54 protein-coding genes (1 of these 54 running past the window's edge) are annotated in these 50,064 nt (G+C 72.4%); 23 read left to right on the forward strand and 31 right to left on the reverse strand.

Annotated elements, in window-relative coordinates; genetic code table 11:
* The 6 genes from E8M80_RS26120 to E8M80_RS21630 form a co-directional block, all read right to left on the reverse strand.
* Positions 1-5: the 5' end (the start) of a hypothetical protein gene (locus E8M80_RS26120; RefSeq protein WP_170979562.1), read on the reverse strand. It extends 166 nt beyond the left edge of the window; 5 of the gene's 171 nt are visible here — the first part of the coding sequence; its start codon is at positions 3-5; its stop codon lies beyond the left edge, outside the window.
* Positions 2-265, reverse strand: coding sequence for a DUF1003 domain-containing protein (locus E8M80_RS26360; RefSeq protein WP_370287465.1), 264 nt, complete (start codon positions 263-265; stop codon positions 2-4). The genes E8M80_RS26120 and E8M80_RS26360 overlap by 4 nt, the downstream gene beginning before the upstream one ends.
* A 6-nt stretch (positions 266-271) precedes the next feature.
* A complete protein-coding gene (locus E8M80_RS26365; RefSeq protein WP_206035718.1) occupies positions 272-520 on the reverse strand; it encodes a hypothetical protein in 249 nt (82 codons plus the stop codon).
* A 48-nt stretch (positions 521-568) separates the two neighbouring features.
* Positions 569-1,309: an SDR family NAD(P)-dependent oxidoreductase gene (locus E8M80_RS21620; protein WP_240790160.1), complete on the reverse strand. Its 741-nt coding sequence runs from the start codon at positions 1,307-1,309 to the stop codon at positions 569-571.
* A gap of 232 nt (positions 1,310-1,541) precedes the next feature.
* A complete protein-coding gene (locus E8M80_RS21625; protein WP_137127807.1) occupies positions 1,542-1,973 on the reverse strand; it encodes a CBS domain-containing protein in 432 nt (143 codons plus the stop codon).
* A gap of 164 nt (positions 1,974-2,137) precedes the next feature.
* Entirely contained in the window at positions 2,138-3,904 is a 1,767-nt protein-coding gene (locus tag E8M80_RS21630) for a glucan ABC transporter ATP-binding protein/ permease (protein ID WP_137127808.1), read from the reverse strand.
* 141 nt (positions 3,905-4,045) lie between these two features.
* On the opposite strand from E8M80_RS21630, the gene E8M80_RS21635 reads away from it, so the two are divergent.
* The 3 genes from E8M80_RS21635 (at position 4,046) to E8M80_RS21645 (ending at position 6,736) form a co-directional block, all read left to right on the forward strand.
* Positions 4,046-5,035 carry a tripartite tricarboxylate transporter substrate binding protein gene (locus tag E8M80_RS21635; protein WP_137127809.1) on the forward strand — a complete coding sequence of 330 codons (990 nt, stop codon included), beginning with the start codon at positions 4,046-4,048 and terminating at the stop codon, positions 5,033-5,035.
* Positions 5,036-5,114: 79 nt separating this feature from the next.
* Positions 5,115-6,101 (forward strand): tripartite tricarboxylate transporter substrate binding protein, encoded by a 987-nt coding sequence (locus E8M80_RS21640; protein ID WP_137127810.1) that lies wholly within the window; start codon positions 5,115-5,117, stop codon positions 6,099-6,101.
* The gene (locus tag E8M80_RS21645; RefSeq protein WP_170979563.1) at positions 6,098-6,736 is read left to right on the forward strand and encodes a glutathione S-transferase family protein; all 639 of its coding nucleotides are present in this window, start codon (positions 6,098-6,100) and stop codon (positions 6,734-6,736) included. The genes E8M80_RS21640 and E8M80_RS21645 overlap by 4 nt, the downstream gene beginning before the upstream one ends.
* 147 nt (positions 6,737-6,883) lie before the next feature.
* On the opposite strand, the gene E8M80_RS21650 is transcribed toward E8M80_RS21645, so the two are convergent.
* The 6 genes from E8M80_RS21650 to E8M80_RS21675 form a co-directional block, all read right to left on the reverse strand.
* Positions 6,884-8,335 (reverse strand): M81 family metallopeptidase, encoded by a 1,452-nt coding sequence (locus E8M80_RS21650; protein ID WP_137127812.1) that lies wholly within the window; start codon positions 8,333-8,335, stop codon positions 6,884-6,886.
* Between the two features lie 29 nt (positions 8,336-8,364).
* On the reverse strand, positions 8,365-9,675 hold the full coding sequence (locus E8M80_RS21655; protein ID WP_137127813.1) for a TRAP transporter large permease: 1,311 nt from the start codon (positions 9,673-9,675) through the stop codon (positions 8,365-8,367).
* 3 nt (positions 9,676-9,678) lie between these two features.
* A complete protein-coding gene (locus E8M80_RS21660) occupies positions 9,679-10,170 on the reverse strand; it encodes a TRAP transporter small permease (protein WP_170979564.1) in 492 nt (163 codons plus the stop codon).
* Complete coding sequence (locus E8M80_RS21665; protein WP_137127815.1) at positions 10,167-11,210, reverse strand: TRAP transporter substrate-binding protein; 1,044 nt, start codon at positions 11,208-11,210, stop codon at positions 10,167-10,169. The genes E8M80_RS21660 and E8M80_RS21665 overlap by 4 nt, the downstream gene beginning before the upstream one ends.
* 137 nt (positions 11,211-11,347) lie before the next feature.
* Positions 11,348-12,079, reverse strand: coding sequence for an aspartate/glutamate racemase family protein (locus tag E8M80_RS21670; protein WP_170979565.1), 732 nt, complete (start codon positions 12,077-12,079; stop codon positions 11,348-11,350).
* Positions 12,079-12,993, reverse strand: a complete 915-nt coding sequence (locus E8M80_RS21675; protein WP_137127816.1) for a hypothetical protein — start codon at positions 12,991-12,993, stop codon at positions 12,079-12,081. The genes E8M80_RS21670 and E8M80_RS21675 overlap by 1 nt, the downstream gene beginning before the upstream one ends.
* 103 nt (positions 12,994-13,096) lie before the next feature.
* On the opposite strand from E8M80_RS21675, the gene E8M80_RS21680 reads away from it, so the two are divergent.
* Entirely contained in the window at positions 13,097-14,245 is a 1,149-nt protein-coding gene (locus tag E8M80_RS21680) for a M20/M25/M40 family metallo-hydrolase (protein ID WP_137127817.1), read from the forward strand.
* 121 nt (positions 14,246-14,366) lie between these two features.
* A complete protein-coding gene (locus E8M80_RS21685) occupies positions 14,367-14,615 on the forward strand; it encodes a hypothetical protein (protein WP_137127818.1) in 249 nt (82 codons plus the stop codon).
* Here E8M80_RS21685 and E8M80_RS21690 read toward each other — a convergent pair.
* From E8M80_RS21690 to E8M80_RS21700, 3 genes are read right to left on the reverse strand one after another with little or no spacing between them, the layout of a single operon-like run.
* Entirely contained in the window at positions 14,609-15,289 is a 681-nt protein-coding gene (locus tag E8M80_RS21690) for a DUF533 domain-containing protein (protein ID WP_137127819.1), read from the reverse strand. The two genes, E8M80_RS21685 and E8M80_RS21690, sit on opposite strands and share 7 nt — an antisense overlap.
* Before the next feature lie 44 nt (positions 15,290-15,333).
* Entirely contained in the window at positions 15,334-16,095 is a 762-nt protein-coding gene (locus E8M80_RS21695; protein ID WP_137127820.1) for an SDR family NAD(P)-dependent oxidoreductase, read from the reverse strand.
* Positions 16,092-17,156 (reverse strand): ketopantoate reductase family protein, encoded by a 1,065-nt coding sequence (locus E8M80_RS21700; protein WP_137127821.1) that lies wholly within the window; start codon positions 17,154-17,156, stop codon positions 16,092-16,094. The genes E8M80_RS21695 and E8M80_RS21700 overlap by 4 nt, the downstream gene beginning before the upstream one ends.
* A 79-nt stretch (positions 17,157-17,235) precedes the next feature.
* On the opposite strand from E8M80_RS21700, the gene E8M80_RS21705 reads away from it, so the two are divergent.
* Positions 17,236-18,102, forward strand: a complete 867-nt coding sequence (locus E8M80_RS21705) for a DMT family transporter (RefSeq protein ID WP_240790161.1) — start codon at positions 17,236-17,238, stop codon at positions 18,100-18,102.
* Here the strand turns inward: E8M80_RS21705 and E8M80_RS21710 are convergent.
* On the reverse strand, positions 18,074-18,514 hold the full coding sequence (locus E8M80_RS21710; RefSeq protein ID WP_170979566.1) for a gamma-glutamylcyclotransferase family protein: 441 nt from the start codon (positions 18,512-18,514) through the stop codon (positions 18,074-18,076). The two genes, E8M80_RS21705 and E8M80_RS21710, sit on opposite strands and share 29 nt — an antisense overlap.
* Between E8M80_RS21710 and E8M80_RS21715 the strand changes: the two genes are divergently transcribed.
* The 7 genes from E8M80_RS21715 (at position 18,513) to E8M80_RS21745 (ending at position 25,694) form a co-directional block, all read left to right on the forward strand.
* Positions 18,513-19,496 carry an MBL fold metallo-hydrolase gene (locus E8M80_RS21715; protein ID WP_137127823.1) on the forward strand — a complete coding sequence of 328 codons (984 nt, stop codon included), beginning with the start codon at positions 18,513-18,515 and terminating at the stop codon, positions 19,494-19,496. The two genes, E8M80_RS21710 and E8M80_RS21715, sit on opposite strands and share 2 nt — an antisense overlap.
* Entirely contained in the window at positions 19,493-20,896 is a 1,404-nt protein-coding gene (locus E8M80_RS21720) for an L-lactate permease (protein ID WP_137127824.1), read from the forward strand. The genes E8M80_RS21715 and E8M80_RS21720 overlap by 4 nt, the downstream gene beginning before the upstream one ends.
* Positions 20,897-21,025: 129 nt before the next feature.
* The gene (gene dctP / locus E8M80_RS21725; RefSeq protein WP_137127825.1) at positions 21,026-22,000 is read left to right on the forward strand and encodes a TRAP transporter substrate-binding protein DctP; all 975 of its coding nucleotides are present in this window, start codon (positions 21,026-21,028) and stop codon (positions 21,998-22,000) included.
* Between the two features lie 138 nt (positions 22,001-22,138).
* On the forward strand, positions 22,139-23,113 hold the full coding sequence (gene dctP / locus E8M80_RS21730) for a TRAP transporter substrate-binding protein DctP (protein ID WP_137127826.1): 975 nt from the start codon (positions 22,139-22,141) through the stop codon (positions 23,111-23,113).
* Positions 23,114-23,179: 66 nt separating this feature from the next.
* Positions 23,180-23,776 (forward strand): TRAP transporter small permease, encoded by a 597-nt coding sequence (locus E8M80_RS21735; RefSeq protein ID WP_240790162.1) that lies wholly within the window; start codon positions 23,180-23,182, stop codon positions 23,774-23,776.
* Positions 23,773-25,050: a TRAP transporter large permease gene (locus E8M80_RS21740; RefSeq protein WP_137127827.1), complete on the forward strand. Its 1,278-nt coding sequence runs from the start codon at positions 23,773-23,775 to the stop codon at positions 25,048-25,050. The genes E8M80_RS21735 and E8M80_RS21740 overlap by 4 nt, the downstream gene beginning before the upstream one ends.
* Before the next feature lie 44 nt (positions 25,051-25,094).
* Positions 25,095-25,694, forward strand: coding sequence for a DNA-3-methyladenine glycosylase 2 family protein (locus E8M80_RS21745; protein WP_240790163.1), 600 nt, complete (start codon positions 25,095-25,097; stop codon positions 25,692-25,694).
* Here the strand turns inward: E8M80_RS21745 and E8M80_RS21750 are convergent.
* The gene (locus E8M80_RS21750; RefSeq protein ID WP_137127828.1) at positions 25,672-26,874 is read right to left on the reverse strand and encodes an FAD-binding domain-containing protein; all 1,203 of its coding nucleotides are present in this window, start codon (positions 26,872-26,874) and stop codon (positions 25,672-25,674) included. The genes E8M80_RS21745 and E8M80_RS21750 overlap by 23 nt on opposite strands.
* Positions 26,875-26,972: 98 nt before the next feature.
* Here E8M80_RS21750 and E8M80_RS21755 point away from each other — a divergent pair, with 98 nt between their 5' ends.
* Positions 26,973-27,842: a metallophosphoesterase gene (locus tag E8M80_RS21755; protein WP_137127829.1), complete on the forward strand. Its 870-nt coding sequence runs from the start codon at positions 26,973-26,975 to the stop codon at positions 27,840-27,842.
* A 10-nt stretch (positions 27,843-27,852) separates the two neighbouring features.
* On the opposite strand, the gene E8M80_RS21760 is transcribed toward E8M80_RS21755, so the two are convergent.
* The 6 genes from E8M80_RS21760 to E8M80_RS21785 form a co-directional block, all read right to left on the reverse strand.
* On the reverse strand, positions 27,853-28,623 hold the full coding sequence (locus E8M80_RS21760; protein ID WP_137127830.1) for an alpha/beta fold hydrolase: 771 nt from the start codon (positions 28,621-28,623) through the stop codon (positions 27,853-27,855).
* Positions 28,620-29,477 (reverse strand): DMT family transporter, encoded by an 858-nt coding sequence (locus tag E8M80_RS21765; RefSeq protein ID WP_137127831.1) that lies wholly within the window; start codon positions 29,475-29,477, stop codon positions 28,620-28,622. The genes E8M80_RS21760 and E8M80_RS21765 overlap by 4 nt, the downstream gene beginning before the upstream one ends.
* Positions 29,478-29,587: 110 nt before the next feature.
* Positions 29,588-30,925, reverse strand: coding sequence for an NAD(P)H-dependent oxidoreductase (locus E8M80_RS21770; RefSeq protein ID WP_137127832.1), 1,338 nt, complete (start codon positions 30,923-30,925; stop codon positions 29,588-29,590).
* Between the two features lie 19 nt (positions 30,926-30,944).
* The gene (locus tag E8M80_RS21775; protein ID WP_137127833.1) at positions 30,945-31,130 is read right to left on the reverse strand and encodes a hypothetical protein; all 186 of its coding nucleotides are present in this window, start codon (positions 31,128-31,130) and stop codon (positions 30,945-30,947) included.
* A gap of 26 nt (positions 31,131-31,156) precedes the next feature.
* Entirely contained in the window at positions 31,157-31,897 is a 741-nt protein-coding gene (locus E8M80_RS21780; RefSeq protein ID WP_137127834.1) for an SDR family NAD(P)-dependent oxidoreductase, read from the reverse strand.
* A gap of 7 nt (positions 31,898-31,904) precedes the next feature.
* The gene (locus tag E8M80_RS21785) at positions 31,905-32,912 is read right to left on the reverse strand and encodes an NAD(P)H-quinone oxidoreductase (protein WP_137127835.1); all 1,008 of its coding nucleotides are present in this window, start codon (positions 32,910-32,912) and stop codon (positions 31,905-31,907) included.
* Positions 32,913-33,036: 124 nt separating this feature from the next.
* On the opposite strand from E8M80_RS21785, the gene E8M80_RS21790 reads away from it, so the two are divergent.
* Genes E8M80_RS21790 through E8M80_RS21805 form a run of 4 tightly spaced genes read left to right on the forward strand, consistent with a single transcriptional unit; the run spans position 33,037 to position 37,961 of the window.
* Complete coding sequence (locus E8M80_RS21790) at positions 33,037-34,257, forward strand: ABC transporter substrate-binding protein (RefSeq protein WP_137127836.1); 1,221 nt, start codon at positions 33,037-33,039, stop codon at positions 34,255-34,257.
* Positions 34,258-34,270: 13 nt separating this feature from the next.
* Entirely contained in the window at positions 34,271-35,023 is a 753-nt protein-coding gene (locus tag E8M80_RS21795) for an SDR family NAD(P)-dependent oxidoreductase (protein ID WP_137127837.1), read from the forward strand.
* 2 nt (positions 35,024-35,025) lie between these two features.
* Complete coding sequence (locus E8M80_RS21800; protein WP_137127838.1) at positions 35,026-37,158, forward strand: thiamine pyrophosphate-dependent enzyme; 2,133 nt, start codon at positions 35,026-35,028, stop codon at positions 37,156-37,158.
* On the forward strand, positions 37,155-37,961 hold the full coding sequence (locus E8M80_RS21805) for a shikimate dehydrogenase (protein ID WP_240790164.1): 807 nt from the start codon (positions 37,155-37,157) through the stop codon (positions 37,959-37,961). Before E8M80_RS21800 ends, E8M80_RS21805 begins: the two co-directional genes overlap by 4 nt.
* Positions 37,962-37,967: 6 nt before the next feature.
* Here the strand turns inward: E8M80_RS21805 and E8M80_RS21810 are convergent, their stop codons facing one another.
* The 6 genes from E8M80_RS21810 to E8M80_RS21835 all read right to left on the reverse strand — a co-directional run bounded on the left by E8M80_RS21810 (position 37,968) and on the right by E8M80_RS21835 (position 44,499).
* The gene (locus E8M80_RS21810; RefSeq protein ID WP_137127839.1) at positions 37,968-38,945 is read right to left on the reverse strand and encodes a tripartite tricarboxylate transporter substrate binding protein; all 978 of its coding nucleotides are present in this window, start codon (positions 38,943-38,945) and stop codon (positions 37,968-37,970) included.
* Positions 38,946-39,022: 77 nt separating this feature from the next.
* On the reverse strand, positions 39,023-40,090 hold the full coding sequence (locus tag E8M80_RS21815) for an ABC transporter ATP-binding protein (protein WP_137127840.1): 1,068 nt from the start codon (positions 40,088-40,090) through the stop codon (positions 39,023-39,025).
* A 4-nt stretch (positions 40,091-40,094) separates the two neighbouring features.
* Positions 40,095-40,991 (reverse strand): sn-glycerol-3-phosphate ABC transporter permease UgpE, encoded by an 897-nt coding sequence (ugpE, locus tag E8M80_RS21820; protein ID WP_137127841.1) that lies wholly within the window; start codon positions 40,989-40,991, stop codon positions 40,095-40,097.
* Positions 40,991-41,872 carry a sn-glycerol-3-phosphate ABC transporter permease UgpA gene (ugpA, locus tag E8M80_RS21825; RefSeq protein ID WP_137127842.1) on the reverse strand — a complete coding sequence of 294 codons (882 nt, stop codon included), beginning with the start codon at positions 41,870-41,872 and terminating at the stop codon, positions 40,991-40,993. The genes ugpE and ugpA overlap by 1 nt, the downstream gene beginning before the upstream one ends.
* Positions 41,873-41,900: 28 nt before the next feature.
* Positions 41,901-43,250 (reverse strand): sn-glycerol-3-phosphate ABC transporter substrate-binding protein UgpB, encoded by a 1,350-nt coding sequence (gene ugpB / locus E8M80_RS21830; protein ID WP_137127843.1) that lies wholly within the window; start codon positions 43,248-43,250, stop codon positions 41,901-41,903.
* A gap of 73 nt (positions 43,251-43,323) precedes the next feature.
* Complete coding sequence (locus tag E8M80_RS21835) at positions 43,324-44,499, reverse strand: diaminopropionate ammonia-lyase (protein WP_137127844.1); 1,176 nt, start codon at positions 44,497-44,499, stop codon at positions 43,324-43,326.
* Between the two features lie 62 nt (positions 44,500-44,561).
* Here E8M80_RS21835 and denD point away from each other — a divergent pair, with 62 nt between their 5' ends.
* Both denD and E8M80_RS21845 read left to right on the forward strand, forming a co-directional pair.
* Positions 44,562-45,545: a D-erythronate dehydrogenase gene (gene denD / locus E8M80_RS21840; protein WP_137127845.1), complete on the forward strand. Its 984-nt coding sequence runs from the start codon at positions 44,562-44,564 to the stop codon at positions 45,543-45,545.
* A gap of 2 nt (positions 45,546-45,547) precedes the next feature.
* Positions 45,548-45,937 (forward strand): RidA family protein, encoded by a 390-nt coding sequence (locus E8M80_RS21845; protein WP_137127846.1) that lies wholly within the window; start codon positions 45,548-45,550, stop codon positions 45,935-45,937.
* 152 nt (positions 45,938-46,089) lie between these two features.
* Here the strand turns inward: E8M80_RS21845 and E8M80_RS21850 are convergent, their stop codons facing one another.
* On the reverse strand, positions 46,090-46,542 hold the full coding sequence (locus tag E8M80_RS21850) for a thioesterase family protein (RefSeq protein WP_137127847.1): 453 nt from the start codon (positions 46,540-46,542) through the stop codon (positions 46,090-46,092).
* A gap of 119 nt (positions 46,543-46,661) precedes the next feature.
* Here E8M80_RS21850 and E8M80_RS21855 point away from each other — a divergent pair, with 119 nt between their 5' ends.
* From E8M80_RS21855 to E8M80_RS21860, 3 genes are all read left to right on the forward strand, one after another.
* A complete protein-coding gene (locus E8M80_RS21855) occupies positions 46,662-47,630 on the forward strand; it encodes a tripartite tricarboxylate transporter substrate binding protein (protein WP_137127848.1) in 969 nt (322 codons plus the stop codon).
* 67 nt (positions 47,631-47,697) lie between these two features.
* Positions 47,698-47,871 carry a hypothetical protein gene (locus E8M80_RS26740; protein ID WP_240790165.1) on the forward strand — a complete coding sequence of 58 codons (174 nt, stop codon included), beginning with the start codon at positions 47,698-47,700 and terminating at the stop codon, positions 47,869-47,871.
* Positions 47,872-47,889: 18 nt separating this feature from the next.
* Positions 47,890-48,666, forward strand: coding sequence for a tripartite tricarboxylate transporter substrate binding protein (locus tag E8M80_RS21860; protein WP_240790166.1), 777 nt, complete (start codon positions 47,890-47,892; stop codon positions 48,664-48,666).
* A 63-nt stretch (positions 48,667-48,729) separates the two neighbouring features.
* Here E8M80_RS21860 and E8M80_RS21865 read toward each other — a convergent pair whose 3' ends face one another.
* Positions 48,730-49,908 (reverse strand): M20 family metallopeptidase, encoded by a 1,179-nt coding sequence (locus tag E8M80_RS21865; RefSeq protein ID WP_137127849.1) that lies wholly within the window; start codon positions 49,906-49,908, stop codon positions 48,730-48,732.
* Positions 49,909-50,064: the final 156 nt, after the last annotated feature.

Consider the following 50,064-nt stretch of genomic DNA (forward strand, 5'->3'; position numbering starts at 1 on the left):
ATCATGCGGGCTGCCCCTTCCGCCCTTCCGGCGTGCCGATGCGTGCCAGCGCGGCCTTCAGCAGGCTGGTCAGCTCCACGGTCTCGCGTTCGCGCAGCAGGTCCATCTTCTCGTGCAGGAGGGCGATCTCGGCCTCGGCGCGCAGGGTCACCTGATAATCCGCCAATGCGCGCTCGCGGTCCACATCCGACAGCCGGTTCTGGCTCATCATGATTATCGGCGCGGGATAGGCCGCCTGGAAGGACAGCATCAGGTTCAGCAGGATGAAGGACTAGGGGCGCCAGGCGCTGCCGCCCGCGGCCGCGTTGCCGACCATCTGGAGCGCCGGCAGCCGGGACTGCACGAGGATGAAGCGCCATGAGCCGACCAGCGCGGCGACCCCGTCGGCCAGCCGGTCGCCGAGGCCGAGCGGTGGCGGCGGTGCGCTCCTGCGCCGCCGGCGCGCCATCGCGATGGTCCGGCGCAGATGGGTCGGGCGGGCGTTGCGCGCATGCGGGTGCGCCGCAGGGTCATGGGCCATGGATGCGTCGTTCAGCCTGGCGCGGCCCGGCCTCCGCGCGGGTCGTCGTCAGTGGCTGGACCGCAGGGTCCCGCCATCGACGTGGATCACCTGGCCCGTGATGTAGCGCGCGCGCGGCGAACATAGGAAGGCGACCAGCACCGCCAGGTCCTCGGGCTCGCCGATGTAGCCCACCGGCACTTCCTTCTCCGCCCAGTCGCGCCGCGCCTGCTCGGAGGTCAGGACGCGGGCGTCGATCTGTTCGGACCGGATGCGCCCGGGCGGCACGCAATTCACCGTGATGCCGTCCCGCCCCAGCACGCGCGACAACGCCTTGGACCAGATGTGGACGGCGCCGTTCGGCGCATTCGCGGGGTTGATGCTGAAGGGCTCGTCCGTGCCGGTCAGGCTGACGATGCGGCCCCAGCGGTTGGCCTGCATGGCGGGAATGAGGGCGTGGGTGATGCGCCGCCCGGCCTCGAAGTTCAGCAGCATCGCTTCCTGCCAGACCTCGTCCGTGCCGAGGTCCGCCTGCGGGCGGGACCCGCCGGCATTGTTCACCAGGATATCGCAGCGGCCGAACCGGCCGAGCACGGCGTCGCGGATGCGCGGCGCGGCGTCGGGGGCGGTGATGTCCTGCTCGATGACGAAGGGCGTGGCGGCGGCGGGAAGTTCGCGCGCGAGCCCTTCCAGCAGGTGGCGGCGGCGGGCAAGGATCGCGAGGCGGCAGCCCTCGGCGGCCAGCGTCTTCGCGATGGCGCGGCCGAGGCCGGCCGAGGCGCCGGTGACGAGCGCCACCTTGCCGGTCATCTGAAGGTCCATTGGGGGGCTCCGCAACTATGGTCGGCGAGCGTCGCATGGCCGGCACCGCGTGGCGACCGCCGCCGCCTGCAGCGCGCCCCCCATTCGGCCCGAGGCCTCGCCTCGGGCCGGGAGCGCGAAGCGCGACCGCGCCCGACCCGCCCGCATCCGCCGACGCGCCAGTGCGCGGCGCGCAAGCCAAGCCGCCGGATGGCGGCGCCGGCGCCTGAGGCGCGAAAAACTACGCCGCCGTGACGAAGGCGCGCAGGTTCTCCGCCTCCTGCTCCGCCTCGGCGATCCGGGCCTTCACCAGGTCGCCGATCGAGACCATGCCCGCGAGGCGCCCGTCCTCCAGCACCGGCAGGTGCCGGCAGCGGTGGTTCGTCATCAGGCCGAGCGCCTCGGCGACGGTGGTCGCCGGCGTCGCGGTGATCAGATCCGCCGTCATCAGGTCGCGCGCCGTATGCGCAAGCGCGGCGGTGCCTTCCTGCGCGAGCGCGCGGACGATGTCGCGCTCGCTGACGATGCCGAGCACGGCGCCGTCCACGTCGCGGACCAGCGCCGCGCCGATGCGGTGCTGCGACAGCGCGCGCGCGATGGCGGTCGCGTCCTCGCCGGGGCCGACGGAAAACACGTCGCCGCCTTTCTGACGCAGAATGCTCTGGATGACCATGGGCGCGTCCTCCTTTCTCCGCCGCAGGCCGGGGGGCCAGCGGGGCGCGGATGCGGGCGGCGCCGGTGCGGTGCGAGGGGCCCCGGCGAAGCCAATCCGCGCAACCATGACGCGAGCCTGCCAGGGAGCCGCACCGCGACGCAAGTGCGCCCTTCGCGGGTGCGTCAATGCGGCGTGGCGGCGCTGCCGGCGAGCTGGGTGCGCACGAGGTCCGCGAAGCGCCCGCCCCTGGCCACCAGCTCCGCGAAGGGCCCACGCTCGGCGACCTGGCCGCCGTCGAAGACCAGGATCTCGTCCGCCTCGCGCACGGTCGAGAGGCGGTGCGCGATGATGAAGGTGGTGCGCCCCGCCATCAGCGCGGCCAGCGCCTTCTGCACGCGCGCCTCCGTCGCGGCGTCGAGCGCGCTGGTGGCCTCGTCCAGGATCAGCACCGGCGGGTCCTTGATCAGCGCGCGCGCGATGGCCAGCCGCTGGCGCTGCCCACCCGAGAGGTTGGCGCCGCGCTCCCCCACCACGGTCTCGTAGCCGTGCGGCTGGCGGGTGATGAAGTCATGCGCCTCGGCCTGGCGGCACGCGGCCTCGATCTCCTCCTGCGTCGCGTCGGGGCGGCCGACCAGCAGGTTCTCACGGATGGTGCGGCTGAACAGCATGCTTTCCTGGAACACGACCCCGACGTTGCGACGGAGCGATTCGAGCGTGATCGCGCGCAGATCGTGGCCGTCCAACGTGATGCGCCCCTCGGAGGGGTCCCAGAGGCGCTGCAGCAGCGCCATCGCGGTGGACTTGCCCGCTCCCGTCTGGCCGACCAGCGCGATGGTCTGGCCCGGATGGGCGGCGAAGTCGATCCCGCGCAGGATGGCCGGGCCGCCGGGATAGGCGAAGCCCACGCCCTCGAAGGCGACGCGCCCCTCGGCGCGGCCGATCTCGACCGCATCCGGCGCCTCCGGCACCGAGGAACGGGCGTCGAGCACGGAGAACATCTCCTCGATCGCGGGGCGGACGAAGACCATGTGGGAGATGAAGGCGACCGCGCCTTCCAGCCGGCCGATCAGCAGCGTCGCGAAGCCCATGAAGGAGACGATCTCGCCCACCGTCGCCTGGCCGCGGACATGCAGCACGGTGCCGAGCACGAAGATTGCGATGACGCAGATTGTCGATGCCGCGCGCGTCAGCACGGCGACCATCGCCCACCAGTTCAGCACCGGGAACTGGTGGTCGAGCACCTGGCGGACGATGTCGCCGAACATCCGCGCCTCGGAGTTCAGGCGCGTGAAGGACTGCACAACCACGACGTTCGAGAGCGCGTCCTGCGCGCTGCCGGCGAGGCGCGAGTGGAACTTCTCGACCTTCTCCTGCGCGTCCTGGGTGCGCCGGATCACGAGGCCCGCGACCACCGCGAAGACGACCACCAGCGCGATCAGCAGCAGGCCAAGCCGCCAGTTCATCATGAGCGTGAGCGGCAGCAGCACCACCGCCGAGACGAAGGTGATGAGGTGTTCCCGGAAGAAGCCGAGCCAGAGGCCGAAGAGGTTGTCCGAGCCCACCAGCATGATCTTCATCAGGCGGCCCGACTGCGTGTCGCCGTGGAAGGACAGCGGCAGGGCCAGCACATGCTGGAAGTAGTCGTGCATGACCCGCAGCCGGTTGCGGTGCGCCATGCGGTCGGCGAACAGCCCGACGCCCACATTGGCGCCGATGCCGGCGAGCCCGACCGCGGCCCAGACCAGCAGCAGCGTCGTCGCCTCGGACCAGAGGGCGGCGCTCTCCATCCGGTCGGACCGCGCCAGCAGGTCGACCACGCGCCCGAACAGCACGGGCTCCAGGAACTGCAGCCCGGCCAGCGCGAGCGCCGCCAGCGCGAGCCAGCCCGCAAGTCGCCGGTCCCCGCCGAGCATGCCGAGCACGCGCCAGTAAAGCCTGAGGAACCCCATCCTGCCGCCACCCCCTGCCCGCCCGGCAGAGACTATCCGGCCAGGCGCGCCGGCGCGAGGTTGATCCCCGCCCCGGTTTTGCCCAGGCTGCGCGCGGCCATATCCAGGCCCGCCGCGCGGGCCCCCGGGAGGAGACAGATAATGATCGACCGCCGCGCCCTGCTGGGCGCCATCGCCGCCACGCCACTCGCCGCGCCGGCCTTCGCGCAGGCCTGGCCGAGCCGGCCCGTCCGGCTTGTCGTCGCCTTCCCCCCGGGGGGCACGACCGACATCGCCGCGCGCCTGCTGCTCGAGCCCCTGTCGCGCCGGCTCGGCCAGAACGTGGTGGTGGAGAACCGCCCCGGGGGCTCGGGCGGCAATGTGGGCGCGGACGTCGTCGCGAAGGCGGACCCGGACGGCTACACCATCCTGATGCAGACGGTGTCCTCCGGCGCGATCAACCACGGGCTGTTCGGCCCGCGGATGCCGCACCGCCCGGATGCCATGACGGCCGTCGCGCTGGTGGTGAAGGTGCCGAACGCGATCTTCGTGACCAACGCGCTGCCGGTGCGCACGCTGCGCGAACTGGTGGATTACGCGAAGGCGCGCCCGGGGCAGCTCAACATCGGCTCATCCGGCGTCGGCACCTCGCTGCACATGACCGGCGAGTTGCTGAAGCAGGCGGCGGGGATCGACATGACGCACGTCCCCTTCCGCGGCGCCGGGCCCATGCTGCAGGAAGTGATCGCCGGGCGGATCGAGGTGGCGGTGGACAACCTGCCCTCGGTCGTCGGGCACCTGCGGGAAGGGCGCCTGCGGCCGCTCGCGGTCACGACCGATGTCCGCACGCCCGCGCTGCCCGACGTGCCGACCACGGCCGAGGCCGGCTTCCCGGCGGTGGAGGCGACCGCCTGGTTCGGCATCACCGCGCCCGCGCGCACGCCGCCCGAGATCGTGGAGCGCATCGCGCGGGACGTGAACGCGACCCTCGCCGATCCGGCAGTGTGGCAGCGCTTCGAGGACCTGGGCGGGATGAAGCCGGGCCTCACGCCCGACGGGCTGTCCACGCCGGCGACGTTCCAGCGCTTCATCGACGCCGAGATCATCAAATGGACCGAGGTCGTCCGGCGCGGCAACATCACGGTCAATTGAGCCGCGCGCCGGCGGCGGGACACCGCAGGGTTCCCGCCGCCGGGCCACGACGCCCACCGACCTCGGGAAGGATGACGCCATGACGACCCATCGCCGCGCCCTGTTGGCCGCCCCGCTGCTGGCCCTTGCCCGGCCGGCCCTCGCGCAGGGCTTCCCGACGCGCCCCATCCGCATCGTCGTGCCCTTCACCCCGGCCGGCACGACCGACCTCGTGGCCCGGCTGACAGCGGAACAGCTCGGGCGCCGGCTGAACCACCAGGTCGTGGTGGACAACCGGCCCGGCGCCTCGGGCAATGTCGGCGCCGAGTTCGTGGCGCGCAGCGAGCCCGACGGCCACACCCTGCTGCTGACCACGATCGGCACAGGCGCCATCAACTTCGCCGTGTTCCGCGAACGGATGCCCTACAAGCCCGAGGACCTCGCCGCCGTCGCGCTGATGACGCGCGTGCCGAACGTGCTGATGGCGGCGAACCGCACCAGCATCCGCAACCTGGCCGACATGGTGCGGGAGGCGAAGGCGGCCCCGGGGCGGCTCAACTACGGCACGGCGGGCATCGCGACATCGCCGCATGTGGTGGTGGAGCAGCTGCGCCTCGCGACCGGGATCGACATCACGCACGTGCCCTATCGCGGGTCGGGGCCGATGCTGACGGAGCTGGTGGCGGAACGGATCGAGCTCGGGATGGACAACATCCCCTCTGCCCTGCCCTTCATCCGCGACGGCAAGATCCGGGCCCTCGGCGTGACCAGCGCGCGGCGCAACGCGTCGCTCCCCGACGTGCCGACCATCGCCGAGCAGGGCGTGGCGGATTTCGAGGCGACGGCCTGGTTCGGCGTGCTGGCGCCGGCGGCGACGCCCGCGCCGGTGGTGTCACTGCTCGGTCGCGAACTCGATGCGGTGGGCAAGGACGCGGCCTTCCGCGCGCGGCTCGCGAGCCTCGGCGCCGACCCGGCCGGGCTGACGCCCGATGGCGGATCGAGCCCGGAGGCCTTCGCCGCCTTCATCCGCGCCGAGATCGCGAAATGGGCCGACGTGGTGCGCCGCGCGAACGTTCGGGTCGAATGAGGCGCACCTTCTACGGCTGGGCCACGCCCAACTCCAACCGCGTCACGGTGATGCTGGAGGAATGCGGGCTGGCCTATGAGGTGCGCGGCGTGAACATCCGCCGGCGGGAACAGTTCGCGCCGGAGATCCTCGCGCTGAACCCCTATGGCAAGGTGCCGATCCTGGTCGAGGATGCCGGGGACGGCAGCCCGCCACTGGTGCTGTTCGAGAGCGGCGCGATCCTGCTGCATTTGGCCGAGACCACCGGCGCGCTGCTGCCGCGCGAGACCCGCGCGCGCGCGGAGGTCATGGCCTGGCTGATGGTCGCGCTGACCTCACTCGGCCCCTACACCGGCCAGGCGCATCACTGGACGGACCTGGCGCCCGAGAAACCGGAAGCCGCGCGCGCCTACAGCCTGGGGCTGGTGGATCGCGTCTATCGGCTGCTGGATGACCGGCTGGCGTCGGTGCCCTATCTCGGCGGCACGGCGTACTCGGTCGCGGATGTCGCGGCCTACCCCTGGGTGGCGCGGCATGCGTGGGCAGACCGCGACCTCGGCGCGACGCCAAACCTCGCGGCATGGGCGGCGCGCGTCGGGCAGCGGCCGGCAGTGATGCGCGGGATGGCGCAGCCGGAAGGGGCGGTGCTGGCGTAGCGCAAGGCGGGGGAGGAGAACCTCCCCCGAGCCCCCTCCCTTCTTTGGCACCTGGCGCGGACCGTCGATGGTCGGGCGCCAGGTGACACAGAAGGTTGTGGGGGGTCCGGGGGAAGAAGTTCCCTTCTCCCCCGGCCTTGCCTGCCGTCACAACCACGCCCGCGGCACATGCCGCCACGGCAGCGCGGCGAGATCGAGCGCCGCCGGCCCTGGCGCGTCGCATTCCACGATCGCCACGCAGCGGTCGCGGAAGGCCGCGCGGAAATGGTTCTTGCCCTTGTTCGCCAGCAGCCGCGTCGCGCCGAGGTCGATGCCATGCAGCGCGAAGAAGCCGGGATCGACAGCGGATTCCTTCCGCGACGTACAGATGATGCGGAGATTGCCCGCGCGCAGCACGCAGGTCGGGCCGAGGTCGACCGGCGCGCCGCGCTCCATCGGGCCCTCGTTGACGAAGCGGCCATCGGTGAGGCGCTCGACCACGACATCGATGATGACGGGGCGGCCGAAGGCCTCGGTGACGGTGGCGCCGAGGTGGCGCGTGAGCGTCGCGCCCGGCCCGGCCTCCTGCGCCGCCGCGACCGAGGCCGGGTCGTGCAGAAAGGCGAAGACCGCGGGCACGTCGAGCCGCGCCTCGACCAGCGTACGCAGCATCTCCGGCGTGTCGGCGATGCCGCCCGACAACGGATTGTCGGCCGGGTCGAGCAACGCGACCAGGCCGGGCGGCGCGGCCAGCGCCTGCGCGAGCGCCGTGGCGGGGTCGGGCAGCGTGACGGCGAAACGCGCGCGGCGGGACGCGATGGCATCGGCCAGGCGCTCGGCCAGGTCGCGCGCGGCGCCGGGGTCCTCCGCGTAGACCATGGCCGAGGGGCCGGCATGCGGGCTGTCGCCCCAGGCGAAGCCGCCGAAGATGGAGGCATCGAGGATGGGGCCGCGTTCCGCCGCCGCGGCCTCTGCCCAGACCTCGGCCATGGGGCCGGCCTCGTGGCGCATGTGGAAGCTGTGCAGCACCATCGGACGCTTGGCGATGGCGCCGAAGGCCCGCGGCGCGCCGGACAGGCGGCGTTCGAGCTGCGCCAGGGCGCGCGCCGCGGCCTCGGCCATGTCGACATGCGGATAGGTGCGGTAGGCGGAGGCGCCGTTGAGAAGCTCCGCGATCTCGGGCGCCATGTTGGCGTGGAAATCGAAGGACGCCGTCATCGGCACGTCCGGCCCGATGATGGCGCGGATGCGGTGCAGCGTGGTCGCATCCGCCTCGGGGTCGGATTCCGTGACGCAGGCGCCATGCAGCGAGAGGTAGACGCCATCGAAGCGCCGCGCCTTCAGCGCCGCTTCCACCTCGGCCCGCCAGGCGCGCATGGCGTCGTCGGCCATGGGACCGCCGGGCTGTGCGCCGATGCAGGGCAGGATGGTGGCCTGCCAGTCGGGCCGCGCGGCGAGGAAGCCATGCAGGGCGCCGAGTTCCGTGCTCGTGCCGGCATAGCGCGCGAGGTGCGCCGCGCCGCTGCCCCACTCGCGGCTCTCGAAGGCCTGCTTCGGTGTGGGAATGGGGGCGAAGGAATTTCCTTCGAACCAGAGGCGGGCAACGGCGATGTGCGGCATGGGCGCAGGCTATCGCCCCATGCGCCGCCTCACCAGAGGCCGGGCAGCCAGAGCGACAGCGCGGGTGCTGCGACCAGGATGACGATGCGCACCACGTCCGACGCCACGAAGCCCGCGACCCCGCGGTAGGTCTGCGCCATCGGCACGTCCTTCGCCATGCCGTTGATGACGAAGAGGTTGAGCCCGAAGGGGGGCGAGATCATCCCCACCTCCACGCTGACCAGCACCAGGATGCCGAACCAGACCATGACCTGCGCCGGGTTCAGCCCGAAGTCGAGCGCCAGCATCAGCGGCACGAAGATGGGCAGCGTCAGCAGCACCATCGCCATGCTCTCCATGAAGCAGCCGAGCACGAAGTAGATCACGAGGATCATGGCCAGCACCACGAGCGGCGGCACGTCGAGCCCCGCGATCGCCGCCGAGAGTTCCGCCGGCAGGCGGGAAAGCGCCAGCGCCGCGCTGAACAGCTCGGCACCCAGCAGCACGATGAAGATGAGGCCCGTGGTCTCGGCGGTGGAGAGCAGGCTTTCCTTCAGCCCGGCCCAGCGCATGCCGCCGAGCGCGACGGCGATGACGCCGGTCGCGACGGCGCCGACCGCGGCCCCTTCGGTCGCGCTGAACCAGCCGGCATAGATGCCGGTGATGACCAGGCCGAACACGAGCAGCACGGGCCAGACCTCGAGTGTCGGGCGCCAGCGTTCCCGCCACGGGATGCGCGGCGCGGGCGGCGCCGCGGCGGGCACGAGCCGCGCATAGAGCGCGACCACCGCCATGTAGCCGAGCATGGCGAGGATGCCCGGGATGACGGCGGCGACGAACAGCACGCCGATGCTCTGCTCCGTGTAGATCGCGTAGATGACCAGGATGACGGAGGGCGGGATCAGGATGCCGAGCGTGCCGCCCGCCGCCAGCGTGCCGGTCGACAGCGCCGGCGAATAGCCCTGCTTGCGCATCTCGGGCAGCGCCACCTGGCTCATGGTGGCGGCCGTCGCGAGCGAGGACCCGCAGATCGCGCCGAAGGCCGCGCAGCCGCCGATGGTGGCGAGCGCAAGCCCGCCCCGCCGATGCCCGAGCCAGGCCCGCGCGGCCGCGAACAAAGCGCGGTTCAAACCCCCCTTGGTCGCGAAATCCCCCATCAGAAGGAACAGCGGGATGACCGAGAGCGTGTAGGAGGAGAACTTCGAAAAGGTGATGGAGCGCAGCGTCGCCAGCAGCGGCATCCAGCCCGAGATGACGGCATAGCCGAGCCCGCCCACCAGCAGCATTGCCACGCCGACCGGCATGCGCAGCGCGATCAGCACCAGCGCGCCCACGAACATGGCGATGCCGATATCGAGCATGCGTCAGGCCCCCGCGCGGCGCGCTTCGCCGAAGCGTTCGGCGGCGACGAAGGCGGCCGTGACGGTCCAGAGCGCGAGGCCGAGCGCGGCGCCCGCATAGCCCCACCAATAGGGCAGTTCCAGGAACATTGACGCGCGCTCCCGGTCCCATTGCGCATAGGCGCCGTCCGCGATCTTCACCGCCAGCACGGTCGCGACCAGCGCGACGGCCGCGCGCATCAGCGCATCCAGCCAGGCGAGCGGGCGCGGCGCCAGGCGCGCGGTGAAGACATCGACCATGACATGCGCGCCGCGCATCTCCGCCCAGGGCAGGAACAGCGCGACGGCGACACCCATGCAGAGCTCCACGATCTCGGTGTCGCCCAGGATCGGGTGGCCGAATGCGCCGCGCGTGACCGAGACGCAGGTCACCAGCGCGGCGGCCAGCAGCAGCGCACCACCGAACAGCGCGGCGGCCTGCGCGACGGCGGTGAGCGCGGCGCGGGCGCGGATCACCCGGTGCGCCCGTGGCTCCGCGTGATGGCCTGGATGTCGTCGAACATCGCCTGTCCGTTGCGGCCGCGGCGCGTCATCTCGGCGATCCAGGCCAGGTAGACGGGCTGCACGGCCTGCTGCCAGCGCGCCTTCTCGGCGGCCGAGACCTCGATGATCTCGTTGCCGGCGGCCTTGGTGGCGTCGATCGCGCCCTGGGTCTGGCTGTCCCAGATCTCGCCCAGGCGGCGCGACAGCGCGACGCCGGAATCCGCGTCGATCACCGTCTTCAGGTCCGCCGGCAGGCGGTTGTAGGAGCGCATGGACATCAGCGTCAGGATGCAGCCCTGGAACAGGCCGCCGGGCGGTTCCGTGTGGAACTTCGCGACCTCATAGAAGCGGTAGGGCTGCGTGATCGCCCAGTTGATCAGCATGCCGTCCACCTGACCGCGGGCAAGAGCCTCGTAGACCCCGGGAAGGGCGATGCCCTGCGGCGTGGCGCCGAGCGCAGTGACCGCCTCGCCGATCCAGCGGCCGGCGACGCGCAGCCGCAGGCCACGGAAATCCTCGAGCGTGCGGATGGGCTTGCGGGTCGTGTGCACCAGCGCGCGGTCGGTCGCGTTGATGGCGATGACCTTGATGCCGCGCAGCTCGTTGTCCGCCAGGTGCTTCAGCGCGTATTCCATCGCCGCCGGGGACTGGCTGATGGACCGGCCGGTGTTGAGGAAGGGCAGCTCCAGCCCCTCGATCCCCATGAAGCGGCCGGGCGTGAAGCCGGGCACGGTCCAGATGATGTCGACGACGCCGTCTTCCAGCTGCTGCACCAGGTCGCGCGGCTGCCCGCCCAGCTGCATGCCGGGATAGACCTCGACCTTGATGCGCCCGCCCGAGGCGGTGCCGATCCGCTCGGCCCAGCGGTCGAGATGCATGGTGTGGTCGAGCGCGGTCGGCGAGGAGAAGGAATGCAGCCGGAAGGTGAATTGCGGCGCGCCCTGCGCGCGAAGCATCCCCGGAGCCGCGACGCCCGCGCCGGCCAGCGCCAGCATATTTCGCCTGTTCAGCATGGAAGCCCCCTGTCCCGTCTCGTCAACAGGAAGAACCAGAGGCGGAATCGTGCTCGAGGGGAAGGGGCTTTCTCGCACCGATCGTCGAGGAGACGGCGCTTCTCCGGCTTGATTGCGCGCCCGCTGGGCAACGGCGCTCAGCCCTTCAGCAGCGCCGCGAGCGCGGGTGAGAGGCCGACGGACGGGCGGGCCGCGCAGGCCGCAAAGGAGCCCTGGCGCGGTTTCGGCAGGGCCATCGCCACGAGCATCTCCGCCATCCGCACGCCGCAGGCCATGCCATCCAGCAGCGCGACCGGCGCCCGCGCCTGCAGGCGGCGATCGAAGCCGGCCAGCGCGGCGCCGGCGAGCACGACGGAATCGGCGCCCTCGGCGGCCAGTCGCGCGACCGCGTCCAGCACCTTGTCGCCGACGCCCTCCGGGTCCGCCACCGCCTCGGGCGGCGTCGCATCCACGCCCGCGAGCCCCGCGAGGCGGGAGGTCAGGCCATGGCGCGCGACGAGTTCGCGATAGGTCTCGACCCCGCCGAAGGTGACCAGGCCGAAGCGCCCGCCCGCCATGCAGCCGACGAGGCAGGCGGCTTCGGTCATGCCGACCACCGGGCAGGGCATCATCTGCCGCGCAGCCTCGAGCGCGGTGTCGTGGCTGACGGCCAGCAGGCAGGCATCCACCCGGCCCGCATGCTCGGCGAGAAGTTCCAGCAGTGCATGGCCGGCGATGGCGTTTTCGGCGCGGGAGGAGATGACGGCCGGGCCGAAGCGCGGCGTGGCGGCCACGATCTCGGTGCCCGGCGACGCGGCGACGCGGGCGGCCTCGGCGCAGGCCTGCGTGATCGCCTCGGTCGTGTTGGCGTTGGCGACCAGCAGGCGCATCAGGCGGGTTCGGCCACGGTGCGGCGCGAATTCGCCATGGTGATGCGCACGCGGCGGAATTCCTGCGGCGCGGGCGGCGCGTCGGGCGGCGTCTCGACCAGCGTGCTGCGCTTCCACACGAGATGCGGGTTGAACAGCAGCAGGTCGCCCGGCCGGGGTTCGAGCTTCAGCATCAGCCCGGGTTCCGCGCAGACGGCGTCGAGCAGGTCGAAGGCGGGGCGCAGGCCGGCCGCGGGCGGCGGTGCCCCGGGCTGGGGCGAGGCCGCCGCCGCCTCGACCGCATGGCGCGTGTAGCGCGCGGCGAAGGCGCCGCCGGTCATGGTGAAGACCGCGCGCTCGGCCATCGCGCCGTCCTCGAGAAGCGGCGCGGGGACATAGAGCTCGGCAAGGGCCGCGCGGTCGCGGCGCATCATCTCATTGTGCACGGCGCCGGCCGAGACCATGACATGCGGCGGGCTGTCCGGCGCATTGGCGAGGCAGAGCAGCGCGATCGCGTCGCAGGCCTCGCTGTGGAAGCGCGGCGGGCCGGAAGCCGGGCCCTTCGGCGGCGGGCCGGTCAACCGCGCGACGGGCGCGCCATCCCCCGACAGCCGCTTGCCGAGCTGGGCCGAGAGCGCGAGCAGCGTCGCCTCGGCCGCCAGCGCGCCGTGCCGGTCGAAGGGCAGGCCGCGCAGCATGCAGAAGCCACGCCCGGTATCGAGCCTGGACACGACGTCGTGCAGCACCGGCGCCAGGCGCTGCAGCGGCGGGACGGGCTGCGCGTCCTGCGCGGCCTTGAGCGCGGCCTCGAGCTCCCCCGCCTCCTCGGCGCCGACCGGGACCATCCAGTCCGCGGCGGTGAGGTCGGCGGCGGTCCAGACGGCGGCGCCGGTCTGGGGCACGGGCCGCGGGCGCGGGCGGGGGGGGCTCGTCATGCAATCGATGGTAGCAGAGCCGGCCGCGGGGGGAAGGCGGCCACCCTTGCCCGCGCGGCGCGGCCGGGGGAGGCTCGCCGCGGAACAACGCCGGAGAGCCGCGATGACCGACAGCGCCCTGCCCGCCACCGCCCTGCCCTTCGACGCCGACGAGATCCTGGCGCGCCTCATGCGCTGGGCCGCCTGCGAGAGCCCGACCTTCGACGCGGCGGCGGTGAACCGGATGATGGACCTGGCGTCGCGCGACCTGGCGCTGATGGGTGCCCGCATCGACCGCATCCCTGGGCGCATGGGCCTTGGCGACTGCGTGCGCGCGCGTTTCCCGCATCCGGCCGGCGACATGGCGCCCGGCATCTGCGTCATGGCGCATCTCGACACCGTCCACCCCGTCGGCACGCTCGCGAAGCTGCCGATCCGGCGCGAGGGGAACCGCTGCTACGGTCCGGGCATCCTCGACATGAAGGGCGGCACCGTGATCAGCGTGGAGGCGATTCGCCTGATCCTCGCCGCCGGGATGCAGACGAAGCTGCCCGTCACCTTCCTGCTGACCAGCGACGAGGAGATCGGCAGCCCGTCCACGCGCGACATCATCGAGGCCGAGGCGGCACGCAGCAGGTACGTGCTGGTGCCGGAACCCGCCCGCCCGGATGGCGGCGTGGTCACGGGGCGCTACGCCATCGCGCGCTTCAACCTGAAGACCACGGGGCGCCCTTCGCATGCCGGCGCACGGCTGGCCGAGGGGCGCAGCGCGATCCGAGAAATGGCGAGGCAGATCGTCGCGATCGAGGACATGACGACCGAGGACTGCACCTTCTCGGTCGGCGTCATCCATGGCGGGCAATGGGTCAACTGCGTCTCCACCACCTGCGACGCGGAGGCGCTGTCGATGGCCAAGCGGCAGGAGGACCTCGACGCCGGCGTAGCGCGGATGCTGGCGCTGCGCTCCTCCGCCAACGACGTGACGCTCGAGGTGACGCGCGGCGTGACGCGCCCGGTGTGGGAGCCGGATGCCAAGGGCATGGCGCTCTATGCCCATGCACGCGGCATCGCGCAGGCCATCGGCTTCGACATCAATCACCAGAGCAGCGGCGGCGGCTCGGACGGCAACTTCACCGGCGCGATGGGCGTCGCAACCCTCGACGGGCTCGGCGTGCAGGGCGCGCTGGCGCACACGCTGGAGGAGCATGTGCTGGTGGACAGCCTGGTGCCGCGCGCAAGGCTGATGGCGGGCTTGCTCAGCAGTCTGGAATGACGATCACGTGATGCTGCGTCCCGCGGCGATGTGACCTGACGGGGTTGCATCGCGGGGGCGCGTCGCGAAGCCTTGGTCCGACCGCGGGCGAACCGCGCAACGGAACAAGGAGACGAGCGCAATGGCTCGACGTCGGGACTTCCTGCTTGGCCTCATCGCGGCGTGCGACGGCTCCACCGCCGCCGCGGCCGCCGCGCGCAACCCTGCCCCGTCCCTGCCCGGTGGGCCGCTGCAGGGTGCGCAATACTACCCGCGCCGCCGCCGCGTCTGCTGGAACGAGCGCGTCCGGCGCTTCGTGGGCTACGACCGCTACGGCCGGGCGATGTACCGGACCTACACGCGGCGCGTCTGCCGCTGGCGCTACTACTGAGCCAGCGCGGCCGCCTGCGCGTCGAGATGCGCGGCGAGGCCCGCCGGCAGGCGAAGCCGGTGCGCCAGCGCCTCGAGCCACATCCGCTCCGATGCCTGGTCCGGATCGATGACGAGCCGCGCGGCGAGGTAGAGTTCCGCCCCCTGTTCGGGCGTGGCGGCGCCGGCCGCGATCTCCTCCAGCGTCGGCGCGCGGGACAGCATGTCGAAGACGAAGGCCTTGGCCTCGGGCTCGAGGCCGATGCGGTCCACCTGGGCGAAGATCGCCTCGCGCTCCGTGCCGTCGATGTGGCCGTCGGCCATCGCGGCGCCGGCCATGGCGCGGATCAGCGCCAGCTGGAAGTCGGGCGCAGCGGCCTGGAATTCCGGCGGCGGGAGGGCGGCCGGGGGCGCAGCCGCTGCGGCCGCGGGCGGCGTGTTCTGCTGCCACCCCTGCCAGGCCCGGTAGGCGAGCGCCCCCAGCGCCGCCGCGCCGCCGAGCGTCGCCACCCGGCCCACGACCTTGCCGGGCTTGCCGCCGCCCAGCAGCAGCGTCAGCAGCCCGCCAGCCGCCGCGCCGCCGAGCAGCGCGCCCGCATTGCCGCCGAGCGCGCCGCGCGCCCTGGTCGCGAGATCGCCCGCGCCGGCAGCGGCGTTGGGGCCGAGGAAACGATCGAGAAGCGCCTTGGTGTCCATGCGCGTCAGATCGTCCCGCAGGGCCCCGGCTTCAAGCGGCGCGGCTACTTCCCTCCATCGACGCTCAGCACCTGGCCGTTCACGTAGTTCGCCATCGGCGAGGCCAGGAACAGCACCGCGTTCGCGATGTCCTCGGCCTCCCCCAGCCGCTGCAGCGCGATCGAGGCGAGCACGCGCGCCTGGCCTTCCGGCCCGTAGGCCTCCCACTGCTTGATGGAGGATGGGTTCGACAGGATCAGCCCCGGCGCCACGCTGTTCACGTTGATGCCATGCGGGCCGAGCTCGTGCGCCAATTGCCGCGTCAGCCCGATCAGCCCGTGCTTCGCGCTGGTATAGGCCTGGATGCCGGTGCGGGAGGGCTGAAGCCCGGCGCCGCTGCTGATGGTCACGATCCGTCCCGACTTCGCGCGCTTCATCCCCGGCGCGACCGCCTGCGCCAGCGCGAAGTGGGCGTGCAGGTTGATGGCAATGACGTCGTGCCAGTCGGACTCCGGCACCTCCTCGACCGGGCGCATCACCTGGCCGCGCACGCCGCCGGCATTGCCCACGAGCACGCCGACGGGCCCCTCGGCCTTGGCCTCGACCTCCGCGATCCAGGCCTTGGAGGCGCCGGGCTTCGTCAGGTCGAAGGCGCTGGTGTGGATGGCGCCCGGATGGTCCGCGGTCTGCTCAAGTTCCTCGGCCGACAGGTCGCAGGCGAAGACCTGCGCGCCCAGCGCGGCGAAGGATTGCGCGATGGCGCGGCCGAAGCCGTGCCCCGCGCCGGTGACGGCAACGGTCGTGCCGGTGAAGTCGTATTCCTTCATGGCGTCATCAGCTCCGTGAGGTTGGCGTCCGACATCGGGCGCGTGCCGGCTTCGCATTCATGCGTCATGGCGACGAGGCAGCGCACCGCCGGGCAGGCGATGCCGTGCTTTGCGCCGATCTCGGCGATGGGGGCGATCTGCACGTCCACCTCCGTGCGGCGCTTGCGCACCCAGAGGTCGCGCCAGACGCCGGAATGGGTCTTGGCGTTCGGGCGGTTGAACGCGACCATGGCGGCGACGGAGGCCGCCGCCTGCGCCTGCGTCGCACCCTCGGAGAAGGCCGCCGGGTCGAAGCCGTTGAAGCCGCGCGGTTCGATGCCCTCGGCGCGCGCGACGGCGACCGCCTCGCCGCCCAGCGCGCGCCACAGCGGCAGCAATTCGGGCCGCGCCAGGCAATCGGCGATGCCCTTCTCCCCCAGCGCCTGGGCGAACAGCATCGCGCCGTAGCCGAGCTTGCCCCAGAGATAGCCCCAGATGTTCTCGGTTGTGATGGCGCCGGGCTCGAAATTGTCGCGCAGCAGCGCGTGCAGCGCGGCGAGCCGCGGCGTGTTGGCGCCGTCGAGTTCGCCCAGCACCAGCGCGCCGCGGCCGCCATACATGATGCGGCCCGGGCCGTGCCAGTCGGCCGAGAAGTTCACGAAGCAGCCCATGGTGCGCGCGGGCCCGACGATCGGCGCGATGATGGTCTCGCAGAGCCCGTTCTGCAGCGACAGCACATAGCCGTCCGGCGCCAGGTGCGGCAGCAGGGCGCGGCAGGCGGCTTCCGTGTGGTGCGCCTTCACGCAGAGGAAGATGCGCCGGTACGTGCCCTGCACCGTCTCCGGCGTGAATGCGGGGGCGACGACGGTGTGCGGGTCGACCGGCCCCTCGATGGCGAGGCCGCGCGCCGGGTCGGCGATGGCGGCGACGTGGTCGGGCTCGATGTCGACGAACACCACGGCGTGCTTCGCGCGGACCAGGGCGGCACCGATCGTCCCGCCGATGGCGCCCGCGCCCCATACCAGGATGGGCCCGCGGGCGGCGGCCTCCCGCGCACCCTCCTTCTCCGCTTCCTTCGCCATGCGCATCCCTTCGCGACCTGGACGCCGCGGCGAAGCCGCCGCAGATTTGCCAACGCTACGCCGGAGGTGGCGTCCGTCAATGCTGAACGGAGTTTCGGGCAACCTGCGGGGCGGCGCGCTGATGGCCGCCGCCGCGGTGCTGTTTGCCGCCGAGGCGCTGGCCATCCGCCTGATGACCGAGCGCGGCATCCCGGTCGAGGTGCAGGTCTTCTTCCGTTCCCTCGGGCAGCTGTTCTGGGTGGCGCCGCTGGTCGCGGCGACGGGGCTCGTGGTGTTCCGTACGACGCGGCCAGGGCTGCACCTGCTGCGCGGCGCGTCGTCGCTGCTGACCTGGGGGTTCTACTACGCCTCCTTCGGGCCACTCGACCTCGCGACCGCCACGGTGCTGTCCTTCACCAACGTGATGTTCACGACGCTTCTGGCCGGGCCGGTGCTGGGGGAGCGCGTGGACCGCTGGCGCTGGGCGGGCACCATCGCGGGCTTCGTCGGCGTCGCGGTCATGCTGCGGCCGGGGACGACGATCTCGGCGCTCGGCGTCGGGCTTGCCGTGGCGTCGGCGGTGTTCTGGTGCGGCATCACGCTGTCGTCGCGGGTGCTGGCGCAGATCGACCGCAACACGACCATCATGGCCTGGGTCGGGCTGGTGACAACGGCCGGCTCGGCGCCCTTCGCGGCCATGGCCTGGGTGCCGCTCGGCCTCGTGGACCTGCTGATCCTGCTGACGGTCGCGGGCTTCGCGCCGGGCATCATCTGGCTGATCACGAGCGCCTACCGGTATGGCGAGGCATCCGCCATCGCGCCCTTCCAGTACCTGCGGCTGATCGTGGTGGCGGGCTTCGGCTGGGCGATCTTCCACGAGGTCCCCGACGGCTGGACCTGGCCGGGCGCGGCCGTGATCCTGGCCGGCGCCCTGGTCATCACGGTGGCGGAGGCGCGCCGGCGCTGAAGCCCGAGGCGGCGATCGCGGCGTCGAGCGGCCCCGTGTCGAAGCCGAAGTCGGCATAGCCGCGGCGCAGGCGCTGCACGTATTCGGCCGCGGGCGGGCCGGGGCGGTGGCGAATCTCCAGATAGGTCCAGGCACGCCCGCCGTCCGGCAGGTCGATCAGCGTGCGCGCGTAGGTATGCGGCCCCTCGAAGCGGTCGAGCGAGTCGAGGCAGGCCTGCGTGACCCGCCAGAGCCCCACGGGACAGGCGGCGGCCGGGTCGGGCTCGATCAGCGCGAATTTCCGCAAGACGAGGCGCCAGCCCGGCAGCTGCACGTGTCCGGCAACCTCGGCCGCCGGGCAGCGCCCGCGCATCTGGTCGCGCCACAGGTTGCTGCCATAGGCTGCGTAGGGTTCGGGAAGGAAGGCGGGCATGCAGGCACCTCGGGCGGTCGATCGCATCGAGATAACGACGCTGGTGGACAACGTCACGGACAGCCTGTCCTCGACGCCGCCCTTCGTCACGCGCGAATGGGTCCGGCTGCAGCAGAAGGGGATGAAGCGGGTCGCAGGCGGGTCGCTCTGCTGCGCCAATCACGGATTGTCGCTGGTCATCACCGTGACGACGGATGGCGAGAGCCGGTCCGTGCTGTTCGACGGCGGGCCGGTGGACTACGCGGTCGAGCGCAACGGGGTGCGGCTCGGCGTCGATTTCGGCGCGATCGAGGCGGTGGTGCTCTCGCACGGGCACTGGGACCATGCGGGCGGCATCCCGCAGGCCATCGCGATGATCCGCGCGGCGAATGGCGGGCGGGAGGTGCCGCTGCACCTCCATCCCGGCATGTTCCGCGAGCGGGGCTCGCGCCAACCCGATGGCGGCGTGCTGCCGATGGACCGCGTGCCTACGCCGGGCGACTGGGCCGCGATGGGCGCGCGGCCCGAGGTCTCGCGCGAGCCCGCCGTGATCGCGGGGCATGTGCTGGTCAGCGGCGAGATCCCGCGCGTGACGGCCTACGAGGTGGGCCTGCCGGGCCAGGTGGCGCGCGCGGACGACGGCGCGCCCTGGCAGCCGGACGAATGGCTGCACGATGAACGCTTCGTCGCCGTGAACCTGCGCGGCAAGGGGCTGGTGGTGTTCTCCGCCTGCTCCCATTGCGGCATCGTCAACGTGCTGCACGAAGCGCGGCGCCTGATGCCCGACATCCCGCTGCTGGCGGCGATGGGCGGCTTCCACCTGTCCGGCACGAACGAGCGCATCATCCCCGAGACGGTCGCCGACCTTGGCGGCTTCGGGCTCACCTGGATGTTCCCCTCCCACTGCACGGGCTGGCGCGCGCTGGGCGCGCTGGAACGCGCGCATGGCGACGCGGTCGTTGTGCCGGGCGCGGTCGGCAAGACCTTCGTGCTGGAGGCGTGACCCTCCTTCTCCAGGCGGCGCCGCTGCTGTTGCTGGTCGGCCTGCTGGTAAGCGGGCGGGCGGGGCCGCTGACGGCGGTGCTGGCGGCGCTCGCCGCCACGCTGCCCGCCGCCTTCGTCTCGCTGCCCGCCGGCACCGGCCTGCCCGGCTTCCTGGCGGAGGAGGCGCTGCGCGGCGCCTTCCTCGCGAGCCAGCCGATCGGCGTCGTGGCGGGCGGCCTGCTGTTCCACGCCGCCGTCGAGGACCGCGGCGAGGCCGCGCTGCGCCAGGCGGCGACGCCGCGCGCGATCTTCACCGCGACGCTGCTGATGGGCACCTTCATGGAGAGCGTGACCGGCTTCGCCGTCGGCGCCGTCTTCGCGCTGGCGGCGCTGCGCGGCATGGGGCTGGGCGGCGCGCCGGCGGCGGCGCTGGCGCTGCTCTCACTCTGCCTGATCCCCTGGGGCGGGCTCGGCCCCGGCACGGCGCTCGGCGCCGCGCTGGTCGGCTTGCCCGCACAGGACATCGCAGCGCTGACGGCGCTGCCCAACGCCGCCTGGGTGTTGCTGCTGGGGCCGGTCTGCTGGCGGCTCTCGGCGGCGGCGGGCGTGCCGGTGCCGGGGCGGGAGCGTGCCGCGCAAATGGCGATGCTGGGCGCCATGGCTGCGATCCTGGTCGCGGGGCATCGCGTGCTGCCCTTCGAGATCCTCGGCATCCTGGCCGCCGGCGGGCCGCTGCTGGCGGCGCTCTGGCTGGCCGACCCGCCGCGCGATGCGGCCGCCTGGCGGCGGGCGGGGCGGGCCATGGCGCCCTATCTGCTGCTGACGCTGGCGCTGCTGGCCGCGCGCGCCGTGCCCGACCCACCCGCGATCCGGCCCTATGCCGCGCTGCCGCCGTTCCCGCTGACGCATGTGGCCGTGGTGCTGCTGGCGGTCTCGGCGACGCTGCTGTTGCGCCGGCCAGACGGCGCGGCGCGCGCGCGCGGTGCCCTGGCGCGGGCGGCCCGGCCGGCCGCGGTGCTGCTGCTCTATGTGCTGCTGGCCCGCTGGTTGGCGGGCAGCGGCGCGACTGCGGCGCTGGCGCAGGCGGCGGCCGGGGCGCTCGGCGGCGCCGCGCCCTTCGCCGTGCCGGTGCTCGGGCTGGCGGCGGGGATGGTGACGGGCAGCAATGTCGGGTCGAATGCCGCGCTGATGCCCGTGCAGAAGGCGCTCGGCCTGGCGGCGGGGATGCCGCCGCTGGTCGCGCCAGCCGTGCACAATTTCGCGGGTGCGGCCGGCGCAGGCATGTCCTTCGCCGTCACGGCGCTCGTCACCGGGCTGCTCGGCGACGGCACGCGGCCGGCGGCGGTCTGGCGGCTGCTGCTGCCCTCGATGCTCGCGGTCGTTCTGGTCGGCTGGGCCGCCGTGCTGCTGCTGTCGTGACGCGGTGCGCCGCATGGACGGCGGCACACCATCCGGGGGGACCGGCTGCGCATTGATGGGGGGGCGGCGCCTCGCCTATAGGGACGCGTCGGCGGGGCTTCGCGTTACACCCGCCCAGGAGGAACACGCATGACCCTGACCCGTCGCGCGGCCCTTGCCGCGCTGGCCGCCGCCCCGCTCGCCGCCACGCCGGCGGCGGCGCAGACGACCATCACGCTGCAGCACGCCCTCCCCGCCACGAGCCATTACGGCGCCGGAGCCGCGGCGCTGAAGGAGACGCTGGAGCGCCTGACCCAGGGGCGCGTCCGCGTCAATGTCCAGCGCAACGACAACGAACGCGAGATGATCGAGAGCGTGCAGATCGGCACGATCGACTGCACCATCACCTCGACCGGCCCGGTCGGCAATTTCGTGCCCGGCGTGCGCGTGGTGGACGTGCCCTTCCTGTTCCGCGACTACCCCCATGCGCGCGGCGTGCTCGACAGCGAGATCGGCCAGGGCCTGCTGCAGCAGTTCAGCGCGCGGGGCCTCGTCGGCGTGATCTGGATGGAGAACGGCTTCCGCCACCTGACCAATTCGCGCCGCGAGGTGAACAACCCCGCCGACGTGCGCGGGCTGAAAGTGCGCACCATGGAGAACCAGGTCCACATGCGCGCCTTCCAGACGCTCGGCGCACTGCCGACGCCGATGGCGTTCTCGGAACTGGTCCCCGCGCTGCAGCAGGGCACGGTGGACGGGCAGGAGAACCCGATCCCGGTGATCGTGGCGAACAATCTGAACCAGGTGCAGCGCTTCCTGACCCTGACCGGACACGTCTATTCGCCGGCCGTGTTGATCTGCAGCCCGGGCACGATGCAGCGGCTCTCGACAGCCGACCGCGCTGCCTTCACGGAGGCCGCCCGCGCCGCGCAGCGCGCCAACCGCGAGAAAGTCAGCGCCGACGAGGCGTCCGGCGTCGACGAGTTGCGCCGCCGCGGCATGACCGTGGTGACGCAGGTCGACACCGCCGCCTTCCAGACCGCGCTCGCCGGCGCCTTCCAGCAGTATGAGCGGGAGCTGGACGGCGCGCTGCTGCGCCGCATGCGCGACTGGCGGCCCAACTGAGCCCCGCCGCCAGGCCAGACAACGGGCAGACTGCCCAATACGAAGGCGGCCCGGGCCCGACGACGCCGGCACGATTGCCAGCGGCGCCGGCGCCCGGCTAACTGCGCCCGCCCACCAACACGGAGGAAACACGAAAACATGACCCTGACCCGACGGCTGGCCCTGGCCGCCACCCTGGCGGCGCCGCTGGCCGCCGCGCCCGCGCTGGCGCAGACCCAGATCACCGTGCAGCACGCCCTGCCGATCAACAGCCACACCGGGGCCGGCGCCGCCGCCTTCAAGGAGGCCTTCGAGCGCCTGACCGGGGGCCGCTACAGCGTGGTCGCCCAGCGCAACGACAATGAGCGCGAGATGATCGAGAGTGCCCAGATCGGCACGATCGACTGCACCTTCACCTCGACGGGCCCGGTCGGGAACTTCGTGCCCGAGGTCCGCGTCTTCGACGTGCCCTTCCTGTTCCGCGACGCCGCACATGCGCGCGGCGTGCTCGACAGCGAGATCGGCCAGCAGGTGCTGGCGCGGTTCCAGGCGCGCGGCCTGGTCGGCGTGATCTGGACCGAGAACGGCTTCCGCCACCTGACCAATTCCCGGCGCGAGGTGAATGCGCCGGCCGACGTGCGCGGCCTCAAGGTGCGGACCATGGAGAACCAGGTCCACATGCGCGCCTTCCGGGAACTCGGCGCGCTGCCGACGCCGATGGCGTTCAGCGAGCTGGTCCCCGCGCTGCAGCAGGGCACGGTGGACGGGCAGGAGAACCCGATCTCGGTGATCGTGGCGAACAACCTGAACCAGGTTCAGCGCTTCATGACGCTGACCAACCACGTCTATTCGCCGGCGGTCATGATCTGCAACCCGGCGACGCTGCAGCGGCTCTCGACCGCCGACCGGGCGCTGTTCATGGAGGCGGCGCGCGCCGCGCAGCAGGCCAACCGCGCCCGCGTCTCGGCCGACGACGCGAATGGCGTCGAGGAGCTGCGCCGCCGCGGCATGACGGTGGTGACGCAGGTCGACACCGCCGCCTTCCAGAGCGCGCTGGCCCCGGCCTTCGCGGAATGGGAGCGCACGCTCGACGCCACGCTGCTGCGCCGCATCCGCGACTGGCGGCCGAGCTGAGGCCGGCGTAACCGCGCGGGGCGTGGCGTCCGTGCCGCGCCCCGCGCCCGCCTTTCGGGGGGTGCGATGAACGCGATGAACCTGCTGCCGCTGCAGGTGACGGGGGCGGCGACGCTCGCCACCGTCGGCCTGGCGCTCTGGGCGGGGTCCGGGGATGGTGCGCGCGCGGGCGTGCGCCGGTCCGTGCTGGCCCTCGACCGCTACGCCACCACGGCCGCGACGCTGCTCGCGAGCCTGGCGCTCACGGTCGCGGTCGCGGCCGGCGCCTGGCAGGTGGTCGCGCGCTTCGCGACCGAGACGCCGTCGATCTGGTCCGAGGCGCTGGTGCGCACGGCGCTCATCTGGATGGCCTTCGTGGGCGTCGCCGTGGCGCTCCGCGCCGGTGCGCTGGTCTCGATCGACGTGGCGCACCGCTACAGCGGCGGCGCGCTCCGGCGCGCGCTGGAGGCAGCCTCGCTCGCCGCGGTGCTCTCCATGCTCGGCGTGATGTTCTGGTTCGGCTGGGAGATGGCCGTGCGCGTGAAGTTCCAGGAGATGGCGGGGCTCGAGGTCTCGATGTCCTGGGGCTACGCCGCGATACCGACCGGCGCGGCCTTCGCGATGCTGAGCGCGGTCGCGCATTTCCTCGACCGACGGCACGAGGAACTGGAGGCCGCGGTATGAGCGGCGCCATGCTCACCGCGATGCTGGTGCTGTTTGCCATCAGCGTCCCGGTCGCGATCGGCATCGGCATCGCCGCCGTCATCGGCATCGCGGGCTACACCAACTTCCCGCTGATCGTCGCCGCGCAGCAATTGTTCGTGGCGCTCGACAAGTTTCCGCTGGCGGCCATTCCCTTCTTCATCCTGGCCGGCAACCTGATGGAGGTCGGCGGCATCTCCCGCCGGCTGGTGGAATTCGCGCGGTCCATCGTGGGCGGCGTGCAGGGCGGGCTGCCGGCCACCTGCGTCGTCACCTGCATGATCTTCGCCGCCATCAGCGGCAGCAGCGTCGCGACCACCTTCGCGATCGGCGCCATCATGATCCCGGCGCTCGTGCGCGCGGGCTACCCGGTGGGCTTCGCCGCCGCGCTGCAGGCAACGGCGGCGGAACTCGGCGTCGTCATCCCGCCCTCGATCCCGATGATCCTCTATGGCGTGACCACGCAGACCTCGATCCCCGAACTGTTCATCGCGGGCTTCGGGCCGGGCATCCTGATCGGCGGCGCGCTGGTCGCGACCGTGCTGGTCTGGTGCCGCATCAAGGGCTGGGGCAAGAATGACGGCGTCGGCCGCCTGTCCGTCCTGGTCGCAACGCGGCAGGCCGGCTTCGCGCTGGTCATGCCGGTGGTGGTCCTGGGCGGCATCTACGGCGGCATCACGACGCCGACCGAGGCCTCCGTCGTGGCGGTGGTCTATGCGCTGATCGTGGGGATGTTCCTGCACCGTGAGATCGGGCCGCGCGACCTGTTGCCGATCTTCCGCAAGTCGGTCATCAGCAGCGCGGTCATCATGTTCATCATCGCCTGCGCGGCGGTCTTCTCATGGCTGCTGAACCGGCAGGGCGTGCCGGACGCGGCGGCCGAATGGCTCGCCACGTCGTTCGACAACGCTTCGCTCTACCTGCTTGTGGTGAATGCGTTCCTGTTCGTGGTCGGGATGTTCGTCGAGACCTCCGCCTCGATCATCGTGCTCGCGCCCATCCTGCAGGAAGCGGCGGAGCGGCTCGGCGTGGACGGCGTGCATTTCGGCACGATCATGGTGGTGAACCTTGCGCTCGGCATGATCACGCCGCCCTTCGGCGTGAACCTCTTCGCCGCGGCGCAGGTGGCGGGCTGCGGCGTCGAGGCGATGATGCGCTACCTCGGCATCTTCATCCTGGTGATCATCGCCTGCCTCATGGTCATCACCTACGTGCCGGCCATCACGCTGACGCTGCCGCAGCTGGTGTTCCGCTGAGCCTCGGCACACCCGAGGCGCTGCGCCACCTCCGGCGCGACGCCGTGCTGAAGCGGGTGATCCGCCAGGTCGGGCCCTGCACGCTGAAGCCCGCTCGGCGCGAGCCCTACGAGGCACTGGTGCGCGCGATCGCCCACCAGCAGGTGCACGGCCGGGCCGCGGAGGCGATCCTCGGGCGCTTCCTCGGCGCCTGCGGGGCCGCGCCCTTCCCGGCACCTGAGGCCGTGCTGGCCCTGACGCCCGAGGCGATGCGCGCCTGCGGCCTGTCCGCCAACAAGGTGCTGGCGATCCGCGACATCGCCGAGAAGGCCGCGACCGGCATCGTGCCGACGCGCGCCGCGGCGCGCCGCATGACCGACGAGGCGCTGGTCGAGCGCCTGGTGCCGTTGCGCGGCGTCGGGCGCTGGACGGTCGAGATGCTGCTGATCTTCACCCTCGGCCGCGCCGACGTGCTGCCCGTGGACGACTACGGCGTGCGCGAGGGCTACCGGGTGGCGGCGGGGCTGCCCGAACAGCCGAAGCCGCGCGCCTTCGCCGCGATCGGGGAAGCCTGGGCGCCCTACCGCACCACCGCCGCCTGGTATCTCTGGCGTGCGGCTGACCTCGCGAAGGACGGCCGCTTCAAGGCACCGCAGGCGATCTGACCAGGTCCGCGCAGAAGGCGGGGATACGGTCGCGGAAGCCGAAATAGCCGGCAGTCGCGTGCGGCCAGCAGCGGCTGTCCCAGTCGCGCCGCAGCACATGCAGCGTGAGGCCGCGCGCGGCGAGCGCCGGGCGGAGCGGCGCCAGCGCCTCCCCTGTCCAGCCCGAGGGCGCCCAGGGCATGACGACGGCACGCGCGCCGGCCGCCTCGGCCTGCGCGGGGATCTCGGCCAGGCTCGCCGTGGCGGCGGGCGCCCCGAAATGCCCGGCCGCGCGTGCCAGCCCGTCCTGCAGAGCGGCGCGCGCGAACCCTGCCGCGCCCGGCGCGCAGCCGAGCGGCGACCGCGCCTCCGGCACCGCGAGGCCGGCCACGGCCACGATGCGCCCGCCATCGACGCCGAGGCTTTCCGGATGCAGGTCGTCCTCGTGCAACAGCAGCAGCGCGGGTTCCTCGGGCGGCGCATCGGCGGGCGGCAGGGCGCGCGGCGCGGGCGGTGGGCCGTCGTCGAGCGGCGCGGGGTTTTCGTCCAGCCGCCCGCGCGGGTCGAAGCGGCCACCGGTGTAGCGGGCGATGTTCTCCGCGCGCGCGACATAATGCTTGCCGCGCGTCTGCATGCCCGCGACCCAGCGCCAGGACAGCGTGTTCGACGCCGGATCGGCATCCTTCAGGTGGCGGAGGAAAAGGTCCGCGCCGAGCGGCCAGGGCAGGCGCAGCGTGAAGATCCAGATGCTCGCGAACCACATGCGCGCGTGGTTGTGCAGCCAGCCAGTCTCGGCCAACTCATGCGCCCAGGCGTCGAAGCAGGCGATGCCGGTCGCGCCCCGCGTCGCAGCTTCGTAGCCCATCGGCGGCGCGGCCAGGGCGGCGTCGCGCGCGGCGCAGTAGCGCGCCCAGACGGCGGGGCGCAGTTCCAGCCAGCCCTTCCAGTAGGTTCGCCAGAACACCTCCTGGATGAATTTCTCGGCCGCGCCGGGGCCGTGCTGGGCGAGGGCCACGGCCACTACCTCCCGCTCGGTCAGCAGCCGGTGCCGCAGATGCGCCGAGAGCCGCGAGACATCCCGCCGCGCACCCGGCCCGGGGTCGTGGTTGCGCCCGGCCGCATAGGCACGGCCCATGCGCGGCGCGAACGCCGCGAGGCGGGCGAGGGCCGCGGCGCGGCTCGGGTCTGGCAACTCGGACATGGCCGCGATGTGGCGGGGGCGGCGCTCCGCGCAAGCCTCGCCGCACCCCTGCCATCTTCGTATGGCCTTGATCGCGGCATGGTTCAGGGCAGCGCGACATGATCGGCCGGCGTGGCCTGCTCACGGCGGCCGGGGGCGTCGCGGCAGCGGGGCTCGGCCTTGCCGGCTACGGCTTCGGCGTCGAGCCCTTCTTCCGCCTCGCGGTGCAGCGGCACGCGCTGGTGCCGCGCGGCTGGCCGCCGGGCCTGGCGCTGCGCGTCGTGCACTTATCGGACCTGCATGCCGGCGCGCCGCTCATGGCCGAGGCACGCATCGAGATGATCGTCGCCGCGGCGAATGCGCTGGAGCCGGACCTCGTGCTGCTGACCGGGGATTTCGGGCCGTCGATCCGCTTCGTGAACCGCGTGCTGCCGCATGCCGACGTGGCGCGCCGCCTGGCTGCGCTGCGCGCCCCGCTCGGCGTCTTCGCCGTCAACGGCAACCACGACTGGTGGGAGGACCGCGCGGCGATGCAGGCAGGCCGCGCAGGCGTGCCGGCGATGGCGCGCGCGCTCGAGCGTGCGGGAATTCCCGTGCTCGGCAACAGGGTCGAGCGCGCGGGGCCGGTGCTGGTGGGCGGGCTCGAATCCTCCTGGGCCTTCGGCGTGCGCCGCGGTGCCGAGGACGTGCCCCGCATGCTCGGGCAGGTCACGGGGGAGGCGCCCCTGCTGCTGATGGCGCATGAGCCCGACATCTTCGCCACCCTGCCCGGCCGCGTCACCGTGACCTTCTGCGGCCACACGCATGGCGGGCAGGTGCGGCTGCTCGGCTGGTCGCCCGTCGTGCCGTCGCGGCACCGCTATGCCTGGGGCCATGTGCGGGAGGACGGGCGCGACCTCGTGGTCTCGGGCGGGCTCGGGCTCAGCACGCTGCCGGTGCGCTTCGGCGTGCCGCCGGAGATCACGCTGGTCGAACTCGGCACAGCCTGAAGGGCGGCCGTTACCGCGGCTCGTCCAGGAAAGCCTCGAGCAGGGCGAGGAAGCCGGCCGGGTTCTCGGCATGCACCCAATGGCCCGCGCCCGGGACGGTCGCGAAGTGCACATCCGGGAACAAGGCGCGGAAGTCCGCGTGGTGCTCCGGGCGGACATAGCCCGAGCGTTCCCCGGCCATGACCAGCACCGGCCCGTCGAACCGCGCGCCGGGCGGCGCGTCGAAATCCTCGATGGCCGGCATGGCGGCGGCGATCTCCTCGAGGCCGAGCCGCCACTGCGGCGGGTCCGTCTCGAAGCGGAGGTTCTGCAGCAGGAAGGCGCGGATGCCGGCTTCCGGGATGGCCTCGGCGAGCGCGGCGTCGGCGTCCCGGCGCGCGAGGCCGGGCGCCAGCGGGATGGCGCGCATCGCCTCCACGTAGCCGCGCAGCGCCGGGCGGTAGCGCACGGGCGCGATGTCGGCCACGACCAGCCGCGACACCCGCCCGGGGTTCGCCAGCGCGAAGGCCATCGCCGCCTTGCCGCCCATGGAATGGCCGAGCACCGCGGCGCGCGCCACGCCGGCGGCATCGAGGGTCTCGGCGAGGTCCGCGGCCATGGCGGCATAGGACATGTCGGGGTCGCGCGCCGAGGCGCCGTGGTTGCGGAGATCCGGCGTCAGCACGCGGAAGCGCGGCGCCAGCGCCCGGCGCACGGCGCCCCAGTTCTGCCCGGCGCCGAACAGGCCGTGCAGCAGCAGCAGCGGCGGGCCTTCGCCGGCCTCGGTGACGGCGAGCCTCATGTGCGCGACGCCAGGACGACGGAGCCCACGATCAGGCCGCCGCCCACCGCCATGTCCCAGCCGATCGGCTCGCCGAGCCAGAGCGTGCTGACCAGGACGCCGAAGGCCGGCACCAGCAGGAAGGCGACCGAGGCGACCGCCCCCGGCAGGCGGCGCCCGACCTCGATGACGCACCAGGTGCCGATCGGCGCCACCACCAGCCCGATATAGAGCATGTAGGGCCAGGACGGCCCGAAGATGCCGCCCTGCGGCTCCAGCACCAGGGCGACGGGGAGGATGATCAGCGTGGCGATGCCGAAGCACCAGGGCAGCAGTTCGAAGACCGGCGTCGGCGGCGGGTAGCGCCGCGTGGTGACGATGGCCAGCGTCCAGAACAGCGCGGCGGCGACCAGCATGAGATGGCCCACGAACTCGCCGCGGTCCGACCAGTCCACCGCCCAGGGGCCGGCCAGCGCCGCCACACCTGCGAGGCCGAGCCCCGCCGCCACCCAGCGATGCGCCGGCACCTTCTCCCCCAGCACCAGGACGGATAGCGGGATCAGCCAATAGGTCACGACCGCCGAGATGATGGCCGTGCGCCCCGCATGGACCATCGCGACCGCCGCATGGGCCAGGATGAAGAAGGCGCCGAGTTGCAGGATGCCGAGCGCCAGCACCGAGGGGAGGTCGTCCCGCTTCGGCAGCCGGAGCCGACCGAGGGCAGCCAGCAGAAGCGCCGTCGCCAGCACCGCGAGCCCGGCCCGCCCGGTCGCGAACCACATGGGCGTCGCATGCGCGAGCGCGGCCTTGGTCACGGGCCAGGCGCCGCCGAACAGCAGGATCGCCACGATCAGGAGATGGAAGGCCGAACGCATGGCGGCTCGCGGACGGGTCCCGGCTGGCGGTCGAATTCGCGTGTCAGCCCCTGCCGACGCATCATTTTGAGCGCAATCGAAGAATTCTGGAAGCCGTTACCGTCGCAAAATCAGCCGCAGCGCGCCGCCATCTCGGCACGGATGCGCTGGGCGTCGCCCATCGGGTCCACCGGCGCATCCGCCGCGGTCAGGATCGCACCCTCCGCAACGTCGTGCGCCAGGCGGATGCCGTGCGCCAGGCCGATCGGCAGCGCGGCCAGCGCAAGGGACCTTGGCGCCGGGATGCACTTGCCCCAGACGCAGGCGCCGCCCTCCCCGTCCAGCACCTCGCCGGCCTTGAGCGGCCGCTTCGCCACGGCCACGACATCGCCGCGCCAGGCCTCGGCGCAGCCCGTCGCCTCCCCGCGCAGCGCGGCCGAGGCGACCGAGACGCCGAGTTCGAGCCCGATGAAGTGATAGGGCCGCCAGAGCGCCGCGTAGCGGCCCGAAGGGTCGGTCGCGACGCCGTATTCGCCGAAGCAGCGCCGCGCGTAGTCGCTCTCGCCCTCGAACACCGCATAGACGCCCCATCGGAGGTTGTCGGGGATCGTGCTGCCGTCCCGCCGGACGGAGGAGACCACCTCCACCATCCCCTTGCGCGGTAGCACGCCGCCTTCGTTGCGCGGACGGAGCAGGGCGGGCAGTTCGGTGGTGCCGGCGGGCGGGAACAGCAGCCCGTCCTCGGGCACCGCGAGGCCCGTTGCATTGGCGATCGCCGCCATCTCGATGCCGGACTTCGTGCCGTCGAGGAAGGAGTTGAACATCTGCGGGTTCATCCCGCCGTCGCGCGCCTGCGCCTCGGTCAGGCCGTAGTGCCCCCAGACCGTGGCGGGCGTGCTGGCGTGGAATTCGGGCAGGTATTTCGTGCCCTTGCCGGCGGCGACGACCGTGAAGCCCGCGGTGCGGAGCGTGTCCACCATCTCGCAGACCAGGGCCGGCTGGTCGCCATAGGCCATCGAGTAGACGACGCCGGCCGCGGCCGCTTCCCGCGCCAGCAGCGGGCCGGCGAGCACGTCGGCCTCGACGTTCACCATGATCACGTGCTTGCCGTGGGCGATGGCGGCGCGGGCGTGGCGCAGCCCCGCTTCCGGGTGGCCGGTGCATTCCACCACGACCTCGATGCGCGGATCGGCGATGAGCGCCATCGCGTCGTCGGTCAGGTGGGTGGTGCCGTCCTGCATCGCGGCATCGAGGCCGCCGGCGTCGAAGGACCCGGCGGGCCAGTGCACGCGCGCCAGGGCGACGCGGGCGCGCGGCACCGACAGGTCCGCGATGCCCGCCACGTGCAACCCGGGCGTGATGCGCGCCTGGTGGAGGAACATCGACCCGAACTTGCCGGCGCCGATCTGCGCGACGCGGATGGGACGGCCCTCGGCGGCGCGCGCGGCGAGCTTGCGGGAGAGGTTCACGATGCGTCGGTCCGTCGTGTCAGGAAGGGGAACGCCAGGGCCTGGCGCGGTGCCCGGGCAGCGACCCGCGTCGCAGCAGCAGCAGCGCCGCCGCCGACAGCGCGAGCACGGCGCCGCCGGCGGCGAAGGCCCGCCCGCCGCCGCGCGGCAGCCGCGCGACGAGCACGGCAAACAGCACGGCGAGGAGGAGGAGGGCTGTGAACATGGGCCAGGACGTCGCGCGGGCGCGCGTCAATCCATGTAGATCCCGCCATTGATGTGGATGGTCTCGCCGGTCACGAAGGCAGCCGCGTCGGAGGCGAGGAAGGCGACGACCGAGGCGACCTCCTCCGGCGTGCCGAAGCGCTTCATCGGCGTCGCGGCGATCAGCGCGGCGCCGTTCCGCGCCATGATCGCCTCGGTCATCGGCGTCGCGATGATGCCCGGGGAGACGCAGTTGGCGCGGATGCCGCGCGGCGCCAGCTCATGCACGAGGGACCGCGTGAAGCCGAGCACCGCCGCCTTGCAGGCCGCGTAGTGCGCGTGGCGGACCGAGCCCCGGTGCCCGGCCATGGAGGCGATGTTCACGATCGCGCCACCGCTGCGGATCACCGGCATCGCCGCGCGGCAGGCGAAGAAGACGCCGTCCAGGTTGACGGCAAGCGTGCGCCGCCAGTCCTCGTCGGACATGGCGGGCACCTCCTGCTCGACATAGAGGCCGGCGCCGGTCACCAGGATGTCGATGCCGCCGAATTCGCGGCCGGCCATGGCGACGGCCTCGTCCACCTCCTCCCGCCGCGCGACGTCCGCGCGCGCGGTCAGGATGCGGGCCTCACCCTCCGGCAGGGTGGCGGCGAAGGCGTCGAGCCCGTCGCGGTCGAGGTCGGTCAGCACGAGATGCGCGCCGAGCCGCCGGAACAGCGTCGCGGTCGCGCGCGGGATGCCGCCATTGGCGCCGGTCAGCAGCGCGACCTTGCCCGCGAGGTCGATCATCGGCGCCCTACTCCGCCACGGTCAGCATGATCTTGCCGATATGCGTGCTGCTTTCCATCAGGCGATGCGCATCGGAGGCCTCAGCGAGCGGGAAGGTGCGGAAGATCTCGGGGCCGCAGCGCCCCTCGGCCAGCATCGGCCAGACCTTGGCTTCCAGCGCGGCGGCGAGCTCGCCCTTCTGCGCCGTGGTGCGCGGGCGCATGGTGCTGCCCGTCACGGTCAGGCGGCGCAGCATGATCGGGCGGAGGTCGACCGCATCGGCCTCGTGTCCACCCAGGAAGGCGATGATGACAAGCCGCCCGTCCCAGGCCATGCAGCGCAGGTTCCGCTGGAAATAGGCTGCGCCCACCATGTCGAGCAGGACATCGACGCCGCGCCCCTCTGTCAGGCGCTTCACCTCCTCCACGAAGTCCTGCGCCTTGTAGTCGATGGCGGCATCCGCGCCGAACCCGGTGCAGGCGACGGTCTTCTCGGGGCTGCCGGCGGTGGCGAAGACGCGCGCGCCGAAGGCCTTGGCGAGCTTGATGGCGGTGACGCCGATGCCAGAGGTGCCGCCATGGACCAGCACCGTCTCCCCCGGCTGCAGTCGGCCGTGGCCGAACATGTTCGCCCAGACGGTGAAGTAGGTCTCGGGCAGGGCGGCGGCGCGGGTCGCGTCGTAGCCTTCGGGCCAGGGCAGCGTCTGCGCCTCCGGCGCCGCGCAGTATTCGGCGTAGGCGCCGCCGTTGGTCAGCGCGCAGACGCGGTCCCCCACGCGGTAGCGCGTGACCGCGCTGCCGGTGGCGACCACCTCGCCCGCGCATTCCAGGCCGATGATGGGGCTAGCGCCCGGCGGCGGCGGGTAGGAACCACTCCGCTGCTGCACGTCCGGCCGGTTCACGCCGGCGACCATGACGCGGATCAGCACCTCGTCCGGCCTGGGTTCCGGCAGGGGGCCGCGCGCAGGCACCAGCACCTCGGCCCCGCCGCCGGTGCCGTGCGCGATGTAGGTCATCTCCTGCGGCAGGCTGGCCATGCTGCGTCTCCCTTGTGTGCGGCGGGACCATCCCCCCCGTGCCGCGCGCGCGTCAAGGCGCGAGGCGACCTTGCCAGGGCGGCGCCGGGCATCGAACATCGCGCCGCGCCACCGGAGGACCGCCATGCCCGCCTTTCGCCGCCGCTCGCTCGTTGCGGGGGTGTTCGCCGCCGCGGCGGCAGGGCAGGCGGCCGCGCAGCCGGCGGAGCTGCGCGTCGGTGCGCTCTATCCGGCCTCGGGGCCGTTTGCGCTCCCGGGGGACGAGAGTTTCCGCGGCCTCGAGCTCGCGACCGAGGAACGCAACGCCGCCGGCGGCGTGGCCGGCCGCCAGGTGCGGCTGCTGCGCGGCGATGCGTCCGACGCCGCCCAGGCGATCGCCGAGGCGCGCCGCCTGATGGGCGCGGAGCGCGCCGTCGCCCTGTTCGGCACCCATGCCTCCCAGCTGTCCTTTGCCGCAACCCAGGCCGCCGAGGTGCAGGGCATCCCCTATCTCGAACTCGGCGCCATGGCAGACAGCATCACCGAGCGCGGCTTCCGCAACCTCTGGCGCGCCTGCCCACGCGCCTCGGAGGTCGCGTCGGTCGGCATCGGCGCGGTGGCCGACGCGCTGGCCCCTGCCTGGGGCGTCGAGCCGCGCACGCTGCGACTCGCGATCCTGCACGAGGATGCGCTGGACGGGCAGGCCGTGGCCGACGTCCAGGAGGCGGAGATCAGGTCGCGTGGCCTGCAACTCGCGACGCGCATCGGCTATGCCGCGCGGTCCGCCGATTTCGGGCCCGTGGTCCAGCGGCTGCGCGCGGCGCAGGCCGATGTCCTGCTGCATGCCGGCGTCCAGAACGACATCCTGCTGCTGTTCCGCGGCATGGAGGAAGCGGGCTGGCGGCCGCGCATGGTGATGGGCGCCGGCGCCGGCTACACCTACGCCGACACGGCGCGCGCCGTGGGGCCCGGCTTCGAGGGCACGCTCAACGTCGATGTCGCGCCGGTCGCCGTGGCGGAGGCGGCAGCCCCGGGCGCCGCCGCCTTCGTCGAGGCATATGGCCGGCGCTACGGGGCGGAACCGCGCTCGGGGCATTCGCTGTCGAACTACGCGGGCGCGCGCATCTGCCTCGATGCGCTGCACCGCGCCGGCGGCGCGGAGCGCGACCGGCTGCGCGCGGCGATGCTCGCCACCGACATCCCCGAGGGCGCGACGGCGGCGGGCTGGGGCGCCCGCTTCGACGACACCGGACAGAATCAGCGCGCGCGGCCGATGGTCTCCCAATGGCAGGACGGGCGGCTCGTGACCGTGCGGCCGGAGGCTGCGGCGGTTGCGGCCATGCGGCCGCGCCTCGGCGCGGCTTGAAGGAGATGCCGCCATGACGACGCTTTCTCCCCTCCCCGCCCCCGGCGGGCGCGTGCTGGTCACGGGCGGCGCGCGCGGCATCGGGCGCGCCGTCGCCGATGCCTTCGCGGCGCAGGGTGCGCGGGTCTGCATCCTCGACCGCGACGCGGTGCCGGAGGCGCCGGCCGGCTGGCTCTGCATCGCCGGCAACGTCGCCAACCCGGCGGCGGTGGAGGCCGCCTTCGCGGCCATGGACGCGGCCTGGGGCGGCGTCGACGTCGCCATCGCCAATGCCGGCCTCGCGATGAACACGCCGACGCTCGACCTGTCGGCGCAGGACTGGCAGCGCGCGCTCGACGTCAACCTGACCGGCGCCTTCCTGACGGCCCAGGCCGCGGCGCGACGCATGGTGCGCGACGGGGCGGGGCTCATCCTGTTCACCTCCTCGCTCTATGGCTCGATCGGCGGGGCAGAACGCGCGGCCTATTGCGCGACCAAGGCGGCGGTCGCGAACCTGGCGCGCGCGCTCGCCTGCGAATGGGGACCGGCGGGCGTGCGGGTGAACGCGCTGGCGCCAGGCTATACGGAAACCGACCTGGTCGCGGGGCTGGTCGCGGCGGGCCGGCTGGACCCCAAGCGACTGGCGGCGCGCGCGCCGCTCGGCCGCCTGGTGCAGCCGGAGGAAGTGGCGGCGCTGGCCTGTTTCCTTGCCTCCCCCGCCGCCGCGGCGATCACCGGTGCGGTGTTGCCGGTCGATGCCGGCTGGGCGGCGAACGGAGCGCCCTGACCATGCCGGAGACGACGCCGATCCGTCCTGCCGCGCCCTGCCTCCGCCTCACGGCCACGCCGGAGGACTGGGCGGCGCTGCCGCCCGAGGAGGCACGCGCCCTCTGGTGGTCCATGCAGGCCATCCGGTCCTTCGAGGAGGCGGTGCTGCGCCTTGCCGGAGAGGGTCTGGTGCATGGGCCGGCGCATTCTTCGATCGGGCAGGAAGGCGGGGCAGCGGGGGCGGTCTTCGCGCTGAAGGACGGCGACCAGATCAACGGCAGCCATCGCGGACACCACCAGTTCCTGGCCAAGGCGCTGCGGCATGTCGGCGCAGCGGATGCGGTGACACCGGCGGCGCATGGCGTGCTGCGCCGGGCGCTGGCGGAGATCATGGGCCTCGCGCCCGGATTCTCCGGCGGGCGCGGCGGGTCGATGCACCTGCGCTGGGCCGAGGCCGGCGCGCTCGGCACCAATGCCATCGTCGGCGGCGGCGTGCCGCTGGCGGCCGGCGCGGCCGCGGCGATGAAATTCGCCGGCACCGACAATGTCTGCGTGACCTTCCTGGGCGACGGCGCGACCAATATCGGCGCGGCCCTCGAGACGATGAACCTGGCCGCCGCATGGTCGTTGCCGCTGGTCTTCTTCATCGAGAACAACGGCTATGCGGTCTCGACCACCGTCGCCGAGAGTACGCGCGAGCCGCGGCTCGCCGCGCGCGGCATGGGCTTCGGCATCCCGTCCTGGCAGGTGGACGGGATGGACCCGCTGGCGGTCCGGCTCGCGATGCAGGAGGCGGTGGCGTTGTGCCGCGCGGGCAGCGGCCCCGCGCTGGTCGAGGCCGAGTGCTACCGCTTCTTCCACCAGAACGGCCCGCTTCCGGGCTCCGCCTTCGGCTACCGGACGAAGGAGGAGGAGGCCGCCTGGCGCGCGCGCGACCCGGTCGCAGTGCTGGAGAAGCGACTGCCGGCGGGCGAGGCGACGCGGATGCGCGCGGAGATCGAGGCGGCGATGGCCGCGATCGTGGACGAGTTCACCGAGGCGGCCGGCAATGCGCGACGCATCTGCCCGTCGCTCTGGCCCGACCCCGCGTCGAAGGACACGCATATCCGCAGCGACCTGTCCGAGTTGCGTGGTGCGCGCACGGCGCTGCGCGGCGGCACGGCCAGCCACAAGTTCATCGACTGCGTGGCCGAGGTGATGCACCGCCGCATGGCGGAGGACCCGCGCATCATCGTCATGGGCGAGGACATCCATCGCCTGCGCGGCGGGACCAACGGCGCGACGCGCGGGCTGGCCGAGGCCTTCCCCGGCCGTATCCTCGGCACGCCGATCAGCGAGGCCGCCTTCATGGGGCTGGCCGGCGGCATGGCGATGGACGGGCGGTTCCGCCCGGTGGTCGAGTTCATGTACCCGGATTTCCTCTGGGTCGCAGCCGACCAGGTGTTCAACCAGGCGGCCAAGGCGCGGCACATGTTCGGCGGCAGCGCGCGCGCGCCGCTGGTGCTGCGTACCAAGGTCGCGATCGGCACGGGCTACGGCAGCCAGCATTCCATGGATCCGGCCGGCATCTTCGCGACCGCGCCGGGCTGGCGGATCGTCGCGCCGTCCACGCCGCTCGACTACGTGGGCCTCATGAACGCGGCGCTGGCCTGCGACGACCCCGTGCTCGTGCTGGAACACGTGGCGCTGTACCAGACCGAGGGCGAGGCGCCGGAGGAGGACTGGGACTTCGTCATCCCGATCGGGTCGGCGAAGGTGGTGCGGCGGGGTGCGGCGGTGACGATCGCGACCTACCTCAACATGGTGGGGCAGTCCGTGGCGGCGGCGGAGTCCGCGGGCGTGGACGCGGAGGTGATCGACCTGCGCACGCTCGACCGCGCATCGCTCGACTGGGCGACGGTCGAGGCGAGCGTCCGGCGCACCGGCGCGCTGATCGTGGTCGAGGAAGGCGCGCAGGGCCCGTCCTGGGGCGGCTGGTTCGCCGATGCGGCGCAACGGCGCCTGTTCGACTGGCTCGATGCGCCGGTCGCGCGCGTGACGGGCGGCGAGGCGAGCCCGACCATCTCCAAGGCGCTGGAGCACGCGGCGCGCGCGACGGCCACGGATGTCGAGGCGGCGCTGGTCGCGATGGAACGCGCGCGGGGGCGGCGGTGACGCAGACCCGCGCGAGCATCTCCGGCCGCACGGCGGTGACCGTCATCCTCGCCCATCCGGTGGCGCATGTGCGCACGCCCCAGGCGATGAACGCCCAGTTCGATGCGATGGGCTTCGACGGCGTGATGGTGGCGCTGGATGTGGCACCGGAAGACCTCGCGACAGTCGTCGCGGGGCTGCGGCGGATGCGGAACCTCGGCGGCATCGTCGTGACCGTCCCGCACAAGGAGGCGATCGCCGCGCTCTGCGACGAGTTGACCGACGCCGCGCGCCAGGTCGGCGCCGTCAACGTCATCCGGCGCGAAGCAGATGGCCGGCTGGTCGGCGGGCAGTTCGACGGGGAAGGCTTCGTGGCCGGCCTCAGCGGCGCCGGGCACGACGTCGCGGGCCGCGCGGTGTTCATGGCCGGCGCCGGCGGCGCGGCGGCGGGTCTCGCCTTCGCCTTCGCCAGGCACGGCGCGACGCGGCTGACCATCCACAACCGGACCGTGGCGAAGGCGGAGGCGCTGGCGGCGCGGGTGCGCGCGGCCTATCCGGGCTGCGACACGCGCACCGGCGGGCCGGACCCGTCCGGCCACGAGGTCGTGGTGAACGCGACGTCCCTCGGCATGCATGACGGGGATGCGCTGCCGCTCGATGTCGAGCGCCTCGCGCCGCCCATGCTGGCGGCGGAGGTCATCATGGCTCCGGAGGTGACGCCCTTCCTGGCGGAAGCCGCCCGGCGCGGCTGCGCGACCCATGGCGGCAAGCCGATGCTCGTCGCACAGGTCGCGCTGCTCGCCCGCTTCATGGGCGCGGCGTAGCGCCCGTTACGACGGGCGGATGCCCGCGGCGCGGATCACCGGGGTCCACTTCGCCATCTCGCTGGCAAGGAAGCGCGCGGCGCTTTCCGGCGTGCTGTCGGTGGTCACGTTCATCGACATCTCGCCAAGCCGGTTCTGCACCGCCGGGATGGCCAGCGCCCGGTTGAAGGCGGCGTTGATCGCGTTGACGACGGGCATCGGCGTGCCCGCCGGCACCATCGCCATGTGCCAGGTGTAGCATTCGAAATCCGGCACGCCGCCTTCGATGAAGGTCGGGATGTTCGGTGCATAGGGCATGCGCGTGCGCGTGCTGATCGCGATCGGCCGGAGGTCGCCCCGGCTGATGTAGGGCAGTGCGCCCGAGGCGACGTCGAAGATCATCGGGATGCGCCCGGCCAGCACCTCGGGCATCGCGGCGGAGGAGCCGCGGAAGGAGATGTGGTTCACGCGCAGCCCGCCCGCCGAGTGCAGGAAGAGTTCCGTGCCGAGATGCACCGCGCCGCCATTGCCCGAGGATGCGTAGTCGTACTTGCCCGGGTTCTCGCGCAGCAGCTTGATCAGGTCGGGCAGGGTCTGCGCCGGGAAGTCCTTGTTCACCAGCAGGATCATCGGGATCTGGCCGATGAAGGCCGCCGGCGTGAAGTCGCGCACAGGGTCGAAGGGCAGGCGCTCGAAAAGCCCGGGCAGGTAGGCGTGGCCGACCGTGGTGTAGAGGATCGTCTGCCCGTCCTTCGCCGCCTTGGCGACCACGTCGGTGCCGATCACGACGCCTGAGCCGGTGCGGTTCTCGACCACCAGGCGATGCGGGAGGAACTTCGACATCTCGTCGGCGAGCAGGCGCGCGGGGATGTCGGTCGGGCCGCCGGCGGCGAAGGGCACGACGATGCGGCCCGGGCCGTTCGGCCAGGCCGGCGCCTGCGCATTGGCGGCGAAGGGGGCGAGGGCGGCGGATGCGCCCAGGCCGAGGACGTTGCGACGATTCATGAATGCGACCTCCCGGACGGCGAAACGCGTCCAATCGCCGCTATCTGACCTCGCGCCGCGACCGGGTCAATGGCGGCTCAGGCCGGGTCGATGCGGCGGCCCGATGCGGCGTCGAAGACATGCAGGGCCGCGAGATCCGGCGCCAGCGTCACGCGCTCGGCCGCCAGCACGCCCGGCACGCGGGCGGTGAGCGCCGTGCCGTCCGGCAGGATGCCGTGCAGCACGGTCTCGGAGCCCATCGGCTCCGCCAATTCGACCGAGAGGGCGAGGCCCTCCGCGCCGTCGGGCAGCATGTGCTCGGGCCGGATGCCGAGAGTGACGGCCATTCCTTCCCCGCCCGCGCGCGGGCCGTCGGCGAAGCGCCAGAGGGCGCCGCCGGCCAGCCGTGCTGCCGCGCCGCCCTCGGCCAGCGTCGCAGGCAGGAGGTTCATCGCCGGGCTGCCGATGAAGGACGCGACATAGGTGTCGGCGGGCCTGGACCACACTTCCATCGGCGTGCCGACCTGCGCGGCTCGGCCTTCGTGCATCACCACCAGCCGATCGCCCAGCGTCATCGCCTCCACCTGGTCGTGGGTGACGAAGAGGCTGGTGACCTTGAGCCGCTTCTGCAGGCGACGGATCTCGGCGCGCATCTGCACGCGCAGCTTGGCGTCGAGGTTCGACAGCGGCTCGTCGAACAGGAACAGCTTGGGGTGGCGGACGATGGCGCGGCCCATGGCGACGCGCTGGCGCTGCCCGCCCGAGAGCTGGCGCGGCTTGCGCTGCAACAGCTGGCCGATGGACAGGAGGTCGGCCGCCTCCTGCACCCGGGCCGCGATCTCGGCCTTCGGCAGGCCGCGGATCTTCAGGCCATAGGCCATGTTGTCGAAGACCGACATGTGCGGATAGAGCGCGTAGGTCTGGAAGACCATGGCGATGTCGCGATCCGCGGGCTCGAGCGGCGTGACGTCGCGGCCCTCGATCAGCACCTTGCCCGCGGAGGGCGTCTCGAGCCCCGCCACGATGCGCAGCAGCGTGGACTTGCCGCAGCCCGAGGCGCCGACGACGACGATCATTTCCCCGTCGGCGATGGCGAGGTCGATGCCGTGCAGGACGCGGGTCGCGCCGAAGGATTTCTGCACGCCCTGGATGTCGAGGCTCGCCACGCGGCTACTTCTCCGTCTCGGTCAGGCCCTTGATGAACCATCGCTGCATCAGCACCACCACCGCCACGGGCGGCAACAGCGCGAAGACGGCGGTGGTCATGATCAGGTTCCACTGGTTCTGCGTGTCGCCGTTGCCGATCATCTTGGTCAGGCCGACGATGACCGTCTCTAGGTCGCGGCTCGAGACCATCAGCAGCGGCCAGAGATACTGATTCCATCCGTAGATGAAGAGGATGACGAACAGCGCCGAGATGTTGGTCGCCGAGAGCGGCAGGACCACGTCCTTGAAGAACCGCAGGGGGCCGGCGCCGTCGACCTTCGCCGCCTCCACATACTCGTCCGGGATGGTGAGGAAGAACTGGCGGAACAGCAGCGTCGCGGTGGCCGAGGCGATGAGCGGCAGCGTCAGCCCGGTCATGGTGTCGATCAGGCCGAGGTCGGTCATCACCTGGAAGGTCGGGATGATGCGGACTTCCACCGGCAGCATCAGAGTGATGAAGATCATCCAGAAGAAGGCCATCCGGAACGGGAAGGCGAAGAACACCACCGCGAAGGCCGAGAGCAGCGAGATGGTGATCTTGCCCACCGTGATCAGCAGCGCCATCACCAGGCTGTTGAACAGCATGGTGCTGGCGGGAACGGCGAAAGTGTTGCGCCCGCCCCCGCCCTCGGCCCAGGCGCGGGCATAATTGTTCAGCGCCTCGGTGCCAGGAAGCAGTGGCACGTCGCCGCGGCCGATCGTGTCGGTGTCGTGGGTGGAGCCCATCAGCGTGATCCAGATGGGCAGCGCGAAGACAGCCACGCCGAGGATGAGCGCGAGATGCGTCAGGAACCGCTCCCGCGCCTTGCGGCGGCGGGAGGCGGCGGCCAGCGCCTCGACGTCCGGGGCGGCGCCGGACATCAGTAGTGCACCCTGCGCTCGATGAAGCGGAACTGGACCGCGGTGAGCGCGATGACGATGACCATCAGGATGACGCTCTGCGCGGCGGAGGAGCCAAGGTTGAGGTTCTGCACGCCGTCCACGTAGACCTTGTAGATCAGCGTCTCGGTCGCGTTCCCGGGCCCGCCGCGCGTCAGCGCGTGGATGATGCCGAAGGTGTCGAAGAAGGCATAGACGAGGTTCACCACGAGCAGGAAGAAGGCGGTCGGCGACAGGAGCGGGAAGACGACCGTCCAGAAGCGCCGCATCGGCCGCGCGCCATCGATCGCCGCCGCCTCCAGCACCGAGGTCGGGATCGACTGCAGGCCGGCGAGGAAGAAGATGAAGTTGTAGGAGACCTGCTTCCATGCGGCGGCCACGATCACCATCGTCATCGCCTGCCCGCCGTTCAGCCGGTAGTCCCAGTCGATGCCGATCGCGGCGAAGCCGCGCCCGACCAGGCCGATCGAGGGGTGGAAGATGAACAGCCAGAGCACGGCGGCGAGCGCGGGTGCGACCGCATAGGGCCAGATCAGCATCGTCTTGTAGAGGCCCGCGCCGCGGATGTGCTTGTCCGCCTGCACCGCCAGGAAAAGCGCCGCGCCGAGTGCCAGCGCCGCGACCGCCGAGGAGAACAGCACCGTGTTCCAGGCCGCGTTGAGGTAGAGCGGGTCCGAGAAGAGGTCGAGGAAGTTCTCGAGCGCGACGAACTCCGTGCGCAGGCCGAAGGCGTCCTGGCGCAGCGTCGACTGCCAGATCGCCATGCCGGCAGGCCAGAAGAAGAAGATGGCAGTAATGACGAGCTGCGGCGCGAGCAGCAGGTAGGGCAGCGCGACGCCGCGGAAGATGACCTTCTTGCGCATGGTATCTCCCGCGGCGCCGAGCCGTTCGTCAGCCGCGGTTCGCGCGTTCGAAGTTGCGCAGCACGACGTTGCCGCGCGTGGTCGCAGCCGCCAGCGCCTGCGCCGCCGTCTGCTGGCCCTGGAAGGCGCGCTCGAGCTCCTCCTCCATGATGGAGCGGATCTCGACGAAGCCGCCGAGGCGGATGCCGCGGCTGTTGTCGGTCAGCGTGCCGCCGCCGCGCAGCAGCTGCTCGATCGGCACGTCGGCACCTGGGTTGTCGCGGTAGAAGCCGCGGTCCCGCGCGATGGCGTAGGAGGCGCGGCGCACCGGCACGTAGCCCGTGTCCATGTGCCACTGCGCATCGATCTCGGGCTGGCTGAGATACTTGAAGAACTCTGCCACGCCCTGGAATTCGTCGCGCGAACGCCCGCCGCCCGCCGCCGGGCCCTTGTTCATCACCCAGAGGCTGGCGCCGCCGATGATGGAGTTGATCGGCGCGTTCGGCGTGCCCTGGTAGTAGGGCAGCATGGCGACCCCCCAGTTGAAGCGCGCCTCGCGCTGCACGCGGGCGCGGAAGCCGGAGGAGGTGAACATGATCGCCGCCTCCCCGTTCGGGAAGGCGGGCTCGCCGGCGTTGTTGCGGCCGCCGTAGCGGTAGAGGCCGTCCTTCTGCCACTGGGCCAGCGCCTCCATGTGGCGCTGCACGAGCGGGTTGGCGATGCGGAGCTCCGTACCAAGGCCGCCGAAGCCGTTCGCCAGCGTCGCCAGCGGGATGTCGTGGATGGCCGAGAAGTTCTCGATCTGCCCCCAGGTCAGCCAGGCCGTGCTCATCGGCACGGCGGTGCCGCCGCCCGCCTTGAGCTTCGGCAGCAGCTCGGCGACGCCCTGCCAGGTCTCGGGGAACTTGTCGGGATCGGCGCCGGCGCGGCGGAAGGCGTCCTTGTTGTACCAGACGACGGCGGTCGAGCTGTTGAAGGGCATCGACATCATCCGCCCGTCGGACAGCGAATAGTAGCCGCGCACGCCGGGCAGGTAGTCGTTGAAGTCGATCTGGACGCCGGTCTCGGCGAGCAGCTCGTGCACCGGCTTCACTGCGCGCCCGGCGCCCATCATGGTGCCGGTGCCGACCTCGAACATCTGCACGATGTGGGGCGCGTTGTTGGCGCGGAAGGCGGCGATCGCGGCAACCATCGTCTCGGCGTAGCCGCCGCGGAACGTCGGCACGATCCTGTACTTCGTCTGCGTCGCGTTGAAGTCGGTGGCGCGCTTCTCGAGCATGCCGCCGAGCGGCTGCGAGAGCCCGTGCCAGAACTGGATCTCCACCGGCTGTGTCTGCCCGATCGCAGGCGCGGCGACGCCCAGGGACATCGCCCCGGTCAGAAGTGTACGGCGGTGCATGAGGTCGTCCTCTCCCAAAGCGGTGACGCGGCGGCTTAGCCGGCCCCCTTTTCGGGAAGATTACAGAACGATGTCAGTTTGAAGAAGGGGCATGTCCGACCAGGCGCGCATAAACCTCGGGATCCGTCGCCCCCTCGGTGCCGAACAGCAGGACGCGGCTGTCCTGCCCGAGCCCGAGCGCCGTGCGGGCGAAGGGTTCCTGCGCGGCCAACAGCAGGCCCGCAAGACCCGCGACGGCGCTCTCCCCAGCCACCACGGCCGGCTTGCGCGCGGCGAGCGCCTTCATGCAGGCCACCGCACTCTCGTCCGGCACGGCCATGAAGGCGAAGGCCGCGCGCTCCAGTTCCTGCCAGGCGAGCAGCGAGGGCTCCCCGCAGGCGAGCCCCGCCATCAGCGTGTCGAGGTCGCCCGTAACGGTCGCGGGCTCGCCCGCCTCGGCGCTGGCCAGCAGGCAGGCGGCCTTGTCGGGCTCGACCACGATGATGCGCGGGCCGGCGCCGAAGCGCGCGCGCATCTGGACCGAGACCGCGGCCGCGACGCCGCCGACGCCGCCCGGGATGAAGACATGCGTCGGCGCCTGGCCGGCCTGGTCCGCCGCCTCATCCGCCATGACGCGGTAGCCCTGCATCACGTCGCGCGGCACCTCGGTGTAGCCGGGGTAGGAGGTGTCGCTGACGACGAACCAGCCATTGGCGTCGGCCTGCTTCTGCGCCTCGCGCACCGCGTCGTCGTAGGTGCCGGGGACGACGCGGATCTCGGCGCCCCATTTCGCGATGGCGTCGCGCCTGCCCTGGCTGACGGTCTCGTGGACGAAGATGACGCAGGCGGCGCCGAAGCGCTGCGCGCCCCAGGCGACGGAACGCCCGTGGTTGCCGTCGGTCGCGCAGGTCACGGTGATGGCGCGCGTCGCCTCGCGATGCGTCCCGTCCATGAGCGCCGCGGCCGTCGCGGCATTCGCGGCACCGCGCTTCGCGAGTTCCGCCTGCAGCAGGCGCATCACCGCATAGGCGCCGCCGAGCGCCTTGAAGGATCCGAGGCCGAAGCGCCCGCCCTCGTCCTTGTAGAGAACGCTGCCCACGCGCGCGGCGGCCGCGGCGTCGGGCAGGTCGAGGAGCGGCGTCGGCGCATAGCCCGGCCAGGAGGAGATCTCCTCCTTCGCGCGGCGGAAGCCGCCCTCCGGCAGGACGACGATGCCGGGCGTGCCGTGGCGACGGTTGATGAGGAAGCGGAACGGGAAGGTCGGGATCATGGCCGCCCATATTGCGCCCGCCGCCGCGCCGCGCCAAACCGGGACAGGCATCGGAGGGCGGCATGAAGATCACCATCCTGGGCGGGGGCGGGTTCCTCGGGCGGAAGCTGGCGGCGCGGCTGGCGAAGGACGGCGCGCTCGGCGGCCGCGCGATCGCCGAGATGACGCTGTTCGACCTGGCGGCCCCTGCGACGGTCGCGGCCCCCTTTCCCGTGCGCTGCCTCGGCGGAGACGTGGCGGACCCCGCCGCGGTCGGCGCCGCCATCCCGCCGGGAACCGAGGTGGTGTTCCACCTGGCGGCGGTCGTGAGCGCGGCGGCGGAAGCCGATTTCGACCTCGGCATGAAGGTGAACCTGCACGGCACGCTAGCGGTGCTGCAGGCCTGCCGGGCGCTCGGCACCAGGCCCAGGGTGATCTTCACCTCCTCCGTCGCGTCGTTCGGCGGCGGGCAGGAGGCGGTGGTGCCCGATGACGGGCGCCAGGTGCCGACCAATTCCTATGGCGCGCAGAAGGCAATCGGCGAATTGCTGCTGCAGGACGCGACGCGCAAGGGCTTCCTCGATGCCGTGAGCCTCCGCCTGCCGACCGTGATGGTCCGCCCGGGACGGCCGAACAAGGCGGCGTCGTCCTTCGTGTCCGCCGTGGTGCGCGAGCCGCTGCTCGGCCTTGCCACCGACTGCCCGGTGCCGCCGGAATTCGCCGTCTGGATCTGCTCGCCGCGCAGCGCGATGGAATGGTTCCTGCACGCGGCCACGATGGACACGGCGCCGCTCGGCATCGACCGCGGCATCAACCCGCCCGGCCGCAGCGCCACGGTCGCCAAGATGCTGGAGGCGCTCGAAGCCGTCGCCGGCCGCGCGGCGCGGGAAAAGGTGGGCTTCGTCTTCGACCGCGAGGTCTTCGACATCGTGGACGGCTGGCCCGCGGCCTTCGCGGCCACGCGCGCGCGGCGCCTCGGCTTCGCCGAGCAGGAATCGCTGGAGGACCTCGTTCAGGCCTTCGTCGAGGACGACCTGGCGGCGACCAGGGCCGAGCGCGGCCTCTGACCATGCTCGAGATCACGCGCCACCTGCTGCCCGGCGCGCCCGACCGCGTCGCGCCCTTCAGCCACGCCGTGCGCGCGGGGGACTTCCTGTTCGTGACCGGCCAGATGCCGACCCTGCCGGGCGGCGGCCAGGTGCTCGTCGACGGCGGCGTGGCCGAGCAGACCGAACAGGTGCTGGCCAACCTCCGGACAGTGGTCGAGGGCTGCGGCGGCGACATCGCGCGCACCGTCTTCGCGCGCGTCTACCTGACCGACTTCGCGCGCGACTACGCCGCCATGAACGCCGTGTGGGAACGCGCCTTCGCCGGCGGCCTGCCGGCGCGCACCTGCGTCGGCGTCACCGGGCTCGCAGTCGGCGCGCTGGTCGAGGTCGACCTCGTCGTCGCGATGTAGCGGTCAGACCAAGCGCACGAAGTTCCAACTTTCGGCCCGAAGGGCCGAGGCCGCGGATGCGGCCCGCCGGTTGTCCGGCAAAGCCAAGGGCCGCGGATGCGGCTCGCCCGGCGCCTGAGGGGCACGAAGGTGAAACCTTCGCGCGCCAGGTATCAGACCTCCGCCACGGCGCCGTCGCGCTCGGCCATCAGGCGGCGCATCTCCTCCGGTATCCCGGCCTTGGCGCCCGTCGCGTTGTCGACCACGACACAAAGCGCGCGCGCCGAGCACAGCAGCCCCTCCCCCGCCCGCCACATGCCGTACTGGTGCACAAAGGAGGTCCGGCGGAAGGAGGCGGTGCGGACCGCGAGCAGCACCTCGTCCCGGAAATGGCCGGGGAGGTGGTACTTCACCTCGAGCGAGCCGACAACCGGGCCGGGCTTGTCCGGCGAGAAGGCCCCGCCGGCGCCGAGCCACCATTCGATCCGCATGTCCTCGAACAGCGTCAGGTACGCTGCATGATTGATGTGCGCGTAGATGTCGCATTCCGCCCAGCGGACGGTGTGTTCGCGCCAGAGGCCCCACTGGCCCTCGACGTGGAAGCGGTCGCGCAGCGCGTGGTCCATGGCGGTTCCTTCCCCTGCTGGGTGCAGTCTGGCGCGCAGCGCGGCCGCGGGAAAGCCGCCGCTTGATCCGGCCGCGGAGGCGCGCGAGGCTTGTGGCAACGACCCATCGAGGAAACGCCATGATCGCACGCCGCCACCTGCCGCTGGCCGGGCTCGGGCTGTCGCTGCCCTTCATCCGCCCCGCGCTGGCCGCCTGGCCCGCCGACCGCCCCATCGAGGTGATCGTCCCCTTCCCGCCCGGCGGCGGCGTGGACGCCGTGGCGCGCTTCGCGACGCACCAGGTCACGTCCCGCATCCCGAGCGTGCGCTTCGTCATCGTGAACCGGCCCGGCGCCTCGGGGCAACTCGGCATGGAGACCATCTTCAACGCCGCACCCGACGGCTACACCATCGGCGCGATCGGCAGCCTCAATGTCTCGACCCTCCCGCTCGAACGGCCGGTGCGCTGGAAGGCCGAGGAATTCACATATATCGCGAACGTGGTGGACGACGCCTGCGGGCTCTGGGTGCTGGCGAATTCGCCGCTGCGCTCGCTCGCCGACCTGGTGGCCGCGCTGCGGCGCGACGCGGAGAGCGTCTCGGTCGGCAGCGCGGCGGGGGTGGGGTCGGACGACCACCTCGTGCTGCTGGGGCTCGAGGAGAAGGCCGGCGTGCGCGCGCTGCACGCGCCCTTCAACGGCACCGCGCAGGTGCAGCGGGACCTGCTCTCGGGCGCAGTGAACGTCGCCTCCTTCAACATGAGCGAGGGCGTCGTGCTGATGCGGGAAGGGCGCATCCGCTGCCTCGGCCAGGCTTCCCCGCAGCGCTGGTCGGCGGTGCCCGACGTGCCCACCTTCCGCGAACAGGGCTTTGACGTCACGATCGGCTCGGCGCGCGGCATCGTGGCGCCGCCGGGCTTCCCGGCCGAGGCGACGCGCACCATGCAGGCGGCCTTCGCCGCAGCCTTCGCCGACCCCGCCTTCACGCGCGACGCCGAGCGCATCTCCCTGCCGCTCCGCCCGCTGGTTGGCCAGGACTACCGCGCCATGGTGCTGGCCGAAGGCGAGGCGGTGCGCGCGATGTATGCGCGGCGCCCGTGGCGGCGCTGATCCGCTTGCCGGGCAGGAGACGCCAAGCCTAGCCTTCCCGCAAGGATACCCTGGGAGGGAAGCCACAATGACCACGCGTCGCATCCTGCTGGCGGGGGCGGGGCTCCTCGCCGCGCCCGCCGCGCTCCGGGCCCAGGTCGCCTGGCCGGGCGACAAGCCGGTCGAGATCATCGTGCCCTTCCCGGCCGGCGGCGGCGTCGATGTCATGACGCGCCTCGTGATGCCGCTGGTCGCGGCGTAGATACCGGGTTTCCGGCCGGTGATCGTCAACCGCACCGGCGCCGCCGGGCAGATCGGCCTGGAGGCGACGTTCAACGCGCCCGCCGAGGGCTATGTCCTCGGCGCCACGACGGTGCCCGCGCACAACGCCATCCCGCTCGAGCGCCAGGTGCGCTACCGCGCCATGGACTTCACCTTCCTGTGCAACATCGTCGAGGATGCGAACGCCTTCTACGTCCGCGCCGAGAGCCCCTTCCGCACGGTCGCCGACATCGTCGCCGCGGCGCGCGCGCGGCCCGGGCAGGTCACCTACGGCACCACCGGCATCGGCAGCGACGACCACCTGTTCATGCTGGCCTTCGAGGCCGCGGCGGGCGTGCCGCCCATGGTGCAGGTGCCCTTCGCCGGCGCCGCGCCGCTGATCCCGCAGCTGCTCGGCGGGAACATGGACCTCGCGGTGCTGAACGTGAACGACGCGCTCCAGCTCAAGCGTGACGGGCGCGTGCGCATCCTGGCGCAGGGCGCGGCGCGCCGGCAGCCGGAGGCGGACGACGTGCCCACCTTCCGCGAGGCCGGCTTCGACATCGTGGGCGGCGCCTCGCGCGGCATCGTCGGCCCGCCAGGCATGCCGGCGCCGGTCGTGGCCCGGCTCGAGGCCGCCTTCCGCGCCGCGCTGAACGACGAGGGCTTCCGGCGCGCGGCGGCGCGGCTGTTCATGCCGCTGCGCCCGCTGATCGGGGCGGAATACAAGGCCTTCGTGCAGTCGGTGGACGACCAGCTGAAGCGCCTGTGGCAGGTGCGGCCCTGGCGCGGGTGAAACGCGCCGGGGCCAGGATGCGGCGGACCCCGGCGGCAGTCCCCGCCGCCGCCGGCTCCGGGGTCAGACGCCCGCGCGTTCCAGCCGCAGGATCGCGCGCGCCATCGCCTGGGCGCGCGGCACGAAGGTGTCCACCTCCAGGTATTCCTCGGGGCTGTGCGCCTTGCCGCCCACGGGCCCGACGCCGCAGAGCGTCGGCGCCCCCATCGCCGCGGTGAAGCCGGAATCGGCGCAGCCGCCCGTGAACTCGCCCTCCACCTTGAGCCCGCTGTCGGCCGCCGAGACCTGGTAGACCGAGAACAGGCGCTCGGATTCGGGTGTCGGGTTCAGCGGCAGGAACTCCCCCTTGATCGCGAGCCGCGCCTTCGTTCCCGGCACGTGGGCACGCGCCACGATATCGTGGATCTTCCCCATGATCTCGTCGCGCTGGTCGGCCTCCACGTAGCGGAGGTCGATCTGGAACTGGCAGGCGGGCGCGGTGGTGTTCACGCTCTGCCCGCCCTGGATCAGCCCGACATTCAGCGTGATGCCGCGCGCCAGGTCGGTCAGCGCGTGGATGGCCACGATCTTGTGCGCGGCCTCGCCGATCGCGCTGATGCCGGCTTCGAAATTGCCGCCGGAATGGGCGGCCTTGCCCTCGATGTCGACCACGCTGAACACGCCGCCCTTGCGCGCCTTGACCACGTTGCCCGAGGCGCGGCCCGGCTCCGAGTTGAACACGACGCGGGCGTTCTTCGCCTCGGCCTCGATCACGGGCCGGCCCTCGGGGCTGCCGATCTCCTCGTCACCGGTGAACAGGCCGACCAGGGGGCCGGGCGCGCCGCCGAACTTCGCGAAGGCGGCCAGGACGAACATGTTCATCACGATGCCCGACTTCATGTCCGACACGCCGGGGCCATAGGCGAGGTTGCCATCGATGCGGAACGGGCGGCGCTCTGGCTCGCCCTTCGGGAAGACGGTGTCGCGATGGCCCATCAGCACGATGTTGCTGCGCTGGTTGCCGGTGCCGATCGCATGGCCGCCCTCGACGATGCCGCGGATGCAGTCGCCATGCGTCTCGCGCGGTACGGTCTCGGTCGGGATGCCATGCGCGGCCAGGAACCGCTTCACCTGCGCGCCGGTGCGGTCGACCCCCGCCTTGTCGTAGGAACCGCCGTCGGTGTTCACCATCTCGGCCAGCTCGGCGAGCATGGCGTCCTTCTGGCTGGCGAGCCAGGCGGTGATCTGGGCTTCCTGGGTCATGCGGGGCACTCCGTTGGGGACAGGAAAGGTCGGGGGAGGTGAACCGCCCCCGTGGCTCTCCTTGTACCGAACTCTCGAGCATGGCGGCGAGGCGTGAGGCGAGGGTGTCTTGCCCCCGGGGGCCAGGTCGGCCCCGCCGGCCTTGAGCATGGCCAT

This window comes from Roseomonas sp. HF4, from assembly GCF_005222755.1.
GTDB lineage: Bacteria > Pseudomonadota > Alphaproteobacteria > Acetobacterales > Acetobacteraceae > Neoroseomonas.

What these genes read in the sequence shown, in the direction of transcription:
- E8M80_RS21715 (WP_137127823.1), top strand. Translation starts at nt 18,513, where the DNA reads ATGCAGGCACCTCGGGCGGTCGATCGCATCGAGATAACGACGCTGGTG.
- E8M80_RS21760 (WP_137127830.1), bottom strand. Translation starts at nt 28,623, where the DNA reads ATGAGGCTCGCCGTCACCGAGGCCGGCGAAGGCCCGCCGCTGCTGCTG.
- E8M80_RS26740 (WP_240790165.1), top strand. Translation starts at nt 47,698, where the DNA reads ATGACCACGCGTCGCATCCTGCTGGCGGGGGCGGGGCTCCTCGCCGCG.
- E8M80_RS21665 (WP_137127815.1), bottom strand. Translation starts at nt 11,210, where the DNA reads ATGCTGAACAGGCGAAATATGCTGGCGCTGGCCGGCGCGGGCGTCGCG.
- E8M80_RS21675 (WP_137127816.1), bottom strand. Translation starts at nt 12,993, where the DNA reads ATGACGAGCCCCCCCCGCCCGCGCCCGCGGCCCGTGCCCCAGACCGGC.
- E8M80_RS21690 (WP_137127819.1), bottom strand. Translation starts at nt 15,289, where the DNA reads ATGGACACCAAGGCGCTTCTCGATCGTTTCCTCGGCCCCAACGCCGCT.
- E8M80_RS21780 (WP_137127834.1), bottom strand. Translation starts at nt 31,897, where the DNA reads ATGATCGACCTCGCGGGCAAGGTCGCGCTGCTGACCGGCGCCAATGGC.
- E8M80_RS21785 (WP_137127835.1), bottom strand. Translation starts at nt 32,912, where the DNA reads ATGGCCAGCCTGCCGCAGGAGATGACCTACATCGCGCACGGCACCGGC.
- E8M80_RS21790 (WP_137127836.1), top strand. Translation starts at nt 33,037, where the DNA reads ATGCCCGCCTTTCGCCGCCGCTCGCTCGTTGCGGGGGTGTTCGCCGCC.
- E8M80_RS21775 (WP_137127833.1), bottom strand. Translation starts at nt 31,130, where the DNA reads ATGTTCACAGCCCTCCTCCTCCTCGCCGTGCTGTTTGCCGTGCTCGTC.
- denD (WP_137127845.1), top strand. Translation starts at nt 44,562, where the DNA reads ATGAAGATCACCATCCTGGGCGGGGGCGGGTTCCTCGGGCGGAAGCTG.
- E8M80_RS21625 (WP_137127807.1), bottom strand. Translation starts at nt 1,973, where the DNA reads ATGGTCATCCAGAGCATTCTGCGTCAGAAAGGCGGCGACGTGTTTTCC.
- E8M80_RS21855 (WP_137127848.1), top strand. Translation starts at nt 46,662, where the DNA reads ATGATCGCACGCCGCCACCTGCCGCTGGCCGGGCTCGGGCTGTCGCTG.
- E8M80_RS21810 (WP_137127839.1), bottom strand. Translation starts at nt 38,945, where the DNA reads ATGAATCGTCGCAACGTCCTCGGCCTGGGCGCATCCGCCGCCCTCGCC.
- dctP (WP_137127825.1), top strand. Translation starts at nt 21,026, where the DNA reads ATGACCCTGACCCGTCGCGCGGCCCTTGCCGCGCTGGCCGCCGCCCCG.
- E8M80_RS21635 (WP_137127809.1), top strand. Translation starts at nt 4,046, where the DNA reads ATGATCGACCGCCGCGCCCTGCTGGGCGCCATCGCCGCCACGCCACTC.
- E8M80_RS21695 (WP_137127820.1), bottom strand. Translation starts at nt 16,095, where the DNA reads ATGAAGGAATACGACTTCACCGGCACGACCGTTGCCGTCACCGGCGCG.
- E8M80_RS21670 (WP_170979565.1), bottom strand. Translation starts at nt 12,079, where the DNA reads ATGCGCCTGCTGGTCGCCAACGCCAACACGACCGAGGCGATCACGCAG.
- ugpA (WP_137127842.1), bottom strand. Translation starts at nt 41,872, where the DNA reads ATGCGCAAGAAGGTCATCTTCCGCGGCGTCGCGCTGCCCTACCTGCTG.
- E8M80_RS21845 (WP_137127846.1), top strand. Translation starts at nt 45,548, where the DNA reads ATGCTCGAGATCACGCGCCACCTGCTGCCCGGCGCGCCCGACCGCGTC.
- E8M80_RS21710 (WP_170979566.1), bottom strand. Translation starts at nt 18,514, where the DNA reads ATGCCCGCCTTCCTTCCCGAACCCTACGCAGCCTATGGCAGCAACCTG.
- E8M80_RS21835 (WP_137127844.1), bottom strand. Translation starts at nt 44,499, where the DNA reads ATGATCCCGACCTTCCCGTTCCGCTTCCTCATCAACCGTCGCCACGGC.
- E8M80_RS21645 (WP_170979563.1), top strand. Translation starts at nt 6,098, where the DNA reads ATGAGGCGCACCTTCTACGGCTGGGCCACGCCCAACTCCAACCGCGTC.
- ugpB (WP_137127843.1), bottom strand. Translation starts at nt 43,250, where the DNA reads ATGCACCGCCGTACACTTCTGACCGGGGCGATGTCCCTGGGCGTCGCC.
- E8M80_RS21865 (WP_137127849.1), bottom strand. Translation starts at nt 49,908, where the DNA reads ATGACCCAGGAAGCCCAGATCACCGCCTGGCTCGCCAGCCAGAAGGAC.
- E8M80_RS21640 (WP_137127810.1), top strand. Translation starts at nt 5,115, where the DNA reads ATGACGACCCATCGCCGCGCCCTGTTGGCCGCCCCGCTGCTGGCCCTT.
- E8M80_RS21765 (WP_137127831.1), bottom strand. Translation starts at nt 29,477, where the DNA reads ATGCGTTCGGCCTTCCATCTCCTGATCGTGGCGATCCTGCTGTTCGGC.
- E8M80_RS21850 (WP_137127847.1), bottom strand. Translation starts at nt 46,542, where the DNA reads ATGGACCACGCGCTGCGCGACCGCTTCCACGTCGAGGGCCAGTGGGGC.
- E8M80_RS21800 (WP_137127838.1), top strand. Translation starts at nt 35,026, where the DNA reads ATGCCGGAGACGACGCCGATCCGTCCTGCCGCGCCCTGCCTCCGCCTC.
- E8M80_RS21750 (WP_137127828.1), bottom strand. Translation starts at nt 26,874, where the DNA reads ATGTCCGAGTTGCCAGACCCGAGCCGCGCCGCGGCCCTCGCCCGCCTC.
- E8M80_RS26365 (WP_206035718.1), bottom strand. Translation starts at nt 520, where the DNA reads ATGGCCCATGACCCTGCGGCGCACCCGCATGCGCGCAACGCCCGCCCG.
- E8M80_RS21655 (WP_137127813.1), bottom strand. Translation starts at nt 9,675, where the DNA reads ATGCTCGATATCGGCATCGCCATGTTCGTGGGCGCGCTGGTGCTGATC.
- ugpE (WP_137127841.1), bottom strand. Translation starts at nt 40,991, where the DNA reads ATGTCCGGCGCCGCCCCGGACGTCGAGGCGCTGGCCGCCGCCTCCCGC.
- E8M80_RS21650 (WP_137127812.1), bottom strand. Translation starts at nt 8,335, where the DNA reads ATGCCGCACATCGCCGTTGCCCGCCTCTGGTTCGAAGGAAATTCCTTC.
- E8M80_RS21680 (WP_137127817.1), top strand. Translation starts at nt 13,097, where the DNA reads ATGACCGACAGCGCCCTGCCCGCCACCGCCCTGCCCTTCGACGCCGAC.
- E8M80_RS21685 (WP_137127818.1), top strand. Translation starts at nt 14,367, where the DNA reads ATGGCTCGACGTCGGGACTTCCTGCTTGGCCTCATCGCGGCGTGCGAC.
- dctP (WP_137127826.1), top strand. Translation starts at nt 22,139, where the DNA reads ATGACCCTGACCCGACGGCTGGCCCTGGCCGCCACCCTGGCGGCGCCG.
- E8M80_RS21795 (WP_137127837.1), top strand. Translation starts at nt 34,271, where the DNA reads ATGACGACGCTTTCTCCCCTCCCCGCCCCCGGCGGGCGCGTGCTGGTC.
- E8M80_RS21735 (WP_240790162.1), top strand. Translation starts at nt 23,180, where the DNA reads ATGAACGCGATGAACCTGCTGCCGCTGCAGGTGACGGGGGCGGCGACG.
- E8M80_RS21705 (WP_240790161.1), top strand. Translation starts at nt 17,236, where the DNA reads ATGCTGAACGGAGTTTCGGGCAACCTGCGGGGCGGCGCGCTGATGGCC.
- E8M80_RS21630 (WP_137127808.1), bottom strand. Translation starts at nt 3,904, where the DNA reads ATGGGGTTCCTCAGGCTTTACTGGCGCGTGCTCGGCATGCTCGGCGGG.
- E8M80_RS21620 (WP_240790160.1), bottom strand. Translation starts at nt 1,309, where the DNA reads ATGACCGGCAAGGTGGCGCTCGTCACCGGCGCCTCGGCCGGCCTCGGC.
- E8M80_RS21755 (WP_137127829.1), top strand. Translation starts at nt 26,973, where the DNA reads ATGATCGGCCGGCGTGGCCTGCTCACGGCGGCCGGGGGCGTCGCGGCA.
- E8M80_RS21740 (WP_137127827.1), top strand. Translation starts at nt 23,773, where the DNA reads ATGAGCGGCGCCATGCTCACCGCGATGCTGGTGCTGTTTGCCATCAGC.
- E8M80_RS21700 (WP_137127821.1), bottom strand. Translation starts at nt 17,156, where the DNA reads ATGGCGAAGGAAGCGGAGAAGGAGGGTGCGCGGGAGGCCGCCGCCCGC.